The organism is Acanthopleuribacter pedis (assembly GCF_017377855.1).
GTDB lineage: Bacteria > Acidobacteriota > Holophagae > Acanthopleuribacterales > Acanthopleuribacteraceae > Acanthopleuribacter > Acanthopleuribacter pedis.
The window spans coordinates 1-46,196 of sequence record NZ_JAFREP010000054.1; the positions used below are offsets into that span (position 1 = coordinate 1).

The following is a 46,196-nucleotide window of genomic DNA, read 5'->3' on the forward strand; positions in this document are numbered from 1 at the left end:
CGTTGAACGGGACGGGGCGGCCTTCAAGCCCAACGGCAAGGATACGCTGGGCACCGCTCGTTTCAACCGGTTCGGCGAGGTCGTCGGCGGCACCCGTTTGGGCAGCAAACAAACCGTGGAACGCGACGGTTTGGGCCGGGTCACCGCAACCACGCTGGGCAACCAATCGGCCACGTTCCAGCACCTCACCGTCGGTAACCGCGTGGTGGTCGCGAGCGAGAATAAGGCAAGCGATGCCGCCTGGCGCGAAGCCTACGACGAACGTGGTTTGCTCCGCGAGGTCACCGTCGCCAAACCCATCGCGGCGACCACCCGTTTCACCTACGATCCCTTGGATCGTTTGGTGAGCGTGGTTCGCGGCGAGGGGCCGGCCGTGGGCACCACCCGTTACAGCTACTTCGAGGATACCGACATCGTGACGCGGGTGACCGGTCCCGCCGGCATCAGCCAGAGCCAAAATGTGGTGATCGGGGACGCCGGTATCGAGATCACCCGCGCGGATGCCACCATCGCGGGCCAAACCGACACCGTGCCGATCAACATCAGCGCCGACGGCTTGACCGTGCAGCACGAGCTGGGCGGGGTTGGCACCGCCGTCACCCAATTGGACGGCTTTGGGCGGCCGACGGAAACCGGGGCCGGCGAAACCAAACAAACCACGACCTACGCCGAGGGCGAAACCACCACGACCGACGGCTTTAACGGGCGAACCGCCACGTTAAAGGTCGAAGATCCCTACGGCATCAAACAAAGCATCAGCGTCAAAGATCAAAAAACCGGCGACACCCGCGCGGCGAGCTCGGAAGTCACTTTTGACAGCACGGGCATGATCACCAAAACCACCCAAGGCGGGCAGGAGCGAAGTGTCCGTGTGAACGGTGAGGGCGAGATCGAGGAGATCCGGGTCGGCGACCGGGTGGTTACTTTGGCTGACTACCACGCGAGCGGCGCACCGGGTTCGGTCAGCGTCGGGCGCGACGGCGTCACCGGCAACACGACCGCTTCCACCGAGTACGACAGCCACGGCCGGCCGATTTCCGGCACCGATCCCCACGGCCACACTTGGTCCCTTACCTACAACGACAACGGCCAGGTGGCGACTTATACCCATCCACGGGGGATGGTGTTTGATTACGCGTACCATCCCGAGCTGGGCATCCTCAACCGGGTCAGCACCAACGAACCCAACCGGACCGACAGCGAACTGGTTCTGTTCGCGCGTGGCGAAGGTGACAGCGGTTTGCTGAGCGGTACCTTCGGCAATTGGCTGGGTCATCAGCAACAGATCGGCATCGATGTGGGCGACAACAACAAGGGCGTCACCCTCACGGAAACCACCACCACGGCCGGCAGTGCCAAACGCGGCGTGACGCGTAGCCTGCGTTTGGAAGAAGGAACCGGCTTGCCGACCCAAGCCGAGGGCCCGAGCGGCACGAGCCGCTTCAGCCATGAAGCATTCGGCAACAAAAGCGAGGTCACCCTGCCCAACGGTGCCACGGTAGGTCGTGAAAACGACGGATTCGGCGGTGCGCTGCGCAACACCCGCAACGGGTTGACGCAAACCCAGGTGCGTCGCGACGAACGCGGTCGGATCGTCGGCCTGCGCACGCCCAACCGCGAGATCAGCCTGACCTACGACAAAGCGGCCGACGCCTTGGCCCGCATCGACGGCCTAAAAGAGCCCATCGCTTTCACCGATTTCAACCATCTCAGCCAGCCGGGCCCGCATTTCTCACAAGGATTCGTCGCGAGAAGCTGAAAGCCTTGTGAGTACGAAGATTACGACCGAGAGACGGCGCAGGCGTAGCAGCGCTACGGCGAAGGCGGCTCGACCGAGTAAACGAAGTAATCGCATGGGTTTCGGCTTCGTAGCAGAATTCCTTGTGAGAAATGCGGGCTAACCGCGCCGACATCGGCAACGGCCGTTTGGTGATGGAGATGGAATACCACGGCGGCGGTCGCCTCAGCTGCACCACCGAAACCAGAAAAGGCGGACTGAGCACAAAGCGCACCTACAGCAGTTTCGGCGACCTGAGCAGCATCAAACGGGGCAATCAACCGGCGGTGTCCTACAGCTACAACCGCTGGGGCGGCGTGGCGAGCATGCGCTACAAAGGTCGGGACTACGAGGTGTTTGGCAACGGCGCATCCGGCAAGCTCAACTTCCCCGGCGACGTCACCGCCGACATCGATTCCAAGGGCCGATTAATCGAAGTACAACGCCCCGGCCTGGCCCTCAAAGAATTGACCTACAGCGATGACGACCAACTGGACCAACTCTTTTTTGGTGGTCAGTTGCTTCGCGACTACGATTACCGCAACGGCGATCTCAGCGAGATTCGTGTCGTCAACGCAAACGGCCCCGAGGACCTGTACGCATACCAATACGACGAACACGGCCGTCTGAGCACCATCCTCGAAAATGGCGCGGTGTTGGCAGCCTGGACCTATCCCGACCCGGACAACAGCGCCGGCCAGGACCCGGATCAACGCTTCGTGGACGGGGAACGGGTGCTGAGTTATACGGATGGAAACGGGGTGTTGCACCGCTACGGCTACGATGCATACGGGTACACCAACCGGATCGACATCGAAGGCGGCCCCACCTTCCACTTCCGCCGCGACGACGCGGGTAACCTGTTGGAACTGCAATCAAGCGGCATGGCCGTAACCTACACGGATTGGCGAGAAGGCTTGCCGTCGACCATGACGTGGGGCGACGGCACGCGTTTCAGCATTGATCGCGACAGCAACAACAACCTGCAGCGCATCGCCGACGACGCCGAGGTCTTCGTCCTCGACCTCACCTGGCGGCCGGAAAGCGCAAGTGGCGACCCCTGCGAATCAGGCGGCACCGAAGACAAACGACTCACCCGAATCGAACGAAAAGCAAGCACCTTCACCGAAATCATCGAACCCAGCTACAACAGCGACGAACAGCTGACGGGCGTCACCATCAACCGCAACAGCAACAGCGTCACCGACCAAATCCAAGAAAGCTACGGCACGGTGCAAAACCAACTGCTCGGCGGCCTAACCCGCCTGCTGAACAACCAAATCTTGGTCGACGAACAATTGGAAGCCGAAGCGGGCGCGGACAACCGCCGCATCCACCAACGCATCGGCGCGGCGAGCGCAACGGAACCAAGCGGCACCGACCATTACAGCTATGACCCAATCCTGGGCAACTTGCAACAAATCAACCGCCGCGACGGGACGGTGCGCACCTTCGTCTGGGACGGTTTCCGCCGCCTACGCGAGATCCGCGACGACAACAACCTAACCGCCCAATACCACTACGATCACCAGTACCGGCGCATTCGCGCGGCCACCCAACACCACCCGCAACCGCTGGCTTTCGCCTACGAGGGCAGCAAAGTCATCGCCATCGGCCTGTACGAGGGACCGGGCCAAGTCCAATGGACCCACGCCGTCGGCCAAGGTCCCCTCGGGCCGGCCTTCATCAAAGACCTAACCGGCGCGGGCATGGACTACCACATCTTCACCGACCACCTCGGCACGCCACTGGCGTACAAAAACACCAACACGGGAACGATTTACATCAACCCACGATCACCCTGGGGCGAGTCCTTGGCCAACACGCCAACGCGAGGTTCCCCCTACACCACCCAAAACTTCACCCTCCCGCCAGACCCCATCTTCCCAACAACCCCCCTCGGCCTAAGCGGCCACCTCGAAGACGCGGACACCGGCCTAACCTACATGCACCACCGCTACTACAGCCCCGAGCTAGGCCACTTCCTAAACCCCGACTTCCGCGCCCCCGACATCTACGACCCCACCACCTTCACCGAACCGTATTCGTATGCCACCGGTAACCCAATGATGTTTTGGGACCCGAATGGGCTGGAAACAGCTTTAATCCAGCGTAAAGATAATACTTCTCTATCAGTTGACTTCAAACCAAGTGATTTCGGATTAGATTCCTTGAAAGATGCAACACATGAAGAACTGGAAACATTATCCGGTGATATTGTTAATTTATTATTTGAAGAATACAGAAATGAAAATGATTCATATGTTATAAATAACTTCAGTCCTGCCATCAGAGATCTCGTTTTTTCGCGACTACTAACTGAGGATTTTCGGGATTTGAAAGAGCTTGGTATTTCAGTAGACCTTTCTGAAGTAGAGATGATAAACACCCTGGCTACAGCTAATCTAAAAGATGAAAAACTGATGGGTTTAATTCCTCTTTGGTATAAAGAATACAACCCTACGTTTAACGCCAGTGTCAACGAATACCTTTATAGTTTAATCGCAGCAAAGGAACAGGACGAATACTCTGAAATAATTTTTGACACCGTCAGACGTGGAACAAATGAATATACGGTGTTCAACAGGAACTTTGAAAATGCTGCTACCTCAGTTGTTGGAAAGGTATCCAAAGTCTCTTTTGAGCAATTTGGAATAGATAAGATAGGTTATTTCATGACCTTCTTTGTTACCGCAAAGGGCATGAAGTTCCCAATGGAAGAAGTTTTCAAGAATGTCGCTTTAGGCCACTACAGACATGAAAAATACAGGCGGAAAGCAGATCTAGAAGCATTTGCGAACCAAATGAATGCCTCAGTCTCAAAGAACTGGTCTCAAAGGGGTTTTCATAGACTTGCTGAAAATAAATGGCCTGTAGCCTTTTCGGCTGCCATGAATACTGCTATAAACAGGGGAGGAAAAATTTTATTTGATCTGACTGAAGTGAATATCAGACATGCATTAAATCCTAAAAATGCTAACAAGTCTTGGCTAGATGGATATACCGAATGGGAGCTTCGTCAAATCTTAGGAAACAAAAATTGGCTCAAGAATACTATTTTTTACATGAACGGAAAGAGGCTTAACAAGAGAGATCTTAAAAAATTAGGCATTCTTTAAAAGGAGGTAGTCAAGTGTTTGGTGATTTTAAAGTGGCGCATACTTTGGCAGACGGTACTTCTGCTTATGCGTGGGTTCAAGTGAAGTTAAGAGAAAATTATTTAGGAAAAATTCAGATAATAGATTCAGGCAATCAAGGGGAATGGAAAACAGCAGTAGATTTTGGGGTTAATGTGGCTTGGGACTTAATGAAAAATCCCTCAGGGTTGAATGGTGTCGATGTGATTATTGAATCTATTCATGGTCACACAATAGACACAACTAATGTGGTTATGGCTTATGCTGCTTGTATGGCAATTTTAAAAGCTGTTAATATTGCACCGAAAACCATGCCGTCTATGAATGTAAACTCTCTTGAGTTTACCTTTCCAAAATAACACGTAGTGTCCCAAAAATAACCACGCCACCAATTTACACAAAAATCCGTTCCTCGCTACGATATTCAATGGTTTGTTTCATGGAAAACAGTCGATTATTTTGTCGGCGAGAGGACTGTTTTTGGTACAAACGGTTTATTTGGACGCACTCTAGCCTTGGATTTCGATTTACATCCACGTCGTTCTTAACCAGAAACGCGATGATAAAAGCTGAGCAAGCCGCCCAGCCGGGTTCGTCGCCGGATTTTGCCCTGTGATTGGCCCTGTTCGCCGGAGATCAGCCGGTTACCGAGTCCTTGATGGGGGCGTTCCTCATGGTAGTGGGTCACATATTCACGCAAAAGGTACTCAAGTTGTTCCCAGGAGAAAATCACGAATCGATCCAAGCATTCTTCGCGGATGCTACGAATCACGCGTTCCACGTGAGCGTTCAAGTTGGGTGAACGAGCCGGCAGTTTTACCGTGGTCACGCCCGAAGCCGCCAAGGTTTGTTTCAGCTTTTGGCTAAAAACCGCCGCCCGGTCGTGGATTAGGTACGACCCCTCTTTCAAAAACCCGTGGTCTTCATCGGTTTCGTTGCGGGCGATCTGAACCAGCCACGCCTGCGTCGGCTCATCCACGATGCCGGCGACGTGGATTCCTCGGGTCGCCAAGTGCAACATCACCAGGACATGCACGCGCTGAATGCCCCAGCCGCGGGTCAGTTCTACGGTAAAAAAGTCCGCGGCAACCATACTCGACCACTGCTGCTCCAGGAAATGATGCCATGATCGGGCGCGTTTGGGGGCGGGGTTCAAACCGCCGTCCTCCAAAATTCGCGCCACGGTGTTTTTCGAAAGCGAAACGCCGACCTGCTTCAGTGCCCCAACGATCCTGCGATAGCCCCAGCTTGGATTCTCCTCGGCCAAACGCCGGACCAAAGCGACGGTCTCTGGCGCAGTGGCCGGTCGACCTCGTCGTCGCATGGAATCGGCCGACTATTTCTGATGCACCAGCTTTTTATACCAACGCAAAAACGTGTCCGGGCTGTAACTCAGGGCCGCGATGTCTTGCAAAAAAATGGGGCACGGCCCGCGCGAGGATTGCAAGTCGCCGCCGCTGTTGGTCGGTTAAACGTTTGTCCCTGCCATTATTTAATGAACGAATCGTTTCACGCTGAACCCGAATCAGACCCAGAAGAAAATCGAGCACGGCCTGCTGACGCGTTTCCACCTTCCCCAAAAACAAAACCAACCACAAAACGTTCAGCCACGACATCGTTTCTCCTCCATAACCATCCATGATCTTAGGCTCCGTATTCGGCAGCAATAAGGAGAGATAGGCGGAATTGAAGAAATCCACCGCTTGACGAAGCGTGCCCACGGCGCTTTGGGTTCTTACCTAAGAAGCGCTGACGCGGTGGTTTTGACTAAACCTCTGGGCTACAACGGCCTGTGAAAATGCTCACCGCACCCAGCGGGTGCGGTCGGGCGCGACCCCGGTCCGCTTTTCCCAAGCCATTTCGCTCCAGATCTTTAGCCAAACCCCCTCGCTCTTATCGCGCTTCTTAGGTCTTAACCGGCATTCGCCAAACTGAGATAGATTGATGACGCGCGGGAGAAGGGTGAACCCAAATGTGCTTCAAGGGACGGGCGAAGCGCGCACATTCCATGGGAATGACCCACTTCCACGCGGGTAAGGGTCATGCGGTCGCCCCTAATCAGCTTCGCGGTAGATTTTGGCTGTGCCACGCGGGCTAACCGATGGATGGTTCCAATGATGTCGGTTACTTCGCGAATACCTTGCGGAACCAGGCGCCCATGTCGCGGATTTCTTCCGGGCACACGCTGTGGGGCATGGGGTAGTCCTTCCATTCGACGGCGTAACCCATTTGCTGCATCCAGGTGTTGGAGGCTTGGCCGAGTGTGATGGGCAGGACGGGATCGAAGGCGCCGTGTGCCATGAAAACCGGGGTAGCTCGGTTGCTGTCCGTCGCTTCGTTGCCGGCTTTGTCGTGGAGCGGCAGGTAGGTGGACAAGGCCATCACACCCGCCAGCTTTTCCTCGGTACGCAAGAAGGTGTGCAGCGCGATGGCGCCACCTTGAGAGAATCCGGCCAGAACCAAACGTTCGGGGCGAATACCGCGGTCGAACTCGCGCTGCATCAGCGCACGGACGTGGGCTTCGGAATCGCGGACGCCGGCCTCATCCTGCAAGCCGTTGCGATCCAAGCTGAGAATATCGTACCAAGCACGCATGGCCATGCCGCCGTTGATGGTCACCGGGCGCACCGGCGCGTGGGGAAACACAAAACGAACACCCATGGCACCCAAACGCAGCTCTGGAACAATGGGCTCAAAATCGTGGCCGTCGGCACCCAGGCCGTGCAAAAAAATCACCGCGGCGTCGACATCGGTCCCGTGGGTTACTTCAACTGTTTCCAATACATCGGCCATGCTTCGCTCCCTCATCCATCCATTCAATTGCGGTCACCGGGAAAGCCCGCGCCGTGAAGCGCTTAGATTAGCGAGTAAGGCGGGGGAAGGCAAGGACAACCCCATGGCAAGGAAGCCCCGACAACCGAAACAAATTTTTCATCGATCCCAACAAAAGGATTCTTAATCTTTTGGATTCCGCTACCGATAGGAAAGGTGATATCCCGTTACGCACGATGCTAAAAACGCGACAGCGAGCTTCTCCCACATGATGGTGCCTTCGTTACGATTTACTGATCCAACCACGCCAGGGGCAACGTCCGTGAAGCTTGCTGTTTTCGGGTTCCGGCCGACGAAACCAGGGTCCCCACGACCTTTTGGATTGTCAACCGGGATCGGTTCTCCTCGACCGCCACGCGGTTGTTTTCGTGGGTTCAACGGTCACCCCTATTTCCGCCACTTGATCAGGCAAAACCAAAAGCCTGCCGGCGGAACCCGTCCCAGCCCGCGCGACGTTCTTTACCGAACACCCCTGATCACGCGGCCCGACGAACCAAAGCCACAGGGTAAGGAGTTATTCATGACAGAAACCAAACCTTATGAAGAGCGCGAATTGACCGACCGCTCTTTGAAACACGGCATCCACAAATTGATCTACGGCCGCGACACCTTCCAACGTCGCCACGGTCACCCGGCCGTGCATCCCAACGAGTCCACCACGTTGAGCCTAACCAAATCCGAGGTGTGAGGGGTTTTCTTTGGACCCACAACAATACCGCTTACTTGTTGTTGACGATTTCGATCTGAATCGCGATCTGCTCATGCGCCGTCTGCGCTCCTACGGCTATCAAGCCGAGGAAGCGGACGGTGGCTTGGCGTGTTTGGCCCAATTGGAAAAAGGCCGGTTCGATTTGATTCTGCTCGACATCATGATGCCTGATATGGACGGATTCGAAATTGTGGCCAAGGTGCGCGAGCGCTGGGGCAAAGACATTATGATCATTATGGTCACGGCCAAGGACAACAGCAGCGATGTGGTGCGTGCCCTCGATTTAGGTGCCGACGACTACGTCACCAAACCCATCGATTTCGCCATCGCCAAGGCCCGCATTAAAAACCTGCTGGCCCGCAAAGAAGCGGAGGACGCCCGCCACCAATCGGAAGAACGGCTGGCGCTTGCGCTGCGAGGATCCGAGGACGGTCTATGGGATTGGGACCTCAAGCTAAAGACCATTTATTATTCGGATCAATGGAAAGCGATGTTGGGTTTGCAAAAGGTCGACCTCGGCAACACGCTCGACGCCTGGTTCGACCGCATCCACGACGATGATCTACCACGCCTGCGCAAACAAATCCAACAGCATCTCAACCGGGAAACGGAGCGCCTTTCCTGCGAGATCCGCATCTGCAACGCCGCGGGTGAGTACCTGTGGATGTTGTGCCGCGGCATGGCCTTGTTCGACGCGGACGGCCTGCCCTACCGCATGGCAGGCTGGATGAGCGATACCAGCGGGCGCGGTGACCACGACGTGCTTACCGCCCTGCCGGGCCGCAGCCTCTTTATCGAACGCATCAGCGCCGCCGCCAAACGCAGCCAGATTCAGGAAAACCATTTGTTTGCGGTGTATTGCGTGGGCATTGACCGTTTCCGCGTGGTCAACGAAAGTTTGGGTCACCGCCAAGGCGATCACATCCTGCAAATGTTCGCACGCCGCCTGGAAGGATTATTGCCGCCGGGTTGTACCCTGTCCCGACTCGGCAGCGACGAGTTCGCCATTTTGGTGGAACCCCTGGCGGCAGCGACGGCCGCCAAACCCTTCGCGGACAAAATTCGCACCCAATTGGCCCGCCCCTTTGTTTTCCGCGAACATGAGCTTCACATTACCAGCGGCATCGGCATCGTACTCGGCAGCCCGGAACTGACCGGCGAAGACATGTTGCGCCGCGCCCATACGGCCTTGGACCAGGCCAAATTGCGCGGCAAAAACTCCATCCACTTCTACCAAAACTCGATGAGTGAATCGCTGATGAGCGAACTCAAGATGGAATCGGAATTACGCAAAGCCATCGAACGCGACGAACTTTACGTGGAATACCAACCCCAAATCGACAGTGAAACCGGGCGCATCATCGGCGCCGAGGCCCTGCTGCGATGGCACAGCCGCGAATACGGAAAAATGCCGCCCGGCCGCTTCATCCCCCTTGCCGAGGAAACGATGCTGATCCTACCCATCGGCGAATGGGTATTGGAACAGGCCTGTGCCCAAAACCAGGCCTGGGTCGAGATGGGGCTGCCCGCGATTCGCATCGCGGTCAACCTTTCCTCCCGACAGTTCCAGGATTACGACATCGTCGGGCTGGTCAAACGGGTACTGGACAAAACGGGGCTCGACCCCCACAAGCTGGACCTAGAGCTAACGGAAAGCCTGCTGATGGACAATGTGGAGGAGACGATCGCCCAACTGGAAGGCCTGCACGATTTAGGGGTCCAGCTTTCGGTGGATGATTTCGGCACGGGTTACTCGTCACTGGCCTATTTAAAACGCTTCCCGCTGGATATGCTGAAGATCGACCGTTCCTTCGTCACCCACATCACCTCGGACAAAGACGACGCCTCGATTTGCAGCGCCATCATCGGCATGGCCCATAACCTGCGCATGAAAGTGATCGCCGAGGGCGTGGAAACCGAGGATCACTTGGTATATTTGCGTTCACTCACCTGTGACGAACTTCAGGGTTACCTATTTAGTCCGCCCCGCGACGCGGCGGGCATGGAACTGATGCTGCGGGAGAACAAGCGCTGGTTTGAATAGGAACGCCTCAAACAGAGAAAGCGTTAAGCAGTACGGTTCAATAACTGGTTGATCTTTTCGAGCAAACGTTTGAAATCAATGGGCTTGGTATCGTAATCATCGCAACCCGCGTTGAGGCCTTTCTGACGATCACCACTCATGGCGTGGGCGGACAAACCAATCACGGGAATGTGTTTGGTGGTATCGTCCGATTTCACCCGTTTGGTGGCTTCCCAGCCGTCCATGCGGGGTAAGCTCATATCCATCAAAACAATATCGGGTTTGAGTTCGGCAATCTTTTCCAGGGCCTGAACACCATCAACCGCTTCCTCCACGGTGAACCCTTTGCGACGCAAACGCCGCGAAAGCATGTCTCGGTTCATTTCGTGGTCTTCCACAAGCAGAATGGTTTTCATCAACAAGTCTCCTATCGAACGGGTTCGCGCCGCTTGTTCCTCAGCGCCGATCAAAAGCTAGGGCGATTTCTTTGAGCAAATGCTTTTTGAAATCGGTCGTGAACGGTTCCTCGAAGTAAGGAATATGGGTGATACGCGACGGAGAGTCCAAGGCGGTTTCATGTCCGGGTAGCCCGGAAGCCAAAAAGACGACAGGAACCCGGGCGAGTCCCCGTTCGTGCAGGTTCTCCAGCAAGCTAAACCCGTCCATATCGTGGAGCACCAAATCAACAATCAGGAGTTGGGGTTGATGCGCATCAAGGTAACGAATCGCGTCGCTGCCACGCTGCACGGCTTCGGTACGCCGCTGTCCTGTCGCCAGAACATCGTTGAGACTGTGTAACTGATCGGTATCCCCGCTGACCAGCAGAATGTGCTGGTCGGGCCGATCCTGGAACAGAGCCGAAAGGATGAGGTGGAGACGGGCCTCGGCCACGGGTTTCACCAAGTACCCGAGAACACCGAGGGCCAGGGTTTCCCCAATGTAATCAAACATTGAGATCAGCATGAGGTGCGCCTGGTTTCGCGCGGTTTGCTCTCGAAGTCGGATAAACACCGAACTAGCCACCGACATATCCATCATAACGTCTATGAGGACAAGGGTGGGACTGCTTTTTCCGAGAATTTGGGCGTCCAAATCAACGGGATCCACCAATTCCCACTTTAGCAAAGGGTTATCTGTGTTTTCGGCCAAGGCACGCTGCCGCGCGCTGTTGTCTCCGACAAACACCACCCGGTAACCCTCTGCTGTTGCTTCGGATACCTTGGCCAAGCCACCACCTTCGCCACGAAGCGCGGGTACACTGAGTACCGCATTGGTACCCACGTTAAGGGTGCTTTCCAAGGTCAATTTTCCGCCCAAAAGCTGGGCCAAGCTTTGACACAGTGCCAAACCCAAACCACCCTCTTCACTTTCCGTGAGAACACCGGCATTGGGCGAGAGCACGCCTTTAAAGAGTAAATTCAGTTTTTCCGGGTCGATGCCGCGCCCGTTGTCGCGAATGGTGAAATGAATCCAAGGCAAGGCGTGCACCTGCTCAGTGGTCACCTCAAGCGCGATGGTCCCGTTTTCGGTGAAGCGGTTGGCATTGATCAACAGCCGCTCGAGGATTTGGTGGAGTTTGCCAAGGTCGATTTCCAACCGGTCGGAAACCTCGGGTGCCTCCAAAACAAAATCATTGCCACGTTCCTCGAACAGCGGCTCAAAAGTTTGCTGAAGCTCCTCCACCAAATCGTTGAGCGCGAACAGGTCGTAGTGGGAATGGACCCGGCCCGCGCGAATTTTGGAGAGCTCCAGCACGTGGTTCACTTTTTCCAGCATCTGGCTGCCCGCGGTGTGAACCTTGGCAATGTCCTCGCGCATGTCCGCCAAGGATTCATCGGAGGCTCGATCTTCCAATAACTCGCTGTAGCCGAGAATGATGTTAAGCGGGGTACGCATTTCGTGGCTCATGTGGGCCAAAAAGCTGTCCTTGGCCCGATGCCGTTCCAGCGATTGTTTTTCTACCCGAATACGCAAACGGGTTAACTCTTGTTTGGTGTGCTCGTAGCGCTCCCGCAGTTGTTCCAAAACCGCATGTTCCCGGGTCAGGGGCACCGTTGGTTCATCGGCGTGATTCACCATGTCGGGACCGGTATCGGCAGCCCGTAACGCAAGCGCTTCCTGCAACTGCCGCCGCGCCGCCTGTTCCCGCGCCAGGATCTTTTTGACGGCGAGCAGCTTCCAAAAGGCAACAGCCAGCAAGGAAAATCCAAGCGCACTGGTCAAAAAAAGAATTGGCTGGAGATCAAAATCCATAGCAACCACACCTGGCCGTCACTCATCGCATTTCTGATTCTATCGGCATGTTTGCCAATCTATTGATAGGAAGGTTGGACAGGTTTCGGTTCCCGTCCGACTTTATGGGTGGGATGACGAGGCGGCGCAGCTCATCGTTCATCCAACCCAAAGCCCCCCACCCAATGTATTTCCAATGGTTGCCATGGCCCAAAGCGGATCTTTACACATTGGGGAAGCGCGTCCTACCAAGCAGGCGGGCCCAGACAGCCATCCGCGGCATGGGTTCCGCCTAGAAAGGGTGACTCACGGCCGCGAAACACCCGCCAAGCGAAGATCAGGCAAGCGAACACCCCTTTCCCCCTAAACAGAAACCTTCTCTTCCTACAGCCGTATGGAAGCCTATCGGACACCCTTATTGCTTTGCGTGTCAGCACGCTATTACCCAATGTCGCGGGTCACCCTTTGGCCTCGTGATCCACGAACCAACCGGTCGGCGCCCCGGCGCCTTTCCCTGGTCCGACCACCAAACCTGCCTGGAGGCACACGATGAAATGGCTTACCGCACTTGCGCTTCTTTCCCTGGGATTTGCCATGGCCGGCGAACCCGCCAAAACCACCCTCACCGGTTCTTATGTCTGGAACCACATCCCCAATGAACCCGGTAATTTGAAAGCGGTATTCACCCCAAAAGGTGAAAAAACCTATGACGTGGCGTTTTATTTCAAATTCGACGGCGTCAACCACGTTTACTCGGGGACGGCAACCGGCTCCCTTGAAGACGGGAACCTGGAAGGCAAAGTGAAAAACGAAAACAAGCGGCGCACCTTTACGTTTAGCGGTACCTGTAAAAAAGGCAGCTTTAGCGGGGTCCACAGCGAAATCGGTCGTTCCGGCGAGAAAAAAACCGGCACGCTCACACTTGCCGCCAAGTAAACAGACGGGCGAGCGGGGCACGCCCCGTTCGCATTTGCAACTTTTTCGGAAAAAACATTCTTTTCACACATCTTTTGGTTTCTCTCAGTAAAATAAAGCTTCCTTCTCCCTAAAACTGAACAGCGAGGAACCCATGATTACCGCGCGCCCCTACGACAGTGTCGCTTCATTCGACCAAGCCTGTTTACCTTTTTTGGAAAAGGTCGAAACCCTGATTCCCCGGCTATACACCGACCATCTCGGGGTACCTACCTGGGGCATCGGTTTTGCCCTCGTCGTTCAATCAGGCGGCTCCTGGATGGTAAGGCCCGATTTAAAAGTCGTTTTTGAGAAGGCAGGCATTGTTTTCACCCTGGAGCAAAGCCGTAAATTGGACGAATTGGTCAACGGCTGCGCACGGGGTCTCAACGAAAAAAACCCCGAGGCGGCTTTTGCACTGATCCCCACCTGGCGCGCGGGCGAAGCACCCGACACCAATCCCACCGGTTTGCCCCTGCTCAGCCAAGAACAAGCCTATGCCCTGCTGAAAACAAACCTGCCCGATTACGCGGCCATGTTGAAGGGCCGGTTCAAAACCCATTTGGGTGAGGCGGCGGCCGAGGAATTATCGACCGCGCTGGCGGGGTCCCACGAGGCGGTTGCGCTGCTGTCGCTAACCTACAACGCGCCCAGCTTGATTGGACCGGGTTTAACCAAAGCGCTTTATCAGGGTGATCGCGCGGAGGCCTGGTTCCAAATCCGTTATTTCTCCAACGGTAGCAAAAACGCGGGCCTCGCCAAACGCCGTTTCTACGAAGCGCACCAGTTGGGTGTGCTCCCCGAGGGGACGCGGGCTGAGGCGCAAGGTTTTCAAGCAATGCTGGCGCGGCGCGCTTCCAAAATCGATCCCTACGAGCGGGACTTCGCCAACCAAATCGATGCCGCCAACCGCGATTACGATTTGAGCGCGGACCCGATTGAGACCTTGGCCCAAATCGTCGCAAAAGCCAACAATCTCTCGACTTAAGCCACGTATTTCAACGGGTAACGGCTGTTTTGCCGTCGCGGTAAGCCGGCGTGGTCAGGTAATTTGGCGGCGCGCCAGTTTGTGAAAAATTCCGCCCTGGGCCATCAATGCCTCGTAATTGCCGCTTTCCACCAAGCTGCCGTCCTTGAGCACGAAAATGCGGTCGGCATTGACGATGGTGCTCAAGCGGTGGGCAATGACGACACGGGTCACCTTCAAACGATCCAAACTCGCGGTAACAATGGCCTGGGTCTTGTTGTCCAAGGCACTGGTGGCCTCGTCGAAAAAGAGAACACGCGGTTTGTTGGCCAAAGCGCGCGCGATCATCAACCGCTGAACCTGGCCACCGGACAAGGTACCACCCCCCTCCGAAACCTCGGTGTGCATGCCCATCGGCATGTCGCGGATGTCTTGGTCGATCCCGGCCATGGCGGCCGCTTCCCAGGCGTCTTTTTCGGACAGGGGCAAGGAACCGATGATGTTGTGATAAATGCTGCCCGGCACCAATTGGCTGGTTTGCAGCACGATGCCGATTTGGCGACGTACTTCTTGTAAATCCAAACCGGCCAACTCTTTACCGTCGTAATAGACAGCGCCCGATTCCGGTTTTTCAAAACCCAACAACATGCGAAGCAAGGTGGATTTCCCGGAGCCCGACGGGCCGACGAGGGCCACAAATTCGTTGGGTTTGATGGTAAAAGACAAATCGTCCAAAATCGCGCGACCTTCCGGCTGGTAGCGGAAGGTCAGGTGGCCGACCTCAATTGAACCGCTCAGTTCACCGGGCTCCACCAAACCCTCGTCGGCGGTCTCGGGTATGGCCTCAAGAATGGGTTTGGTCCGTTCGTAAACGGGTAACAGGGAGAACATCATGACCGCGGTGTCTGAAAGTTGCAGGGCGGCGCCCAGGAACAGGCTAAAGGCGGCGGAGAAGGCAATGAAGGCGCCGACACTGAGCCCGGCCTGATCTTCTTGCAGCATCATCATAAAGATGAACAGCACGATGGTCGAGAGTTGCATGTTGATGCCGTTCCAGGTGCGTACCAAGGCTTCAATCAAGCCGGAACGGTAGGTAAGCCGCCGGAGCGCCACGAAGGATTCGGCCCAGGCGGAAAAAGCACGCGCCTCGGAACCGGACACCCGCAATTTAGAAACGCCGCCAATCAGTTGCAGGAGCAATCCGGTAAGACGCCCCTCGATCTGGTTGGCGTCGCGCTCAAGGCGCACCTTTACCAATGACAAGGTCAGGGGAACCAAGGCCAGTACCACCAAACCCAAGGCGACCCAGCCGAGCCGAGGGCTAATCAAAAAGAGTTGGGCCAGGTAAAAGACGCTGAACACGCCGTTAATCAGCGTGGTGATCGCGGGACCCGAAAGGCTGCGCTGGATTTGCATGAACCCCATGGCGCGTTTGATTAAATCGCCGGAACTGTAATCGCGAAAAAACGGAACGGGCAAAGACAAGATGCGATCCCAAACCGCCGCCTGTAGGGACGGGCCGATTTTGCCTTCCAGGCGCAGGAGCGCCAAACCGCGCACCAAGGACATGGCGGCCTTGGCCAAACCGGCAATCACCAAGCCGGCGGCAACCACAACCAGACTAATGGGTTGCGATTGAGGAATGATGATGTCGAAAACCATCCCAATCCCCATCGGCACGGTCAGGCCGAGCAAGGCGATGGCCACGGCCATGGCGAGCAGCGTCACCCATTCCCCTAAAATACCGAAACGAACGTGGGCCACCAGGTCGAAAAAGTTCAGGGCGCGCGCGGGCAAGGGACGGTAAAACATAAAGGCGGTGGGCGAGATGGTTGCGATGTTCTTATCGCTTACCCGCCACCGACGTCCGCTGACGGGGTCGACGGCGTCGTAACGCGCGCCTCGCCTCGGCAGCAAGGCAATGGGCCGTTTGCTTTCGGCGTCGATCCCCAACAAGGGACCGTTTTCTTCACGCCACCACTCCCCGGCCAACACCACTTGGCGGTAGCGGAACCCGGACCGGCGGCTCACTTGTGCCAGCGTCGGGCTGCCTTTCATGCCGGCGAACGCCTCGGTATTGAGTTTGATGTTGGCGGCATCGGTCACCAGCGCACACACGGCCAGCATCCCGTCGCCGCGCACCTCGGCCGGCACCACCTGGGCGGCATCGGCCCCGGTCACCCCGGAGAACCGCGCCCACGTGGCGTCCACCATGCGTTCTTCATTCAAGGCCTTTTGGTTCCAACGCCGGTGTTCGGCCTCGCGTTTGGCGCGGTAATTCCGGTGCAGCCAGGCCAGCACATTGTCGTGATAACGGTCCAAATGCTGTTCCCAATCGGGTTCGGCCAACAGGCGCTCGGTGGCGAGGATCTCTGCCTCACTCTCACAATCCGTTTGAAGCCAAGCACCGCCACTCAGAGGAAAAAAGCGTGAGCCGTCGACGGCATCCACCCCGTCATGGTTAAACGGTCGCGCGGAACCTTTGGGAAAGCGCACCCAGCGCGGTGCATCGGCACAGACAACCACATCGTCGGCGGCAAAGTTCTGTTGTTGTTCGCCCCCGAGCTGATGGTGATTTTTCGGGGTCGGCTCGGAGAAAAGCGCGTTGGCAACCGCGGTTAACCAATCATCCAGGCGGCGTGCGATCTCCCCGGCCCAATCGGGCTCGGCCGACATTTGGGTCAGTTGCCGCCGCGACAGTTTGATCAGCGATCCGCCGTTGGTGCCAACCCCGGTCAGCAAGGGATTGGGCCCGGAAGCGGCGGGTTCCAGGCCAAAAATCAAGGAGCCGGCTTCCATGCGCAGAAAATGGTTGGGTCGCGGTGCGCGATGGTCGGGTTCGGGAAACCCAAAAAACACGTCCAACTTGCCGGACTTCACAAACCACACGTTGTCCGCATCGCCGAGGTCGACCCGTTCATTGCCGGCGGCGGACACCACTTCGGCAAAAGATTCTAAATGACTGAAAAAGGCACTCATCGCGGACCCTTCCTACATGCTCTTGACCAGGTCGGCATAATGTCCTGGCTGTTCCATAAGTTGCTCGTGGTTCCCACGTTGTACGATCTTGCCGCGCTCCATCACGACAATTTCGTCGCAATCGCGGATGGTGCTCAAACGGTGGGCGACGATGATACAGGTGCAACCCCGTCGGCGGACGGCGTCATCAATCCACATTTCGGTTTCGGTATCCAAGGCGCTGGTCGCCTCGTCCATCACCAGAATGGTGGGATCATTCAAAAACCCACGTGCAATTTCCAAACGCTGCCGTTGACCGCCGCTGAAGTTGGCGCCGGCCTCTTCGACCCGACTGTCATAGCCGGCGGGTCGTTCGGTAATCATTTCGTGGATGGCGGCGTCTTTGGCGGCCTGAACCAACTGCTCGTCGGTAATGGTGTTGTCCCAAAGGGTTAAATTCTCGCGAATGGTGCCCTCAAACATGGAAATGTTTTGGTCGACCACGGCCAAGGAGTTCACCATGGTTTCCCGCGGATACGCCTCGCGCGGCTTGCCGTCAAAAAGAATGGCACCGTCCAAAGGCTGAAAAATGCCGGTAACCAGTTTGGCCACGGTGGACTTGCCGCTCCCGGAACTGCCTACCAACGCAACCCGTTGCCCTGGGCGGAGTTCGAGGTTAAAGTCCTCGATCAGCGGGGGTTCAAGGGGATTGTAACCAAAAGCCAAATCGCGAATTTGGATGTGCCCGGAAAGCTTGCTGACGGGTTGTTCTTCTTCCGGTTCCCGCAAACAAGGATCCCTGGGGTACTGGTACACATCGTCGAGTTGCGCCATAAACCCCTTGGCCTGTTGGAAATCGGCACCCAACCCAACCAATTTGTTAAAAGGCCCCATGAAGTTTTTCATCAAGGCCATGAAGGCAACCAAGGTACCCAGCGTCATGCTGCCCTGCATGACGCGTAACCCGCCCAAGCAGAGAATGGCAACGGTGTTGAAATTGGTCAAAAACGGCGGTACGACGGCAATTAAGTAATTCACGCGGCCCAGGCGCTGGTAGGTATTGACGGCCTTGGCCTGGTAACCGGACCACTTGGCGAAAAAGTCATTTTCACCGCCACTCGCTTTTAAGGTTTCGATCAGCCGCAAACCAGTGGCACCGTAACCAAACATTTTGCCGGTATCCACCATCAAATTGACGTTCATGGTTTCCCGCATGCTCGCCACGGAGCGCAGCACCAACAGGTTGGTCATGGCAATCATGACACCCACCATCAGCAACAAGGGGTCAAAAAACATCATCAGCAGGGCATAAAAGGCAACGGTGGTCATGTCGAGGGCGGCGGCGGTCAGCTTGTGGGTGAGCAAATCGGCGACACGATCATTGTTGCCGACGCGGTTTACCAGTTCACCGGAATAACGCTGAGAGAAAAAAACCATCGGCAACTGGAGCAAATAACCGAGATAGCGGGAGGACTCGGCAAGGGTCAATTTGGTTTCCAGACGCAGCAGGTAATACTCTTTAAACCAGGTGAGGAGTGCCTGAATCGAAACCATAAACACCATGCCCAGAATTAGCGGTCGAAACCAGCCGGTCATGTTTTGGATCAAGATGTTGTCGATAAAAACCTTGGAAAAAATGGGTGTCAACAAACCGGGAATGACGAGCATTAAACCGGCGAGGATGATCAGCGCGAGGGAGCGCACGTCGCGAATCCGGCTCCGCAGCATGGCGGTCATGGTGTTTATCACACCGCCGCGCTGAAATTCGGGGCCGGGCTCAAAGGTCAGAGCAACGCCGGTAAAACTGTGGTCGAATTCTTCCACGGTGACCTTGCGCGGACCCGAGGCGGGGTCATTCAGGAAAACCCAGTTGCCCCGTCGACCTTCATAAACGAGGAAATGGTTAAAGTTCCAATGCACAATCGCGGGCGGCGCCATGTCAAACAGGTTTTCCGGTTCGGTCTTAAAACCCTTGGCGGTCAGACCATAACGCCTGGCGGCCTTGAGGATGTTACTGGCTTTGACGCCATCCCGGGAAACCCCGCAGGAGACCCGCAATTCTTCCAAAGGCACAAGTCGGCCATGATACGCCAGAATCATGGCAAGCGAAGCGGCACCACATTCAACGGCTTCCATTTGGATGACGGAAGGCGTTTTCTTCCGTTTGGGCATTGGTTTCTTTTTACGCATAGGACCTTTTCGCAACGAGGATGATCCCGGCGATCCATCGGCTCAGCCGAAACACGAGGAACATCCAAAAATAAGTGACATCTTGAAAACGCCGCGAATAACCCGCGGTCATCAAACCGCCCACCGTTCAAAAAGCAAGGCAGCCGAGAAAAATCATAAAAACGAAGTTGTCTGGGTCTAACTTTAACAGGACGGGATGGGCGGAGGTCAAGCCGGATTCTAAAAAAGCCTTCGCAGGAAAAAAACCATGGTTTTCACCATCAAAGGCCTTGGTTCGCATCCAAACCCGAACCAGGCGTTAGTCGACGACATGCAAAAACCCCTTTGAAACAAAATGTTTGACCAGAAGGATCTTGCTTTGGTCACCCAGGGATTCGGGCATATCGCCTACGCGAAAACGGGTCGCTTCGGCAATAAATCGAAAAGCTTCGTTAACCTTGGCCGGCGCTTTTTGCACATTACCGGGAAAACACAAAGAAACCACGGCATCGCGTTCCCGCAACAGGAAGGGTGCGTCCAGACGGCGGGCAACAACGGTGTCCAAGTCGAGGGAAGCCAAGTCATTCAACTGGGTGAAATGTTGGGAAGGACAGGGTTTAACCGAGGCCAAAACCTGCTCGGCCAAAACATCTTTGGCCGGGGTGAGTTCGGCCGCTTGTGCAATCTCGGTGAGCAAGTTTTTGAAGATGTGTTGGTGGGATGAATCGTTTTCGCGGAACAGATAACCCGGCGGCAAACCCCGGCGCAGACCCACAAGGTGCTGAGCGGCGTTTTGCACGGCGGCAATGATGAGTTGTTCCCAGGTTTTCGTGTAAATACCCAAGGTAAGGTGTAATGAATGCGCATCCTCGGTAAACGCGTTGTGAACGGTGCCACGCGGTAAGTAAAGCGCGTCGCCCGCCCGTAACTGGAGTTCCATGGTAGGTTCGCCCGGCTCGCGCACACTCCGTTCACTTTTCCCTTCAAGGGTTTTTGGCAATATTCGCGGTAACTCGGGCCCGGAATCGTAGACCCGCCACGCCTTGGACCCTTCGAGCTGCAGAATAAACACGTCATGCTCATCCCAATGCGGACCGAAACCGGCTGATTCCCGGGGGGTCGCGTACAAGTTGGCGGCAACCCGCGCGCCAAGTGTATGGCTCAGGGAGGTGCAGAGCGCACCGACCGCGGGCTGGAGATCGGTCAAGTCATTAACGACGAGGGTGTAACCGTCGGCGTAATGGGCGTACAAGGCGCTCAATGACAAACCACCGAGAAATTCAGGAACCAAAACGGGCGTCTCGGCCCCTTGCTTGGCAAGGGTCAACCTCTTTTCGGGTAAACCACTCAGCAATTGGTCAAGCGAAGCCAGGGAAAAAAGCGAAGAAAACCGCTCGGGGTGATCGGAAACAACGGATAAAGCCTTTTGTTCCCAATAATTTTCAAAAAATTGCTCAAGAGGAAGGTCGAATAAAAGATCTTCTAAGTTCACGGCATATCCTTTCTCCGCGTAAACAGAGGCACACAAGACGACTGCCGCTCAAAATAAAATAAAAGAAACCAGGATTCAGTACGCAGCCAAGAAAGCTCACTCAAAAGGGCAAAAAGCCACCATTTATTCCAGGAACATCTCACGAACCAAGCCCCGACTTCGGATTTTCAACAACTGTCGAAACACCGGCGTCGTCTGGCCTTTTAGGCTAAACCAGCCCCCATGTAAAAAGCGAGTTAAAAATTTGTTCCACTTAGATTAACGAGCTAGGCACTTGCCTCCATTGAACTTAGGTCAAATCAGGGTCAAAACCAATCTAGACCTCGTAAAAAATACGCTTGAAATCAACCCACGAAGCGCGATAAAAGAAATAAGACACGATTTTGAAGTAAAAAGACGACCGGCCAGCCAAGCCGAAAATAACCCGGCACCCGGAAAATCGTCTTATTCAGTTCCTAAGCACGCGAACGACTTACCCCATGACCATTCTCGTTTATAAGGTCTGGGTATTGCCGCTTGTCCACGGTCCCGTCGTGATGCGTCTTTCACTTTCATTGATTGGTTTATAGACCCCTATTTTGTACAAGCTCAAAACCCCCACACAATCGCCACAACACCAAGGCAACCCCTAGCGTTTGCCCAGTATGTGCTTATTTTTGAAGCACTTGTTCTCATTAAGGATTTTTTCACAATGCAACAGAGCAACATTCTCTCCGTCTCACCCCACGACTTAAACGACTCCGGGCAGGTTGAGGTTGAAACGGAAACCGCGCCCAAACTAACCCGTTGGGTGCCTTCTCGGTTTAACATTCGCGCCAAAGCCGACAACGGACAAATGGTTCTCTGGAACACCCTTACCCGCGCCATGAGCGCCTTCGATCCAAGCGACGCCCCCCGGGTACGCGAGATGTTGGCGCGCAAGGGCTTTGAAGCCAAAGAAGAAGGTTTTACCGCCTACATGGCCAAACGCGGCTACCTGGTCAAAGAGGGCGCCGATGAGTTGCGTCGCTTCGAGGCCATGTTCGGCCGCCAGCACTACCGCACCAACACCCTTCACCTGATCTTGCTGGCCAGCGAAGACTGCAACTTCCGTTGCCACTACTGCTATGAAAAATTTGCGCGCGGTACGATGCGCCCCGAGGTCCGCAAAGCGGTTAAGAAAATGGTCACGGACCGCCTCGACCGCCTCGACAGCCTGCTGGTGAGTTGGTTCGGCGGTGAACCGCTCTACGGTTATCCGGCCGTGAAAGATCTGGCCCCCTTTTTTAAGGAAGCAGCCGACGAACACGACCTGCGTTTCGTAGGCAACATGACCACCAACGGTTACCTGCTCACCCCGGAAAAAGCCGAAGCCTGCCTGTCCTGGGGCATCACCCAGTACCAGATCACCCTGGACGGCCCGCCCGAAAGCCACAACTGCAGCCGCCCGGCACGTGACGGCAGCGAAACCTTTGAGACGATCTACAACAACCTCAAGTCGATGGCCAAACGCAAGGACGATTTCAACGTTCGCATTCGCGTGAACTTCGACCGCAATAACTACAGCAAAATGGATCCGTTCCTGGACTTGATCCAAAAAGGCATGGGCGACGACCCACGTTTCCATCTGGCGTTCCACGGTGTCGGCAAGTGGGGTGGCGACAACGACGAAAAACTCGACGTGTGTGGCACCCGCGGCGAACGCGCCTTAATCAAAGCCGACCTGAAAAAAGAAGCCAAAAAACGCGGTTTGAACATTCTTACCATCAAGAATTTCAACCAATTCGGCCGCCAAGCCTGTTACGCCGCCCGTCCCTACTCGTTCTTGATCGGGGCAACCGGCAAAATCATGAAATGTACCATCGCCTTGGATACTGCCGACCACAACGTCGTCGGTCATTTTGATAAAGAAGGCAACATGGTATTGGATCCAGACAAAATGGCGCTCTGGACCGAGCCGGCCTTCCAACGGGATTCCCAATGCCAAAAGTGCGCGGTGTTACCGGCCTGCCAAGGGGTGCATTGTCCCCTGATTCGCATTGAAGAAAACCGGCAGCCATGTATCACGACGCGGTTTAACCCCAAAGGTGAACTGCTGGAGGCATTTAACCTCAACAGTGATTCACGGCAAGTATCCGTCGTTTAAAACCGCACGAATCCCCATGGGAAAGCGGTAGCGATTCGATGGGGAGAAGTGTATCAACCCGTCAACCCGCCTCTTTATTGCTCAATAAGGGGCATAACCGATCAAATGATTATTTATCTTCAATCATTACAGAGGAGTATCGCAATGACTAACAAGAAAGAAGAAACCAAACAAGAAGAAAAAGAAGTAAAAAAAGTAGTTGAGTTGGAAGAAGGTGAGCTGGAGGATGTATCCGGTGGCGCGCGCAGCAGCCGTGAACTCTTCGCTGAAGGCGACAACACCTGGTGCGACGAAGGCTGCTAATCCAGCCAGGTAAAGCACATCTTTTGAGATGTGCTTTCCATGGGGACGGGGATCCAGGGCACACCGCATTTGTCGGAACCATTGGCTCCCTTCCCTTATGGCGGCCCGCCGCCGAACCTGGACCGTGTCAAAACGGTTCGTAGAGAATGAACAAGCCGGCCAACTTCGGTTTTTGAAAAAACGCGCCGTGATCGAACCCGCGTACCTCACCGGCGGCAGAATCTTTCAACGGTCGGACACGGCTGTTGCCGCTCCGAAAACGTCTGAACAGACGTTTGAAGCAGATAGGGAAGTCCCTGATGGATGATTTACTTTACGACGTTTACAAAGCTTACCGCGCCGGCCTGTTGGGATGGGCCAAAGCCGAGGCGCCTCAAAAAGAACCCCGCTTCCCTGAACTGCTGCAACAAGCCTTAGAAGCCCGAATCCCGGAAGACTTGCGTCAGGTGGTCCGCGCCATGTGGGACACCAACAAAGCAGGACTCGAAGCAGCCCGTCACGGTGAACTCGAGGAAGCCGCCGAGCTGTTTCAACAGTCGCGCGACACCATCGAAGCACCGGAAACCAAACGCGAGATCGCCCTGCTCGGTTTATCCTCCTTGGAAGCGGCCCAAGCCTATTTGGATTATCGCCACCGCGATTTCCAGGGTGCGCAAAACCGGGTGTTCGCGGCGATGGATGCCGATCTGGAATTAGAGCGTCAATACGGTTACCGGGTTTTGCAATTGCACCGAATCCAGGCGGCGCACAACTTTATGCGGGTCCACCTGCGTTCCAAACGGCCGGCGGAAGCCATGCGTTTGGGCGGCGCGATTGTCGGCTACTTAGAAGGCCGTCGCCGCGACCTTCCGGTCCACCACACCTGGAACCGCAACAACCTTACCTTTACCAACACCTTACTCTCGAACATGATTGCCCAGGTCGCCAAGGAAGCAGCCCTTGCCCTGTTTGATCTAGAGAACCATGAAGGATGGGTCCCTTTTTACGAGGGTCTCCAACAAAATCCCGAGCTGATCGACGACGCGCAGGTGGTCCACCCCAAAGTATTCGATTGGGTCAAAGTGCGGCAAGCACGCGCGCAAGGCGATCAAACGGGCTACCTTAAGGCCCTGATCCAATTCTTAACCCACACGCCCCAAGGGATTTCCGCTATTTGGTACGCCACGCTGATTGATTTTATGAACGATTGCGCGACGCAACCGGGCGAGATGGCGGCTCAAATTACGAAAGTCCTAAACGCGGACGCCAAAAAATGGCCGAACCTTCATCCCTACCTTAAAAAACGCCTCGACCATCCGGTCGAAGCCCACGAATTCGCCGGCGCCCAAACACCGGGTGTCGGTGCTTATTAATTCGCCTCAAGTCCTGGAGCCGTCGACGTGACCACAACGCTTTCCCCCCAAACCACCCTCAACCTTGATTGGTTGCTGCAACCCTTTGATGCACAAACCTTTATCGGGGAGCATTGGGATCAAAAGCTGTTGCACCTCCAGCAACGGGCCGGTGATTTTTACCAAGAGCTGTTCAGCCTCGCGGCGGTAGACGAAGTCCTGCAAACCGGGGGCTGGACACCCGACGAACTGATTGTCGTCAAGCAAGGCAAACACGACGGCGGCGATTACCTAAAAGCCGACGGGCTCCCCAACATGGCCAAGCTGTTTGAGGCCTTTTACCAACAGGGCAAAACGCTGCAGTTATACGGGGTGGAAAAACGTCACCCCGGCGTGGCGGCCTTGTGCCGACAACTGGAACGCTGTTTCCACCAACACGCCCACGCCACGATTTTTTTCACGCCACCGGGCTGCAACGGTCTGAACACCCACTTCGATACCAAGGACGCCTTCATCCTCCAAATCAGTGGGCGCAAACACTGGCTGGTTTATGAACACGCCATGGCTTGGCCCAGCCGTGTTTCGGACCGTTTCAAAGTGGCACCCGAAAACTATGGCGAACTGCTGGTCGATGCCACCCTGCAACCCGGCGACTTGATGTATGTCCCGCGCGGCATGCTTCACGCGCCGTCGACGCACGACGAACTCTCGCTCCATCTGACGATTGGTTTTGACAGCGTGACCTGGTTCGATGTGTTTCAAGAAGCATTGGAACGTGCACGAGCCACCATGCCGGAAATGCGCCAAGCGATTCGACCGGATCAGTTTGAAAACCCGCAAAGCGATCTTTTGCAAGAACAGGCGACCCGCCTTGCCAACCAAATGCTGACGGGCGCGGCGCCGAGCGACATCATCCAGCAGTTCCGCCGCAATTTGCACGAACGCACCCCCGCCCCGGCCGACGGTCACTTTCGTTGGCTCGAGCGGTTACAGCATTTGGACGGGCATGATCGCCTGCGCCACCGCGAGGGCGTCCATCCCTGGGTTACGGTCGACGACCAACAAAGCGACATCATTTTCGCGGGCGGTTCAGTACGCGGCCCGGCCTCCCTGGCCGACGCGATGAACTTTATCGCGACCACCCCCGAATTTCAGGTGTCGGCCATCGGCGGCGGGCTTAGTGAAAACGCCAAAGTCCTGCTGGCCCGACGTCTGATCATCAGCGGGCTGCTCACTTTTTCCGAACCGGGAACAGTGCACACCTGAAGAAAAGGTTTGGGTTCACCTATATATAATGTATGGAAGAACCGCGAACTGGACGAAGGTCGCAACATCAACTTTGTTGTTCACCACGGACGAAGGTCCCAGGTCCCAAGCCGTGAGGAACGACCGCCGACGCGACAAACGAGGCAGCGATCCCATTCCCGGACACCAAATTAAGATACTATTTTATGAACACCTTCTTTTTAACCATGTCAAACACCTACCTAATCGTGCTTTAGATTTAGCATCGGCTCATGGTTTCGCACCATAGGACGGCGATGTATATCCAATGCGCTTTGCTCGAAAAATCAACTTTAAAAGTCAAAACGTGCCACACGAACGACATGGCCAATAACTTAGTAAGACGAATTTAGACTTAACAAGCCATCATTGCACGCTTCCGGGCATCAAATAAAACGTACAAAAACACCGTCTCGGCAGGTCCCATTCCTGAGTAAACCCAATACCATTCAGCATCTCTTCTTGAGCCTGGGTCACTATCCTACGCTCACCGAAAAGGCGCTTACGCGGCGGGTCTTCGCCCCTTTTGAAGCGCTTTGACTGCCGCCGTCACCAGCCGAGTTAGCGCGTCTCCGCGCGAGGAAAAGCCAGAACCGCCGCCTGATCCAACGCGGACATGTCCATCCGATCAAAAGACCCCGTCTCAAATTGCAAGTCGGCCAAAGCCTGCCACAAACGGGCCTGGCTCTCGATTTTACGCAACAGCACCGAGGTCAGGCGATCCTCGTAACTGATCAAATCGATCAAGGTTGAGAACCCCAATTTGAGCTTCTTGCGCTCGTTGGCCACGGCTAGTTCGTAATAACCAACCGACTGGTCCACGGCTTCCAAGGTCTCTAAGGCACGCTGTAAATCCTCGTAAGCAATCATCACCTGCAAGCCGATCTGTCGCTCCAAGTCTTTTAAAGACAAGCGCGTTTGCTCAAGCCGTGCCCCCTCGCGGCGCACATCGCTTTTGGCTGTTTTGCGCCCAAGCGGCAGCTTATAGCTGAGTTCCACCGCATAATTGGCGCCAGGTGTCCGCCGCGACACGGCCGCCAACCATTCTCCTAAGCCGGACCCCTCACGCAGAGTATCGTAGCCGGCTTCCACATTGAGGCTCAAATCCGGTTTCAAGCCATCGGTCGCCAAGGCATAGCGAATTTGATCGGCCTCGCCGTCCAAACGAAGCGCGCGCAAATCGGCGCGTTGTTCAAGCGCGGTAACCACGAGTCTCACCGACTCGGGTAACGCACCTTCGCCCATGAAGGCCGGCTCGGGGAAAGCGGAGGCAACCGCGGGTAAGGCGGCGATCTGCGCGGGTGTCAAGCCCATCACCAGACCCAAATTATGACGCGATTGGAACACACTGTTGCGGGTATCAATGCGGATCGCCCGCTTGTCGTTTTCATTCGCAAGCAACTGTAACAACTCGTTTTCCGGCGTCTCACCCGCCTCAATCAATGCACGCGTTTCTTTCACCAATCGGGTGGAACGGGCTTCGCTTTCTTTGACCACTTCCAAACGCCGAAGATCGGCACAATACCGCCAATAAGCGTTTATGGTCGCCAAGGTGCGTTGGGCGATGCGAAAACGCCGACGGTATTCAGTCGCGGTTAATGCGCGTTCGGCGGCACGCTCACGCCCGGTCACCATGTCGCGGCCCTGCCCGCGAAGCAAGGGATAAGAAAGGGAAAGCGAAACATCGGCCGAATTGCGCGTGCTGCTGTCGTTGTGATGCACATCGCGGCGTTCAAGGGACAGCGACGGGGTGAACTCAATCCCGGATCGGAAGGTTTTTACCAAGGAAGCGTTGAGCCGCGTCGTGTCCGTATCGGTATTGCCACCGTCCGCGGTGGGAATGCGATCACGCTGGGTAGAAGAACCGACCTCAAATTGGTAATCAAAGGTACCCGCCTCAAACTGCAAAGCCGCCTCGGCCAAGTTGACATCCTCACGGGCCAAAGCAATTTCGGGGTCGTGAGCCAAGGCCAATTCAATACAGCGCACCAGGTCCAACTTGGGTTCGGCGGCGAACAAGCCGACGCCACCAAAAGTCACCAGAACAAGCGCCATAAAAAGCCGGGGAACAGCATTAAACCCAAGGGACAAAGTCAAAACAGAAGCGGTGGTTTTCATCGACAGAACTCGCTTTGGAAGGATGGGGTAAAAAAACAGCCAGACTGGATGCCTCACACGGGGCAAGGAGAAGGATTGCGCAACAAGACATCAAAGGTTTTCTTTTTGGCGGCCAACCGCTCGGCCCCGTCGGGCGCGGCGATCTCTTCCAGGCTGTGAACGGCCATGGACAGCAAGGTCGTCGCGCGACCAAAAGCCCCGTCCCAACCGCCGTTTTCGGCCCGGTCAAAACGCGCCACTTGTTCAGCGGCGGAAACTACCAAGGCAGCCAAAACGGCACGTGCGGCTTGGCTCAAATCAGCGCAATAATTTTGGAAACGCCCGCCTTCACGGTACACGGGAGCCCGCTCTAATCCCAGAAACGTCAGGAACCACGTGGGTTGGAAGGAACCCGCGGCGGCGCAAATCCCCATAAAGTCGGCCAACAATTCATCGTGCAGGTTGGTGCGCATGAATCCGAGCAAACGCAACACCGCGTAATGGGTCGCCTCATGCTCCAAGCGCAGCAGTCGGGAACGCCGCAACCAATCAGCCTGGTCCAACGGCTCACCCATCAGGGTCAATTGATCCGCGGGTACATTGCTGTAGGGTGATTCGCCCAAAATGATCAGGCGATCACAATAGTGCGCCTTGTCCTGCAGCATCTCGGGCATGCCCGTGTCCGCAAAATCGCCATCCGGGTGTCGCGCCTCCCAGTTCTCACGGAAACGATGAATCCGCGCCCAATTGGCCAGGCCGGAAATCATGATTGCGCCCATCGAGTCAGGTAACGGCTTGGGTTCGTTTCGCTTGGCCAAAGCACGCACCAAACAGGTGAAGTCGTGTCGATCCGGCGCGGTGATGACGGGAACGGCACCGCCCAAACCCTGATGAAGGTGGAGGGTCAGGGTTTCGGGGCTGCGCAGGATCAAGCCCTCGGCCCCGGCCAATTCAGTGACGGGTTGTCCCCGCAAAGTAGCGGCACGGTAATCGGGATCTTGGCTCATGCCGGCGGCAATGGGAAAAGCGAGCTGGGGTAAACAGGAACGCAAGACCGGCCAAACCCCTTGGTCGTGCGCCTGCTCGGCCCATTCACGCCAAATGGTGACGGAAGCTTCGGAAGACAGCGGCAAACCCGCTTGAAGAAAACGGGTTAGAGCCTGTTCATCCCATTCCGGCGGCCCATTGTAAGCCGCCAACTCCGCCGCGACGGCGTCCGAGGCGCCAAAAGCAGCCAAAATCTGGACGCGGGACTGGGTTCTCAAAGATTGGTTCACGTGTACCTCGCGGGGTTGAGAAGAAAAGCAACCGGGACCACCCACCACCCATACGACGCAACCGAAAAGTAATCGGCGCGTAGGGCGGACGGCCGGGCGCCGGGTTCCCAAGGGAAGAAGCGGGAAAAACAGCCGGCGGCTAGGTTCCTCGTTCGCGTTTCCATAAGGTGTCGTTTTTGTGCCAACACGGCATACAGAACACGACAAAAAATCGGACGTTCAAATCATAAGAAAAGAGACACCGATATGCAAATACGCCATACTTTGAATCGCGCAAAGAATACCAGGTCACGCCCAAAAAAGCCAGCACGTTTCCTACCGGCTTGAAGCCTGAATCCTTTATTCCCAGCATCCTGATCGGGTATCTATGCCATTACGAATTGGTTAAACCAAACGCCAAGAAAACGGATAACATGGCGCGGAAAATAAGAGTTGGCAAAGCCCACCGGCTGTTGTAAATTGAACCAGCGAAATTTATAAAAGTTTTCCGATTTCGTACGGCTTTATTCTTTTTGCACGATTTCCTCGGCTTGCACCGACGGTTTTCTCACATCCCTGCACGCCGGTTGTTTGATCCACGGCGTCTCCTTCGCCAGGGGATCTATTTGCCGGCTTGTTCCGGCCTCTTTCCGCGACCAAGGCAGGGTTTTAACCTAAGAAGCGCGGTTTTTGGGTATCCGTGAACCGCGCCCTGCAAACCCATCTCATGTCGGACTGGATCCCTATGTCTAAAGTTTTTCGCAAAGTCTCATTGGCACGGCTTTCGAGCCCGGAGCAGTTGGATCAGCTCATTACCGTTGCCGGCTCGGGTGCTTGGCTGGCCTTGCTCGCGGTCGGTGTCTTGTTGGCATCCATCATCGCGTGGGCGGTCTACGGCCGCATTCCCACCACGGTTTCCGGCGGCGGCATTCTTATTAAAACGGGCGGCATCGTGAATGTGGTCGCCCCAGTGGACGGCCAAATCGAGGCGCTGTACGTCAGCGAAGGCGACTTGGTCAAAAAAGGCCAAATCATTGCGCGGATTGCGCAGCCACGCCTGCTCGATGAAATTCGCGCGGCCCGCGCGGCCCTCACTGACTTGGAAGAACGCGAGCGGCAAATGACGGGCATGGGCGCCGAAAACGTGCGTTTCGATGTGGTCGCCATTGAAAAAGAACAAGCGGGATTGGTTCAGGAAATCCAGATCACGGAAGACCGACTGAAGTGGCTGCGCGAGCGCCGCAAGCTTCAGAAAGGCCTGCTGGACGAGGGTTTGATTACGCGCAAGACACTGGTAGACACGGAAAACGAAATCAGCAAAGCGGGCCTGACCATTGAGCAGAAACGCGGCGCCATTAAGAAGCTGGAAGCACGCGCACAACGGTTAAACGCCGAACGCGATCAGGAACGCTTGCGCGGTCAACGAGAAATAAGCGATGCGCGTCGCGAGTTAGAACTCAAAAAGGCGGCATTGGAGTATTCATCCCGCATCCTCAGCTCCCACACGGGCATTGTGGTGGAGTTGCGCGTGCCTCAAGGTCAGGTGATTCGCCCCGGTAACCCGGTGCTCAGCCTCGAGCTGTCCGGCGAAGATATCCAAGATTTACAGGCTTTGATTTACATGCCCTCGGGGAAAGGCAAACAAATTGAGCCCGGCATGTTGATGCGGATTTCCCCGCAAACGGTCAAACGCGAGGAACACGGTTACATGCAAGGCATTGTCACCCACGTGGCCGAGTTCCCCTCCTCCAAACAAGGCATGATGCGCCACCTGGAAAACGAAAGTCTGGTGGATCAGTTTTTTAAGGACGGTGCACCCATCGCGGTGTTTGCCGACCCCATCCCCGACCCCGAGTTGGCCAGCGGTTACCGTTGGTCGACCCCCAAGGGACCACCTGATCGGGTGTATAGCGGAACCCTGTGTGCCGGCAGCGTGGAAGTCGAGAACCAAGCGCCGATCAGCCTGGTTTTTCCCTTTCTCAAAAAACAAGCCGGTCTTAACTGAATCAATTAGGAGCACGCGACATGTCATTCATCCACGCCCGGCGCGTCCTCGGCCGGCGCAATTTGCACATAACCATGAGCCTGCTGCTCGGGTGCGCCCTGTTTGCCTGCGGCGGCCTCGCCCCCACGGACACCAAGGCGGCGGAAGGGCAAAGCGACAGCATCCGCATCGGCGCGGCTTGGCCGCTCTCGAGCCGCCAGGACCAATTTCGGGAAGGCATTCAGTTGGCCGCGGATGAATTGAACCGCGGCGGCGGGGTGCTCGGCCGCAAGGTCGAACTGGTGTTTGCCGACGACGAGGGTACGGTTCGAGTCGGCAAATTGGTGGCCCAGCGTTTTGCCGAAAAAGAACAGCTGGATGCGGTCATCGGCCATTTCGATTCACACATCGCCATCGCCGCCTCGGTCACCTACGCCTTCCACAACCTATTGTTTATTTCACCCGGCGCAACCAACCCCAAACTCACCCGCCAGGGTTTTTCCAAGGTGTTTCGCACCTGTCCCAGCGACACTCAGGCGGGCGCCCAACTGGCGGACATCGCACAAAGCTTGGGTTACCGTCAATTGGTGGTGGTACATGAGCAGAGCCGCTACGGCGGTGAACTGGCCAACGCGATTGAGTTTCGCGCGGGCGAGTTGGACCTGGAAATCACCGCACGCATTTCCTACAGTGTGCAATCCGGCGACCTTCGCTTGCTGATGGAACGTCTGGAGCTCGTTGAATTCGACGCGGTTTTCTTCGCGGGCGAAGCGAGCGACGCGGCCCGGTTCATTCGCACCGCGCGCGCGGAAGGGTTTAGCGCACCGTTCCTCGGCGGTTACGGACTCGACAATCCCGAACTCTTTTCCGGTAACCACGGCGACGTGGAAGATACCTTGGTCCTCTCGGTCTTCCACGGCGACAACCCCAATCCCTACGTCCAATCCTTTAACCTGCGTTTCCAAGAGGCCTACGGCCGGCGGCCCGACGCATGGGCGGCGCAAGGCTACGACGCATTAATCATGCTGGCCCACGGGATTCGCATGGCGCAAAGCACCGAGGACGCGGAGGTCGCCAAAGCACTGCACGCGATGAACGCCTGGTACGGCGTCACCGGCACCCATCGCTTCGACGCGCAAGGTGACGTTTTGGAAAAAGCCATGGTTCCCAAAATCGCCAAAAACGGGAACCTCGCCTATTTCGAACGCTAACCCCAACCCGCGGTCACCCCAACCCCACGAAACCCAATCCGCGCATGGACGAGGATGCCGTCACGGGTCGCCCCGCAACCCAACCAGGCGCGCCCCCGCCCCACCCGAACCGACCGCAAACCCAACAACAACCCCGGCCCGAAAACCCCCAAGAGGTTTTGCTTTGCAGCGAAACGCCTTGGGAACGAGACGGGCGAACCTCACGGCTCACTTCCTTTACGACAAGGGGCACACGCTCTATGTTTTCACAAGAACAACTGATCAAAACGGCCTATCGACTGTTGCTGGGAACGGCGTTTTTCAGCCTGCCGGCCCTGGCCCAAAGCGACGGCCAGCTCTGGCTTTCCACCAGCAAAAGCCTTTACCGCTCGGGTAATTTATCGTTCAAATTCTACGGCGAAACCCGCTTGCAAGATGATGGGACCGACGCCCTAGGCCACTTCTTCGGCCCCACGGTTTCCTACCGTGTCAAACCCTGGTTGAACCTGGGTGGCGCGGTCAAAATGATCCACTTCAAAAGCGGCGACAGCTTTGCAAAAATCCGTCGCCCCGAGATTCAAGCAACGCTTAAGTTCAAGCTCTTGGATCGCTTGTCCTACAGCCATCGCAACCGCTACGAATATTTCTCGCGGGAAGGTCGCGACGATACGGAACGCCTGCGCTCACGGTTGAACTTCTCGATCCCGCTCAAGCATCCGTCCCTTTCGAAAATCTATTTCGGCAACGAGTTTTTTTACCGGCCCGATACCGGCGAATGGGAACGCAACCGATTGGTCCCCTTCGGCTTAACCTTTAAGCTGCCGCGAAAACAATCCCTGTCCCTGTTTTACATGCTCGAGCATATTCGCCGCAATTCGCATGACAACCACACCCTCGGTATCAATTATTCTTTTTAAATACCCACCGAACTTATATCCATGTCGCTTCCGATTGCGACCTTGTTCATCTCCGTTCCAACCCGTCCTCACTCAAGGATTCTCGATTGCAGTACCACCACTACCACCAACTCAAACCGCTGCTTGACAGCTTAAAAACCGAGCTACGCATTGCCATCATTTGCTCGGGTGACCCCCGCGTCGCGGGCGCCAATTTTTACCAGACCTACAACGAACGTCACTGGAAAAGCTATGCCGCCGTGGCCGACGACCTGAAACGAACCTTGGAGGAAGCGGGCTTCCGCCACGTGGTCGTTTTGGCCGACGACAGTTCACTGCCCAACCGGCTTGCGGCCCATCGCATCCACTTGGCCTGGCTCAACACGGCGGGCATGCAAGGTCGCAATGCCATGGCCCATACGGCCGGCCTGCTGGAATCGCTGGGTATCGCCTACGTGGGCCACAGCCCGATGAACTACGCCCTCATGGACCACAAACTCAACCTAAAACGCATGCTGGGCGGTTTCGGCATCGCCACGCCGGACTGGTTAACCTGGCACCCGGAACACGCGCCGGACAAATCCGATTTCGCGCAACGCTTCCGCCAATTCGCCGAGGGTGATCCCGGCCCCTGGGTGGTCAAACCCGTTTCCGGCCGCGCCTCTTGGTACATCCACGTCGTCAACGATTTCAACGAACTGTGGGATGCGGTTCATTCCGTTTATCGCCAAACGTTTAACCAGGTATTGATCGAACGTTTTCTGGACGGTCCTGAATACTGTGTCTCGGTGGGACCGGCGCTGATCCACCGCAACCAGACATTTGAACGCGGGCCCGAACCTCTTGCCTTCTCCTTTTTACAGCGCCTTTTCCAACAGGACGAGCGCATTTTTCAATCCATCGACCACGCGCCGCTGAACCGCAAGCGCACCCGCCTGATCCAGCCGACAGAAGAACCCAAGCTGGTCCAACATTTGGCCCAAATCGGCCGCCGCTTGTACCGCGAATTAAACCTGAACTACCTAATTCGGGTGGATTTACGCGCGGCTAAGGACGGCACGGTCCAAGTTTTGGAAGTCAACCCCAAACCCGACCTCAAACGGCCGGACGAAGGCGGCACCAGCTTGGTATCCATGGGGTTGGGACAACAGAACATGGATTACGGTGATTTGGTGCAATCGCTGCTGGGCGCATACCTCGACAGTAACTTGATCCACCGTCCCAAGGCATTGGCCGGCTTGGCCGAACCCCTTGCCAAGGTATCCCTGAGACCGCCGGTTCGGCTGGTTTCCTCCGCCGAAGGTTTTTAGAAAAAGGAAGCAGTCATGGGATTTCCCCTAACCACCCGCAACAGACCGGCGCGCATCGACACAATCACCCTTTTCGGGGAGGCCGCCCATGCGTGAGGAACAACCCAAAAATACCATCGTTGAACGCGTCACCTTGGTTGCCCCCGGCGCGGTGGTGCTGCTGTTTTCATTGTTCGCGTTACTCCATTTCGGCAGAGCTCACGTCACCCACGCCTATCCCAGCTTGCGCTTGGAACAACTTTCCAGTCAGGCCGAGGAGGTCAAACTCGCGATGGAGTCCTTCCTGCGGGCCGGGGTTCCCCTGGGCCAGTTCGTCGGCTTCCAAGCGCTGACCCAAACGCTGATCGACGGAAGTAAAGACTCCGGTTTACGCGATGTGACGGTGCAAAATACCGACGGCAACATTCTGTTCCTCAACCAGGCCCAATCCACGGGCGCGCAGGACGAGGCTACCCCGTCTTTGCCCTACAGTATAGGCACCCCGATGGCGGTGAGCGACGAACGCGGCGAAGCGGTCCAAGCGGTCCAAGAGCAAGCGGTTTACCGCGTCAGCATGCCGCTGCACAACAAATTTGAGCAGGTCGGCAGCTTGGTGCTTTCGCTTCCCAAAGCCCACATCGTGGCCGAGATCGACGATCTTCTGCTGTCTCTAACCTGGCAACTCATCGGCATTTTCTGTCTGTTCACCCTGTTTATCTACATCAAACGGGTCGCCTTCCATAACAGCGACAAATGGGCGCTGGTTTCCCTGTATATCACCACCATGGTGTTGTCCGGGATACTGGTTAATTGGCAAATCGCCCGCTTTCAGGCCGAGGGCGAACGCGCCAACAACCACGTGGTCGCCCAGAACATTGCCACCCGGCTCAACCGGGTCCTTTACATGGGTTTGTCCTTTGACCAACTCACGGGCCTCGACCAAGTATTCGCCAACGCGGCCGATTCCCACCAACACATGACGGACCTGGCTCTGGTTCACGACGGCGTGGTCTTGTACCACGCCGACCCGGCCCAACGCGGCCAACCCTGGTCGGCCGACGCCGGCGCCCATCACCTTCACCAAGTTCCCTTGCACAACGCCGATTCGGGCACTTTTGTGGCGCTGCGCAGCCCCGCGGATTTAATCCAAACCCATCGCCGCCTGCAACGCGAGGACGCCGCGGCCCCCTTCTTAATCGCGGTGCTGGTGTTGGCCCTGGTCCTGTGGCTGATCGATCACTTCATCCTCATGGGCTACCGCACCATTCGCATTCCCGCGATGGTGGTCCTTTCCCTCTCCTTTGTGTTGCTGTTTAACGTCGGCCTGGGCGAAGCCTACCGCAGTTATCCCAAACTCCAGGTCGAGAAGCTGGCCTCTCAAGGCGAATCGATCAAACACGTGATGGAGAACTTCCTCAACGCCGGTGTGCCCCTGCCCCAGTTCGTCGGCTTCAACACGCTGACCCAATCCCTGCTCTCGGGCGACCCCAACATCAGCGAAATTCGCGTGCAGGACATGGAGGGCCGTGTCGTTTTTTCCAATGCCCGCAATGTGGAAACCAAACGCCGCCAATCCTTTGTGGTTTCCGATGGGGATCAGGGCGCGGCGGACCAAGAAACCCAAACGGCCGACACGACCCAAACCGCGGCGGGCGACACCCCCGAAAGCGGTGACCCGGCCGCCTTTGATTTTGCCGAGTACCAAGGCCACTACATCGTCACCTTGCCACTCAACAACAAGTTCGAACAGGTTGGCGAACTGTCGTTGTCGCTGCCGGTGAGCGTGGTCGACAACGCCATTCTGCCGCCGTTCCGCGGCCTGATCTTTTGGCTACTGGGTATTATTGTGTTGTTCGCGGTGTTCCTCAACGCCGGTGACCGCGTCCTCCGTTCCGGTATTTCCTTCGAAATGCTGCGTTTGGCCTACGGCTTCGCCTTCCTCGCGGCGGCTTCGATTGTGGTCTACACCCTGGTTGATATTTATTCGGTCGCCATCCAGGGCAAAACCAAGGCGCTTTCCATCTCAATCGGCAAACGCTTGGAGCAAGCCACCGAGTTGGGTCTGCCCCTTTCCAGCTTCGCCGGCATCGCCACCACCCTTGCCGATTACAAGGAAAACAACAAAGAACTGGATTTGGTGGCGCTGATCGAAGACGACACCATTTTCATCCACACCGACACCCAAAAGGTGGGCGAACCCTGGGCCGCCAACACGGCGAACTTTGAATACGAAATGCCCTTGGACGGGGTCGGCGCCACGGCCGACGCGGCGGCCAAAAGTTACCAGGTCGCGGTCGGGGTGCCCAAACGCAGCGTGTACTCCAAGCTATGGCGCACGGTCAAAAACTTTTTTGTGCTGTTCGTGGCCACCGCCTTTTTGGCCTCGCTGTTCCTCAGCCTGCTGGCTTCACTCAATTTACAAAAACGCCTGGCCCAACGGGGGCGCAGCGAACCCGACGCCGCCGACGACACCACCGGCGATGTCCATCTGACCCTGATCAAAATCCTGTTTTTCCTGGTCGTTTTTGTGGAGGGGTTGTTCGCCTCGTTTTTACCCCAGTACCTACAGCAAATTGCGGTTGGCAACGGCATGGAATCCAGCGCGGCCTCGATTTTGTTCACCGCCTATTTCGCCGCCTTCGCCGTCAGCCTGATCCCTTCCGGCAATTACGCCGACCGCCACGGCGTGAAAATGCTGATGATCATCGGCGTGCTGTTCAATGTCATCGGGGTATTCGCCATGACCCTGGTAACGGATTTCTACCACATGCTGGTCCTGCGCGTGCTGGCCGGCCTCGGCCAAGGCATGGTTTTCATCGGGGTTCAGAGTTTCATCCTCAAGGTCACCTCGCGGGGGAAAACCACGCAGGGCACCTCGGTGATTGTGTTTGGTTACAACACCGGCATGATCTCCGGCACGGCCATCGGCGCCCTGTTGGTGATCTACCTGGGCAGCGAACGGGTGTTTCAACTGGCCTCGCTCACCGGTTTGTTCATCCTCTGTTTCATTTTGTTTTTGCTGCCCGACCTCAGCTCGGAACACAAACCCGTGAGCGCAAAAGTCAGCCGCGGCCAGGCGCTGTACCGCTACCTCACCAACATGGGCATGCTGTTCCGGGACCTGGATTTCATCACCACCATCCTCCTGATCGGCATCACCACCAAGGCCACCATGACCGGGGTGGTGGTGTATGCGCTGCCGCTGATCATGGCCCACTTGGGTTTTGCCCAAGACGATATTGGGCAAGTGCTGATGTTTTACGCGGGCGGCGTGTTGGTCTCCAACGTGTTCGTACCACGCATCGCCGACAAACTCGGCAAAACCGGCGGGTTGTTGTTTTTCGGCTCGGTCGGGAGCGGCGTGGCGCTGGTGCTGATGAGCCTGGTCACCCACCACTTCTTAGCCAATCCACCCTTCCTCCAATCCGCTATTTTGGTCTTGGGTATTTTGCTGCTGGGTTTGGCCCATGGTTTTATTCATGCGCCCATCGTGACCCACATCGCTTACACCCGCGCCGCCCAGACCATCGGCAAGGCCACCTCCTCCTCCATCTACCGGTTCCTGGAGCGAATCGGTCACGTCGTCGGCCCGCTGATCGTCGGGCACCTTCTGGTACTGAACCAATACGATGCCGTCACCCTGGGATACATCGGCCTCGGCCTCGCGGTATTCGGCGTTTTGTTTTTCGGGATCGGTACGGTTTACCAACTTAAGGAGCAACGCACATGAGTTTCCCACGCCCTCTTCGGCTGTTTGCCGCCGCGAGCCTGCTGCTCGTTACCCTGGTTGCCCCAGGCGCCTTTGCCCAGGACGGTGCCCCCGGCTGGTTCCAATTAAAGGACGAATTCCAAAACCGCTGGACACTCACATGGGATCCGGCCCAACCCCAAACCGCCCAATTGGCGGCCAAAGACCCGGCGGACGGCCGTCTCTTCCGCGTGATGGTGTTGTTCCCCAAGAAGTCGTCGGCTTATGACACGGCCATGGCGCAAATCCTGAGCGTGTTTGACGATAAAAAACTCAACACCGTATTCCATCTCGCCCATTTTGAGGGCGACGATGCCAAGGGCGACGCGGCCGTAGCCTGGGCGCGGGCCAACCGCCAAGACCTGATCTTTTCCATGGGCTCGCGTTCCACCGCCTACATGCTGAAATGGCGCGAGACGCTGGACATTCCGGTGGTCACCGTCTGCTCCAAGGACCCGGTTCTGCTGGGACAGGTCGCCGATTATGATTCGGGCAGCGACAGCAATATGGCGTTTACGTCCCTGGACGTGCCGATCCGCAGCCAACTCGCCTACCTGAAGCAGTTAAAAAACAACCTGTCGCAACTGGCGGTGCTTTACGCGGTCAACAACCGCAGTGCCGTAGCCACTCAGGTGGAACCCCTGGTAGCGGCCGCGGAGGAGCAAGGCATTGTCATCCACCGGGTGGCGGTCCAGGACCAGAACCGCGCGGCGGAAGAATTGGCCCGCGAGGTACCCAAGATGCGCGACGCCATGCTGGCCTCGGATCCCAAGGGCGAGAACAGCATTTTTTGGATTACCGGCAGCACCTCGGTTTTCCGGGAAATCAACACCATTAACCGCCACGCGGGTACCATTCCGGTCCTGAGCGCGATTCCGAACGTCGTCAAGGCCGGTTCCGAAAGCGCCGTGTTGTCCATCGGCGTGAGTTTCGAAAACAACGCGCAGATTGCCGGCATTTACGGCTACCGTATTTTGACCGGCCAGGCCAAAACCGGCGAATTGCCGGTGGGTGTGATTTCACCGCCGGACATCGCGATCAATTTCATGAAAGCCATTGAGATCGATCTAAAGATTCCCTTCAGCTTCTTCGAAAGCGCGGGTTTCGTATACGATCACCGCGGGGTATTGGTACGCGCCAAAGGCCAGAACCTAACCCCTTGAACCACGGGGCAAAAACCCGTTTATCAGTGAGAACCAGATCCCGAGGGAGATACCGAATGACGGCGAAACCAAACAACGCATCATCTGTTGGGCGAACCGGAAGACCGCTTTACCGCATCATTTTTTGGCTATGCGGTCTCATGACCGCGGCCCTAATTGTTTGGGGAGGTACCTACCTCCACCGCCGCGATGCACGCCTTCAGCAAGCACGCACCGATGCCGAGGCCCGCGTTCGCCAAGCCAACCGGGACATGGAAGCGTCGCTGAACCGGCTGGTCCCCGTCAACATCCAGATTAGTGAAGACCTCACCTCGGGTAAGCTGCCGGCCAACCGTGACGCCGTCGAGGCGCGCCTGCGTGCAGTCAAAAAAAACGTACCCGAGATTTTCGGTGTCGGTGTGGCCTACGTGCCCTACGGTTTCCGGGACGATCTGCGCTTGTACGCCCCCTTGTTTGTCGACAGCGGGGAAGGTGCGCATCTGGTTCAAATTGAGGACAAGTACGACTACACCGACCAAGATCGGCCTTGGTACCAGTTACCGCTCAAACGCGGCCCCATTTGGCAGGAGCCCCACTACGGCATCGCCAGCCAAAGTTTTTTGGCCAATTTCACCACGCCTTTTTTCACGACCGATGCAACGACGGGCGAAAAACGCCCCAACGGGGTGGTATTCACGAGTATGTCCATCGATCAATTCGACCGCTTGATTCACTCCTTGCGTTTGTACGAAACGGGTTATGGTTTTTTGGTCTCGGGTAAAGGCGCTTTTGTGGCGCATCCCAACGGGGAATGGGTCAAGGAGAACCACACCATCCAGCAATGGGCGGATGAAAGCGGCGATGCGGCCCTCAAAGAGCTGGCCGCGGGTACGGTGGTCGGCAAACGCGGTTTCGTCTCCCACCAGGACGCCGCCACGGGCAAACATCAATGGGTGTTTACGGAACCCATCGTTTCAACCGGCTGGTCTTTGGGCATGGTATTCGACAAAGAAAACATCGCGGGCTGGAAAGCCCTGGAACAGGAGCGCCAAGCACTCCAAATCACGGCGCTGGTTACCGGCTTGGGTTGGATCACGGCGTTTGTGCTGTTCGGGCAAAATCGCCGCCAACGCCGCCGCGAGGAAAACCAAACCGCGGCACCCACGCAAGAAGTCGCCGCGGCAAGCTAGCCCGCATTTCTCACAAGGCGTTCTGCCGCGGGGCAACCCATGCGATTACGAGGGTTTGCCTTCCGCGGGGCGGCCTTCCGCATTACTCGGTCGAGCCGCCTTCACCGTAGCGCTGCTACGCCTATGCCGTCTCTCGGTCGTAACCTTCGTACTCACAGGGCTTTCAGCTTCTCGCGACGAATCCTTGTGAGAAATGCGGGCTAGAAATAACGGATTCATCCGCGTCGGGAAACGGCAACCAAGGGTACCCTTGATGATCCGCATCCTCTTGTCATCCAGAAATCCTGCTAAAAAACGAATCCCAAGCTCAGTTCCGCGTAACACCGCCCCATCCCGCCCCAAAAAAGAAAAACCCCGGGAGCCACGCGTCACCGCGTCGGCTCCCGGGGTTTTTGGATTATCCAGGAAAAGGAATGGGTTAGGTGGCTGAGTCGCCCTCGGGTTTGGCGCCGCCGCCGTCGCCGAGCATGCCCATTTTCTTTTTGAGTTCCAGCAACGAATCGGACTGTTGCGTCGGGCCGGGCCCCAAGGCTTTGTCGATTTCGTTGTCGACACTCGCATTGCCGATGGCGCTGACCTCGCCGTAGGCTTGGGCCAGGGTTTCTTCCTCGTCGACCTTTTGCTTCATTTTCTCAAGCATGGCGATGGTACCGGAGGAATCAACGGTCGAAAGTTGCTTGTTGATCTTTTTCATGGACTCGGCCGTTTTGGCGCGTGCCTTCAAGGTGACCAACTCGTTTTCGTAACGCTGGATGGTTTTGCGCAGCTCTTCGACCTTGGCTTGTAACTGGTCGGCCATTTTTTTCTGTGCCTTGTAGTCGGCGTCAAGGCGCGTCAATTGACCACTGGCTTCTTCTTTGCGACCGAGCGCCTCGGTAGCCAAGCGGTCGGCTTCGCCGGGATCAAGGTCGCCACCTTGGGCTTTTTGCAGCAACAGCATGGCTTTGCGCTCGTAGTCCGCGGACAATTTGCGTTTGTCGCCGGCTTCGCGCTCCAGGCGCAAGGCCAAGGATTTAACCTGCGCCAAGCTGGTCATCGCTTGTTGTAAATCGTTTTTGAGATCGCGAATGCCCTGCTCGGTCAATTTGATGGGGTCTTCCAACTTGTCCACCACCGAGTGAGCTTCGGTTTGAAAAATCTTAAACAGTCTCTTGAACACCATGTTTCATCCTCCCTCGGTTGGAAATTATGCGCGGGCGTAACCCAATAATTCAGTGCAGTGTTCGGCCATGGCCAAGGAAAGCGCGCGAACCGAACCTTCCAATTCGTTGAGATCCAGGTTTTCCAGTTGCAGCGTGTCGCGCCACAGAACGTACTTGCCGTCCTCGCTCAGCGTGTAGGCGCCGTGCACCAACTCACCGTTCATTTGCAACAAACGCTTGAAAAGCTTGCTGTTCTCAGCGGGCGTGGGCATGATCAACTGCTCCAACACCAAAATGGGTGCCTCGCAGTCGACAATCAAGTTGGAAATCCCGTTTTCCTCGTCTTCGACAACAAACAGCTCTTCTGGGATATTCGTATCTACGATCTTAATGCCCAGCTCCAAAAGGTAATTCTGAACCTTTTCATAATGCTCCGACATTGAATTGCCTCCTTGTTTTAGGGGAAAAACACAGGGGCGGGCGTTTCCCGGCCCATCCCAAGCGCAAGCGAACCCGTCATCGCAAAGCCGCGTTGCGCGTCCGTTGTGCGTTTTCTTTTCACGAGCACCCTTCCCAACCCAATCGCCGTCTGTTCGGCCCCGGTCATTTCAGCTTTTTCTCCAACTCGGAGAACGCGTAATTGATCTTTTGGGTCATTTCCTGCGCCCGTTTCTCGGCCGCCGGTGAACCCGTGTGACGGTCGGGGTGGTTGGCTTTAATCAGTTTCAGCCAGGCCGCTTTGACCGTTTTTAAGTTCGACCCGTAGGGAACACCCAAGGTGGCGAAATGCTTGGCAAGTTCGGGATCCTGCGCCGGTTGGGCGGGCTCCGCGTCGCGGAAACTCGATTCGCCGGCATCCCTTTTCAAATCATCGGCTTGGCCCTGTTTCGGCCCGCGCGAGAAGGGATTGTCCAATCCCTGATTCTCGGTGAAGGCGTGTACATTGGCGCGAACGATGTCTTTGAGTCGAGAAAAGATACTCATGGTAGTTCCATTCACGAGAGATACCTCATCATAACCGGATTGGCGCCGTTTTCTTACAAGATTTCGCGTGGGTGCCTGAAACAAACGAGCGCTCGGTGCTGAAAACCCCGTGTACCCGTGCCCGCTGTTGAGCAGGCGCTTCCAAAAACCAGAGGGGGCCACACAAAAATGGATTTCTTAGGTTCAAGGGCTTTTTGGGTAAAGCGCGCAACCGGTAGCAAACCTGTTGCACCCCATTCCCTGGGTCCATGGCGCACAACGCCGCGTTTCTTCACAACGGCGCCCATCCACCACCCCAACCGTAAAGTGAACCGCACCTTGGGGTGCAGTGCTCGCGCGGGGCACGTTCGGAAGTTTGTCCATGCCGGCGGGGCGAACATTGGGAAACCTCCACTTTTTAAAGGCGGCCCGCCCCAAACAGGAGATCGGTGCTTCTTAGGTCTTAAGGCTGAACACCGCCCGGCCCGTGGTACAGTGAGCATCCATCACCGCGAAAACAGAGAAAGGACGGTTATGGTTTCCATTTTTGACTTGATCAACGATCCCAAAAGCAAGCAGGCCCTGCACACGCTCAATGAGGAACGCCGCGTTTGGCTGGATTGGAAACCCTTTGCCGAAGTCAAAGCCAAAAGCGCGACCTTACCGGACGTCGCCGCCGAGGTTTTTGACTTCAGCCAAGCCAAGGTGGTCATCGGCGAACAACGCGAGGAGAGCGATCCGCTTTTCCAACAGATTGACGAAACCTGCAAAGCCATTTTGCCGTGGAAAAAAGGTCCTTTCCAACTGTTCGGCGTGGACATTGACGCCGAATGGCGCAGTGATTATAAGTGGGACCGGTTGCGCGCCAAACTACCCTCGCTCAAAGGGCAAAACGTGCTGGATGTGGGCGGCAACAACGGCTACTACGCTTTTCGCATGCTGGCCGACGAACCGGCCTACGTGCTCAACATCGACCCGGTGCCGCGCCTGTGGTACCAGTTCAATTTGTTGCAGCATTTCGCCCGCCGAACCGAACTGGAGTTTTTCATGTGGGGCTGGCAGGAAACGGCCCATTTCAAACACCTGTTTGACACCATCTTCTGCATGGGCATCATCTACCACCACCACGATCCGATTCAAATCCTCAAATACCTGTACCAGGCCTTGCGGCCCGGCGGTTTGCTGGTCCTGGAAAGCATTGTGATTCCCGGCGAGGAAGATGTGTGTCTGTTTCCCGCCGACCGCTACGCCAAAATGCGCAACGTGTGGTTTGTGCCGACCGCGGCCGCGATGACCAATATGCTGCGCCGCACCAAGTTCGAAGACATTGAAGTGATTGCGGTGAACCGCCACGAGAGCGAGGAGCAGCGCACCACCGAATGGAACCCCGGCCAAAGCCACGCCGATTTCATGGACCCGGACAACCCGGAACGCACCATCGAGGGTTACCCCGCGCCACACCGCGCCGTATTGTTCGCGCGCCGTCCGCCCCGATAAATCCACCCCATCACGGCGATGATGGAATGAACCCCCCACCATCAACGTTTCACCAACCACGAGATAAAAAACCAGAGGGTGTATGTTTCGGCGGCTTAGCGTTTTTTGGGCAGTATGGCTTGGTTTGAGTTTTGGCGGGCTTTTCGCGCAGGACGCGCACAATGAAACGGTCTGGCACGCTTGGGTTTCGGCGCGCGGACTGGCCGGGGACGGCGACGGTCGCAGTTGGACCCGCGGCGATTTCGGCAAGTTGTTGGTGGATGAAGGTCAAAACGGCGCCTTCGCTGAAGCGCGCTTTGGTGTGGAACGCCAATGGCACCAGGCCTTCGGCGTATCGGCCTGGGGTTTGCTCCGAAGCGAAGCCAATGATTTCGGCGACGACTGGGCGCTCGGCGAGGCCTTTGCACGCGGCGCCTTCCCCATCAGCAACGCTTGGCGGCTGCGTTACAAAGCGGGCCACTTCTTCCCCCCCAGCTCGGCGGCGCACATCGATCCGATGTGGTCGACCCCCTACACGCTTACCTTTTCCACCATCGACAGTTGGATCGCCGAGGAAGTGCGCCATACCGGGCTGGAACTGGGATTCGACAAAGAATGGGGCAACCAAAACAGTTGGTTGCTCACGGGGAGTTGGTTGCGGGGCAACGATACCCAAGGCACCCTTTTGGCCTGGCGCGGCGCGAGTCACGGCCACCGCCTTTCCGGCTATGGAGAGTTTCTGCCGCTGCCGGCTATTCCATCGCTACAACCAGGCAATCTGTTCAGCCTCCAAACAGATCGCGGCACCCAAGCCTACGGCCGCGAATTGGATGGTAACTGGGGTTGGTCGGCGCGAACCGCGCTGGAGTTAGGCGGCCGGTTCTTGCTGCAAGCCCTGCTTAGCGACAACCGCGCCGACCGCGAACTCCACAACGGTCAGTACGCCTGGGAAACCCGCTACCAACACCTCAGCCTCTCTTGGGACCTGGACCCGGATCGTAATTGGACGTTGCTGGCGGAATGGCTCGACGGCGCGTCGGGCATGGGCGAACGCACCGGCGCCCACGTGCAAATTGATTTCCAGCTTTGGTACGGCCTACTCTCGCTGCGCAGCCCGGACCGCCATTGGCGCTTCAGCCTGCGCTACGACGACGTGCACATCATTGATCGGGATCGGCTGGATACAGCCTTTAACCCAGACGCCAGCGACGAACGCGGCGACAGCCTGACCGCGGCGATCTTTTGGGAGCCCCAGCGTCACTGGCGCCTCGGTTTGGAATGGCTGGACGGCGACTTTACCCACGCCACCCTCGACCAAACCCCGCTGAATTTGCACACGGGCCTGATCAGCGTGGAAGCACGCTACCGGTTTTAACCTAAGAAACGCTGACGCGGTGATTTTAGCTAAACCTCTTATGTGTAGCGGGGCACCTCGCATCTCGGAAACCAAAAATAGCGTGATGTGATGTCCCAGCCACTCGATTTTGAAGCTAATGTGTTTAATACACAGAAGTTTAGCGGAAATCCCCG

33 protein-coding genes are annotated in these 46,196 nt (G+C 56.4%); 20 read left to right on the forward strand and 13 right to left on the reverse strand.

Translation table 11 applies throughout. The features are described 5' to 3' along the window. From J3U88_RS32460 to J3U88_RS32470, 3 genes are all read left to right on the forward strand, one after another. Nucleotides 1–1,759, forward strand: a 1,759-nt coding sequence (locus J3U88_RS32460; protein WP_207863257.1) for an RHS repeat protein, incomplete at its 5' end; no start/stop codon positions are given. Between the two features lie 371 nt (nt 1,760–2,130). Then, nucleotides 2,131–4,896, forward strand: coding sequence for an RHS repeat-associated core domain-containing protein (locus J3U88_RS32465; protein ID WP_207863259.1), 2,766 nt, complete (start codon nt 2,131–2,133; stop codon nt 4,894–4,896). A gap of 14 nt (nt 4,897–4,910) precedes the next feature. After that, entirely contained in the window at nt 4,911–5,273 is a 363-nt protein-coding gene (locus tag J3U88_RS32470) for a hypothetical protein (protein WP_207863261.1), read from the forward strand. Nucleotides 5,274–5,458: 185 nt separating this feature from the next. Here the strand turns inward: J3U88_RS32470 and J3U88_RS32475 are convergent, their stop codons facing one another. The 3 genes from J3U88_RS32475 to J3U88_RS32485 form a co-directional block, all read right to left on the reverse strand. Beyond that, entirely contained in the window at nt 5,459–6,238 is a 780-nt protein-coding gene (locus J3U88_RS32475; protein WP_207863263.1) for an integrase core domain-containing protein, read from the reverse strand. 34 nt (nt 6,239–6,272) lie between these two features. Next, a complete protein-coding gene (locus J3U88_RS32480) occupies nt 6,273–6,635 on the reverse strand; it encodes a hypothetical protein (protein WP_207863265.1) in 363 nt (120 codons plus the stop codon). 403 nt (nt 6,636–7,038) lie between these two features. After that, nucleotides 7,039–7,707 carry an alpha/beta hydrolase gene (locus J3U88_RS32485; protein WP_207863267.1) on the reverse strand — a complete coding sequence of 223 codons (669 nt, stop codon included), beginning with the start codon at nt 7,705–7,707 and terminating at the stop codon, nt 7,039–7,041. 559 nt (nt 7,708–8,266) lie between these two features. Here J3U88_RS32485 and J3U88_RS32490 point away from each other — a divergent pair. Further along, on the forward strand, nt 8,267–8,434 hold the full coding sequence (locus J3U88_RS32490) for a hypothetical protein (RefSeq protein WP_207863269.1): 168 nt from the start codon (nt 8,267–8,269) through the stop codon (nt 8,432–8,434). Nucleotides 8,435–8,444: 10 nt separating this feature from the next. Continuing rightward, entirely contained in the window at nt 8,445–10,499 is a 2,055-nt protein-coding gene (locus J3U88_RS32495) for a putative bifunctional diguanylate cyclase/phosphodiesterase (protein ID WP_207863272.1), read from the forward strand. A 23-nt stretch (nt 10,500–10,522) separates the two neighbouring features. On the opposite strand, the gene J3U88_RS32500 is transcribed toward J3U88_RS32495, so the two are convergent. Both J3U88_RS32500 and J3U88_RS32505 read right to left on the reverse strand, forming a co-directional pair. Next, nucleotides 10,523–10,894 carry a response regulator gene (locus tag J3U88_RS32500; protein WP_207863273.1) on the reverse strand — a complete coding sequence of 124 codons (372 nt, stop codon included), beginning with the start codon at nt 10,892–10,894 and terminating at the stop codon, nt 10,523–10,525. A 40-nt stretch (nt 10,895–10,934) separates the two neighbouring features. Beyond that, nucleotides 10,935–12,731, reverse strand: a complete 1,797-nt coding sequence (locus tag J3U88_RS32505; RefSeq protein ID WP_207863275.1) for an ATP-binding protein — start codon at nt 12,729–12,731, stop codon at nt 10,935–10,937. Between the two features lie 528 nt (nt 12,732–13,259). On the opposite strand from J3U88_RS32505, the gene J3U88_RS32510 reads away from it, so the two are divergent. Then, nucleotides 13,260–13,646, forward strand: a complete 387-nt coding sequence (locus tag J3U88_RS32510; protein ID WP_207863277.1) for a hypothetical protein — start codon at nt 13,260–13,262, stop codon at nt 13,644–13,646. Between the two features lie 133 nt (nt 13,647–13,779). Then, the gene (locus J3U88_RS32515) at nt 13,780–14,652 is read left to right on the forward strand and encodes a lysozyme family protein (RefSeq protein WP_207863279.1); all 873 of its coding nucleotides are present in this window, start codon (nt 13,780–13,782) and stop codon (nt 14,650–14,652) included. A gap of 54 nt (nt 14,653–14,706) precedes the next feature. On the opposite strand, the gene J3U88_RS32520 is transcribed toward J3U88_RS32515, so the two are convergent. The 3 genes from J3U88_RS32520 to J3U88_RS32530 all read right to left on the reverse strand — a co-directional run bounded on the left by J3U88_RS32520 (nt 14,707) and on the right by J3U88_RS32530 (nt 21,250). Further along, the gene (locus J3U88_RS32520) at nt 14,707–17,610 is read right to left on the reverse strand and encodes an NHLP bacteriocin export ABC transporter permease/ATPase subunit (RefSeq protein ID WP_207863281.1); all 2,904 of its coding nucleotides are present in this window, start codon (nt 17,608–17,610) and stop codon (nt 14,707–14,709) included. A 12-nt stretch (nt 17,611–17,622) separates the two neighbouring features. Then, entirely contained in the window at nt 17,623–19,779 is a 2,157-nt protein-coding gene (locus J3U88_RS32525; RefSeq protein WP_207863283.1) for an NHLP family bacteriocin export ABC transporter peptidase/permease/ATPase subunit, read from the reverse strand. A gap of 298 nt (nt 19,780–20,077) precedes the next feature. Further along, a complete protein-coding gene (locus J3U88_RS32530; protein WP_207863285.1) occupies nt 20,078–21,250 on the reverse strand; it encodes a JmjC domain-containing protein in 1,173 nt (390 codons plus the stop codon). 691 nt (nt 21,251–21,941) lie between these two features. Here J3U88_RS32530 and J3U88_RS32535 point away from each other — a divergent pair. From J3U88_RS32535 to J3U88_RS32550, 4 genes are all read left to right on the forward strand, one after another. Next, nucleotides 21,942–23,375: a radical SAM/SPASM domain-containing protein gene (locus J3U88_RS32535; RefSeq protein ID WP_207863287.1), complete on the forward strand. Its 1,434-nt coding sequence runs from the start codon at nt 21,942–21,944 to the stop codon at nt 23,373–23,375. A 144-nt stretch (nt 23,376–23,519) separates the two neighbouring features. Beyond that, on the forward strand, nt 23,520–23,678 hold the full coding sequence (locus J3U88_RS32540; RefSeq protein WP_207863298.1) for a hypothetical protein: 159 nt from the start codon (nt 23,520–23,522) through the stop codon (nt 23,676–23,678). Between the two features lie 299 nt (nt 23,679–23,977). Then, entirely contained in the window at nt 23,978–25,030 is a 1,053-nt protein-coding gene (locus J3U88_RS32545) for a hypothetical protein (RefSeq protein WP_207863300.1), read from the forward strand. Between the two features lie 27 nt (nt 25,031–25,057). Next, the gene (locus J3U88_RS32550) at nt 25,058–26,275 is read left to right on the forward strand and encodes a JmjC domain-containing protein (RefSeq protein ID WP_207863302.1); all 1,218 of its coding nucleotides are present in this window, start codon (nt 25,058–25,060) and stop codon (nt 26,273–26,275) included. Between the two features lie 579 nt (nt 26,276–26,854). On the opposite strand, the gene J3U88_RS32555 is transcribed toward J3U88_RS32550, so the two are convergent. Both J3U88_RS32555 and J3U88_RS32560 read right to left on the reverse strand, forming a co-directional pair. Continuing rightward, nucleotides 26,855–28,411 carry a TolC family protein gene (locus J3U88_RS32555; protein WP_207863304.1) on the reverse strand — a complete coding sequence of 519 codons (1,557 nt, stop codon included), beginning with the start codon at nt 28,409–28,411 and terminating at the stop codon, nt 26,855–26,857. 53 nt (nt 28,412–28,464) lie between these two features. Then, complete coding sequence (locus J3U88_RS32560) at nt 28,465–29,667, reverse strand: DUF7005 family protein (RefSeq protein WP_207863306.1); 1,203 nt, start codon at nt 29,665–29,667, stop codon at nt 28,465–28,467. Nucleotides 29,668–30,391: 724 nt separating this feature from the next. Between J3U88_RS32560 and J3U88_RS32565 the strand changes: the two genes are divergently transcribed. From J3U88_RS32565 to J3U88_RS32595, 7 genes are all read left to right on the forward strand, one after another. Beyond that, nucleotides 30,392–31,651 carry an NHLP bacteriocin system secretion protein gene (locus J3U88_RS32565; protein ID WP_207863308.1) on the forward strand — a complete coding sequence of 420 codons (1,260 nt, stop codon included), beginning with the start codon at nt 30,392–30,394 and terminating at the stop codon, nt 31,649–31,651. Between the two features lie 20 nt (nt 31,652–31,671). Further along, nucleotides 31,672–32,841: an ABC transporter substrate-binding protein gene (locus J3U88_RS32570; RefSeq protein ID WP_207863310.1), complete on the forward strand. Its 1,170-nt coding sequence runs from the start codon at nt 31,672–31,674 to the stop codon at nt 32,839–32,841. A gap of 239 nt (nt 32,842–33,080) precedes the next feature. Next, nucleotides 33,081–33,737 carry a DUF2490 domain-containing protein gene (locus J3U88_RS32575; RefSeq protein WP_207863312.1) on the forward strand — a complete coding sequence of 219 codons (657 nt, stop codon included), beginning with the start codon at nt 33,081–33,083 and terminating at the stop codon, nt 33,735–33,737. Between the two features lie 86 nt (nt 33,738–33,823). After that, nucleotides 33,824–35,026, forward strand: coding sequence for a D-alanine--D-alanine ligase family protein (locus tag J3U88_RS32580; RefSeq protein WP_207863314.1), 1,203 nt, complete (start codon nt 33,824–33,826; stop codon nt 35,024–35,026). A gap of 88 nt (nt 35,027–35,114) precedes the next feature. Continuing rightward, nucleotides 35,115–38,735 (forward strand): MFS transporter, encoded by a 3,621-nt coding sequence (locus J3U88_RS32585; protein ID WP_207863316.1) that lies wholly within the window; start codon nt 35,115–35,117, stop codon nt 38,733–38,735. Then, entirely contained in the window at nt 38,732–39,916 is a 1,185-nt protein-coding gene (locus tag J3U88_RS32590) for a type 1 periplasmic-binding domain-containing protein (RefSeq protein WP_207863318.1), read from the forward strand. The genes J3U88_RS32585 and J3U88_RS32590 overlap by 4 nt, the downstream gene beginning before the upstream one ends. Before the next feature lie 56 nt (nt 39,917–39,972). Beyond that, nucleotides 39,973–41,085 (forward strand): PDC sensor domain-containing protein, encoded by a 1,113-nt coding sequence (locus J3U88_RS32595; RefSeq protein ID WP_207863321.1) that lies wholly within the window; start codon nt 39,973–39,975, stop codon nt 41,083–41,085. 418 nt (nt 41,086–41,503) lie between these two features. Here J3U88_RS32595 and J3U88_RS32600 read toward each other — a convergent pair whose 3' ends face one another. From J3U88_RS32600 to J3U88_RS32610, 3 genes are all read right to left on the reverse strand, one after another. Then, complete coding sequence (locus J3U88_RS32600) at nt 41,504–42,247, reverse strand: PspA/IM30 family protein (protein ID WP_207863323.1); 744 nt, start codon at nt 42,245–42,247, stop codon at nt 41,504–41,506. Between the two features lie 24 nt (nt 42,248–42,271). Further along, entirely contained in the window at nt 42,272–42,667 is a 396-nt protein-coding gene (locus J3U88_RS32605) for a type III secretion system chaperone family protein (RefSeq protein WP_207863325.1), read from the reverse strand. 163 nt (nt 42,668–42,830) lie between these two features. Continuing rightward, nucleotides 42,831–43,211 (reverse strand): J domain-containing protein, encoded by a 381-nt coding sequence (locus J3U88_RS32610; RefSeq protein WP_207863328.1) that lies wholly within the window; start codon nt 43,209–43,211, stop codon nt 42,831–42,833. A 513-nt stretch (nt 43,212–43,724) separates the two neighbouring features. Between J3U88_RS32610 and cmoB the strand changes: the two genes are divergently transcribed. Together cmoB and J3U88_RS32620 are read left to right on the forward strand one after the other, a co-directional pair. Continuing rightward, nucleotides 43,725–44,687 carry a tRNA 5-methoxyuridine(34)/uridine 5-oxyacetic acid(34) synthase CmoB gene (gene cmoB / locus J3U88_RS32615; RefSeq protein WP_207863330.1) on the forward strand — a complete coding sequence of 321 codons (963 nt, stop codon included), beginning with the start codon at nt 43,725–43,727 and terminating at the stop codon, nt 44,685–44,687. An 82-nt stretch (nt 44,688–44,769) separates the two neighbouring features. Further along, entirely contained in the window at nt 44,770–46,041 is a 1,272-nt protein-coding gene (locus tag J3U88_RS32620; RefSeq protein WP_207863332.1) for a hypothetical protein, read from the forward strand. Nucleotides 46,042–46,196 lie beyond the last annotated feature (155 nt).

Excerpts from the sequence above, each read along its gene's own strand:
- J3U88_RS32475 (WP_207863263.1), bottom strand. The coding sequence starts at position 6,238 with ATGCGACGACGAGGTCGACCGGCCACTGCGCCAGAGACCGTCGCTTTG.
- J3U88_RS32485 (WP_207863267.1), bottom strand. The coding sequence starts at position 7,707 with ATGGCCGATGTATTGGAAACAGTTGAAGTAACCCACGGGACCGATGTC.
- J3U88_RS32490 (WP_207863269.1), top strand. The coding sequence starts at position 8,267 with ATGACAGAAACCAAACCTTATGAAGAGCGCGAATTGACCGACCGCTCT.
- J3U88_RS32500 (WP_207863273.1), bottom strand. The coding sequence starts at position 10,894 with ATGAAAACCATTCTGCTTGTGGAAGACCACGAAATGAACCGAGACATG.
- J3U88_RS32505 (WP_207863275.1), bottom strand. The coding sequence starts at position 12,731 with ATGGATTTTGATCTCCAGCCAATTCTTTTTTTGACCAGTGCGCTTGGA.
- J3U88_RS32510 (WP_207863277.1), top strand. The coding sequence starts at position 13,260 with ATGAAATGGCTTACCGCACTTGCGCTTCTTTCCCTGGGATTTGCCATG.
- J3U88_RS32515 (WP_207863279.1), top strand. The coding sequence starts at position 13,780 with ATGATTACCGCGCGCCCCTACGACAGTGTCGCTTCATTCGACCAAGCC.
- J3U88_RS32520 (WP_207863281.1), bottom strand. The coding sequence starts at position 17,610 with ATGAGTGCCTTTTTCAGTCATTTAGAATCTTTTGCCGAAGTGGTGTCC.
- J3U88_RS32525 (WP_207863283.1), bottom strand. The coding sequence starts at position 19,779 with ATGCGTAAAAAGAAACCAATGCCCAAACGGAAGAAAACGCCTTCCGTC.
- J3U88_RS32535 (WP_207863287.1), top strand. The coding sequence starts at position 21,942 with ATGCAACAGAGCAACATTCTCTCCGTCTCACCCCACGACTTAAACGAC.
- J3U88_RS32540 (WP_207863298.1), top strand. The coding sequence starts at position 23,520 with ATGACTAACAAGAAAGAAGAAACCAAACAAGAAGAAAAAGAAGTAAAA.
- J3U88_RS32545 (WP_207863300.1), top strand. The coding sequence starts at position 23,978 with ATGGATGATTTACTTTACGACGTTTACAAAGCTTACCGCGCCGGCCTG.
- J3U88_RS32555 (WP_207863304.1), bottom strand. The coding sequence starts at position 28,411 with ATGAAAACCACCGCTTCTGTTTTGACTTTGTCCCTTGGGTTTAATGCT.
- J3U88_RS32565 (WP_207863308.1), top strand. The coding sequence starts at position 30,392 with ATGTCTAAAGTTTTTCGCAAAGTCTCATTGGCACGGCTTTCGAGCCCG.
- J3U88_RS32570 (WP_207863310.1), top strand. The coding sequence starts at position 31,672 with ATGTCATTCATCCACGCCCGGCGCGTCCTCGGCCGGCGCAATTTGCAC.
- J3U88_RS32575 (WP_207863312.1), top strand. The coding sequence starts at position 33,081 with ATGTTTTCACAAGAACAACTGATCAAAACGGCCTATCGACTGTTGCTG.
- J3U88_RS32585 (WP_207863316.1), top strand. The coding sequence starts at position 35,115 with ATGCGTGAGGAACAACCCAAAAATACCATCGTTGAACGCGTCACCTTG.
- J3U88_RS32590 (WP_207863318.1), top strand. The coding sequence starts at position 38,732 with ATGAGTTTCCCACGCCCTCTTCGGCTGTTTGCCGCCGCGAGCCTGCTG.
- J3U88_RS32595 (WP_207863321.1), top strand. The coding sequence starts at position 39,973 with ATGACGGCGAAACCAAACAACGCATCATCTGTTGGGCGAACCGGAAGA.
- J3U88_RS32600 (WP_207863323.1), bottom strand. The coding sequence starts at position 42,247 with ATGGTGTTCAAGAGACTGTTTAAGATTTTTCAAACCGAAGCTCACTCG.
- J3U88_RS32605 (WP_207863325.1), bottom strand. The coding sequence starts at position 42,667 with ATGTCGGAGCATTATGAAAAGGTTCAGAATTACCTTTTGGAGCTGGGC.
- J3U88_RS32610 (WP_207863328.1), bottom strand. The coding sequence starts at position 43,211 with ATGAGTATCTTTTCTCGACTCAAAGACATCGTTCGCGCCAATGTACAC.
- cmoB (WP_207863330.1), top strand. The coding sequence starts at position 43,725 with ATGGTTTCCATTTTTGACTTGATCAACGATCCCAAAAGCAAGCAGGCC.
- J3U88_RS32620 (WP_207863332.1), top strand. The coding sequence starts at position 44,770 with ATGTTTCGGCGGCTTAGCGTTTTTTGGGCAGTATGGCTTGGTTTGAGT.